Source organism: Vibrio sp. TRT 21S02 (assembly GCF_050113675.1).
Taxonomy (GTDB): Bacteria; Pseudomonadota; Gammaproteobacteria; order Enterobacterales; family Vibrionaceae; genus Vibrio.
On sequence record NZ_JBNJOI010000009.1, the window covers coordinates 57,672 to 113,894 of the forward strand.

Annotated in this window: 63 protein-coding genes (2 of these 63 running past the window's edge); 30 read left to right on the forward strand and 33 right to left on the reverse strand. The window is 43.9% G+C overall.

The window, feature by feature from the left end; genetic code table 11:
- The 13 genes from ACQEXU_RS13205 to ACQEXU_RS13265 all read right to left on the reverse strand — a co-directional run.
- Positions 1–127 carry the beginning of a hypothetical protein gene (locus ACQEXU_RS13205; RefSeq protein WP_427011165.1) on the reverse strand. 593 nt of this gene lie to the left of the window's left edge, so only the first 127 of its 720 coding nucleotides appear in the window; its start codon is at positions 125–127; the stop codon falls past the left edge of the window.
- Positions 127–606, reverse strand: coding sequence for a hypothetical protein (locus tag ACQEXU_RS13210; protein WP_427011166.1), 480 nt, complete (start codon positions 604–606; stop codon positions 127–129). Before ACQEXU_RS13210 ends, ACQEXU_RS13205 begins: the two co-directional genes overlap by 1 nt.
- Positions 606–971, reverse strand: a complete 366-nt coding sequence (locus ACQEXU_RS13215) for a hypothetical protein (protein ID WP_427011167.1) — start codon at positions 969–971, stop codon at positions 606–608. The genes ACQEXU_RS13210 and ACQEXU_RS13215 overlap by 1 nt, the downstream gene beginning before the upstream one ends.
- On the reverse strand, positions 949–1,167 hold the full coding sequence (locus ACQEXU_RS13220) for a hypothetical protein (protein ID WP_427011168.1): 219 nt from the start codon (positions 1,165–1,167) through the stop codon (positions 949–951). Before ACQEXU_RS13220 ends, ACQEXU_RS13215 begins: the two co-directional genes overlap by 23 nt.
- A 6-nt stretch (positions 1,168–1,173) precedes the next feature.
- Positions 1,174–1,494, reverse strand: coding sequence for a hypothetical protein (locus ACQEXU_RS13225; RefSeq protein WP_427011169.1), 321 nt, complete (start codon positions 1,492–1,494; stop codon positions 1,174–1,176).
- Positions 1,495–1,503: 9 nt separating this feature from the next.
- On the reverse strand, positions 1,504–2,361 hold the full coding sequence (locus ACQEXU_RS13230) for a major capsid protein P2 (protein ID WP_427011170.1): 858 nt from the start codon (positions 2,359–2,361) through the stop codon (positions 1,504–1,506).
- Positions 2,361–2,498 carry a hypothetical protein gene (locus ACQEXU_RS13235; protein WP_427011171.1) on the reverse strand — a complete coding sequence of 46 codons (138 nt, stop codon included), beginning with the start codon at positions 2,496–2,498 and terminating at the stop codon, positions 2,361–2,363. Before ACQEXU_RS13235 ends, ACQEXU_RS13230 begins: the two co-directional genes overlap by 1 nt.
- A 128-nt stretch (positions 2,499–2,626) precedes the next feature.
- Entirely contained in the window at positions 2,627–3,340 is a 714-nt protein-coding gene (locus tag ACQEXU_RS13240) for a hypothetical protein (RefSeq protein WP_427011172.1), read from the reverse strand.
- On the reverse strand, positions 3,327–3,884 hold the full coding sequence (locus ACQEXU_RS13245; protein WP_427011173.1) for a hypothetical protein: 558 nt from the start codon (positions 3,882–3,884) through the stop codon (positions 3,327–3,329). Before ACQEXU_RS13245 ends, ACQEXU_RS13240 begins: the two co-directional genes overlap by 14 nt.
- Before the next feature lie 6 nt (positions 3,885–3,890).
- Complete coding sequence (locus ACQEXU_RS13250; protein WP_427011174.1) at positions 3,891–4,187, reverse strand: hypothetical protein; 297 nt, start codon at positions 4,185–4,187, stop codon at positions 3,891–3,893.
- A complete protein-coding gene (locus ACQEXU_RS13255) occupies positions 4,180–4,347 on the reverse strand; it encodes a hypothetical protein (protein WP_427011175.1) in 168 nt (55 codons plus the stop codon). Before ACQEXU_RS13255 ends, ACQEXU_RS13250 begins: the two co-directional genes overlap by 8 nt.
- On the reverse strand, positions 4,340–4,669 hold the full coding sequence (locus ACQEXU_RS13260) for a hypothetical protein (protein WP_427011176.1): 330 nt from the start codon (positions 4,667–4,669) through the stop codon (positions 4,340–4,342). Before ACQEXU_RS13260 ends, ACQEXU_RS13255 begins: the two co-directional genes overlap by 8 nt.
- A 27-nt stretch (positions 4,670–4,696) precedes the next feature.
- Entirely contained in the window at positions 4,697–4,906 is a 210-nt protein-coding gene (locus tag ACQEXU_RS13265) for a hypothetical protein (RefSeq protein WP_427011177.1), read from the reverse strand.
- A 211-nt stretch (positions 4,907–5,117) separates the two neighbouring features.
- Between ACQEXU_RS13265 and ACQEXU_RS13270 the strand changes: the two genes are divergently transcribed.
- Positions 5,118–5,816 carry a hypothetical protein gene (locus ACQEXU_RS13270; protein ID WP_427011178.1) on the forward strand — a complete coding sequence of 233 codons (699 nt, stop codon included), beginning with the start codon at positions 5,118–5,120 and terminating at the stop codon, positions 5,814–5,816.
- Between the two features lie 569 nt (positions 5,817–6,385).
- On the opposite strand, the gene ACQEXU_RS13275 is transcribed toward ACQEXU_RS13270, so the two are convergent.
- Positions 6,386–6,997 (reverse strand): hypothetical protein, encoded by a 612-nt coding sequence (locus ACQEXU_RS13275; RefSeq protein ID WP_427011179.1) that lies wholly within the window; start codon positions 6,995–6,997, stop codon positions 6,386–6,388.
- 314 nt (positions 6,998–7,311) lie between these two features.
- Between ACQEXU_RS13275 and ACQEXU_RS13280 the strand changes: the two genes are divergently transcribed.
- Positions 7,312–7,584 (forward strand): hypothetical protein, encoded by a 273-nt coding sequence (locus ACQEXU_RS13280; protein WP_427011180.1) that lies wholly within the window; start codon positions 7,312–7,314, stop codon positions 7,582–7,584.
- 263 nt (positions 7,585–7,847) lie between these two features.
- Here ACQEXU_RS13280 and ACQEXU_RS13285 read toward each other — a convergent pair whose 3' ends face one another.
- Entirely contained in the window at positions 7,848–8,213 is a 366-nt protein-coding gene (locus ACQEXU_RS13285) for a hypothetical protein (protein WP_427011181.1), read from the reverse strand.
- 258 nt (positions 8,214–8,471) lie between these two features.
- On the opposite strand from ACQEXU_RS13285, the gene ccoN reads away from it, so the two are divergent.
- From ccoN to ttcA, 11 genes are all read left to right on the forward strand, one after another.
- Positions 8,472–9,899: a cytochrome-c oxidase, cbb3-type subunit I gene (gene ccoN / locus ACQEXU_RS13290; RefSeq protein ID WP_367986430.1), complete on the forward strand. Its 1,428-nt coding sequence runs from the start codon at positions 8,472–8,474 to the stop codon at positions 9,897–9,899.
- Positions 9,900–9,911: 12 nt separating this feature from the next.
- Positions 9,912–10,532 (forward strand): cytochrome-c oxidase, cbb3-type subunit II, encoded by a 621-nt coding sequence (gene ccoO, locus ACQEXU_RS13295; RefSeq protein ID WP_367986429.1) that lies wholly within the window; start codon positions 9,912–9,914, stop codon positions 10,530–10,532.
- Positions 10,533–10,542: 10 nt separating this feature from the next.
- Complete coding sequence (locus ACQEXU_RS13300) at positions 10,543–10,716, forward strand: cbb3-type cytochrome oxidase subunit 3 (RefSeq protein WP_367986427.1); 174 nt, start codon at positions 10,543–10,545, stop codon at positions 10,714–10,716.
- A complete protein-coding gene (ccoP, locus tag ACQEXU_RS13305) occupies positions 10,716–11,690 on the forward strand; it encodes a cytochrome-c oxidase, cbb3-type subunit III (RefSeq protein WP_427011182.1) in 975 nt (324 codons plus the stop codon). Before ACQEXU_RS13300 ends, ccoP begins: the two co-directional genes overlap by 1 nt.
- Positions 11,691–11,771: 81 nt before the next feature.
- The gene (locus tag ACQEXU_RS13310; RefSeq protein WP_427011183.1) at positions 11,772–12,251 is read left to right on the forward strand and encodes a FixH family protein; all 480 of its coding nucleotides are present in this window, start codon (positions 11,772–11,774) and stop codon (positions 12,249–12,251) included.
- A gap of 5 nt (positions 12,252–12,256) precedes the next feature.
- Complete coding sequence (locus tag ACQEXU_RS13315) at positions 12,257–14,629, forward strand: heavy metal translocating P-type ATPase (RefSeq protein WP_427011184.1); 2,373 nt, start codon at positions 12,257–12,259, stop codon at positions 14,627–14,629.
- A complete protein-coding gene (ccoS, locus tag ACQEXU_RS13320; RefSeq protein ID WP_427011185.1) occupies positions 14,629–14,787 on the forward strand; it encodes a cbb3-type cytochrome oxidase assembly protein CcoS in 159 nt (52 codons plus the stop codon). Before ACQEXU_RS13315 ends, ccoS begins: the two co-directional genes overlap by 1 nt.
- On the forward strand, positions 14,784–15,449 hold the full coding sequence (locus tag ACQEXU_RS13325) for a sulfite exporter TauE/SafE family protein (RefSeq protein WP_427011186.1): 666 nt from the start codon (positions 14,784–14,786) through the stop codon (positions 15,447–15,449). Before ccoS ends, ACQEXU_RS13325 begins: the two co-directional genes overlap by 4 nt.
- A gap of 91 nt (positions 15,450–15,540) precedes the next feature.
- Positions 15,541–16,290 (forward strand): FNR family transcription factor, encoded by a 750-nt coding sequence (locus ACQEXU_RS13330; protein ID WP_367986421.1) that lies wholly within the window; start codon positions 15,541–15,543, stop codon positions 16,288–16,290.
- Positions 16,291–16,419: 129 nt separating this feature from the next.
- Positions 16,420–17,367 carry a universal stress protein UspE gene (gene uspE / locus ACQEXU_RS13335; RefSeq protein ID WP_367986420.1) on the forward strand — a complete coding sequence of 316 codons (948 nt, stop codon included), beginning with the start codon at positions 16,420–16,422 and terminating at the stop codon, positions 17,365–17,367.
- 133 nt (positions 17,368–17,500) lie between these two features.
- The gene (ttcA, locus tag ACQEXU_RS13340; protein WP_427011187.1) at positions 17,501–18,433 is read left to right on the forward strand and encodes a tRNA 2-thiocytidine(32) synthetase TtcA; all 933 of its coding nucleotides are present in this window, start codon (positions 17,501–17,503) and stop codon (positions 18,431–18,433) included.
- Positions 18,434–18,474: 41 nt separating this feature from the next.
- On the opposite strand, the gene ACQEXU_RS13345 is transcribed toward ttcA, so the two are convergent.
- The 3 genes from ACQEXU_RS13345 to ACQEXU_RS13355 are packed head-to-tail and all read right to left on the reverse strand — an operon-like array spanning position 18,475 to position 20,752.
- A complete protein-coding gene (locus tag ACQEXU_RS13345; protein WP_427011188.1) occupies positions 18,475–19,134 on the reverse strand; it encodes a DUF2987 domain-containing protein in 660 nt (219 codons plus the stop codon).
- An 18-nt stretch (positions 19,135–19,152) separates the two neighbouring features.
- Entirely contained in the window at positions 19,153–19,965 is an 813-nt protein-coding gene (locus ACQEXU_RS13350) for a glucosaminidase domain-containing protein (protein ID WP_427011189.1), read from the reverse strand.
- On the reverse strand, positions 19,958–20,752 hold the full coding sequence (locus tag ACQEXU_RS13355) for a hypothetical protein (protein WP_427011190.1): 795 nt from the start codon (positions 20,750–20,752) through the stop codon (positions 19,958–19,960). Before ACQEXU_RS13355 ends, ACQEXU_RS13350 begins: the two co-directional genes overlap by 8 nt.
- 314 nt (positions 20,753–21,066) lie before the next feature.
- Here ACQEXU_RS13355 and potA point away from each other — a divergent pair, with 314 nt between their 5' ends.
- From potA to ACQEXU_RS13385, 6 genes are all read left to right on the forward strand, one after another.
- Complete coding sequence (gene potA / locus ACQEXU_RS13360) at positions 21,067–22,200, forward strand: spermidine/putrescine ABC transporter ATP-binding protein PotA (protein ID WP_427011191.1); 1,134 nt, start codon at positions 21,067–21,069, stop codon at positions 22,198–22,200.
- Entirely contained in the window at positions 22,184–23,041 is an 858-nt protein-coding gene (gene potB / locus ACQEXU_RS13365; RefSeq protein ID WP_367989174.1) for a spermidine/putrescine ABC transporter permease PotB, read from the forward strand. The genes potA and potB overlap by 17 nt, the downstream gene beginning before the upstream one ends.
- Positions 23,041–23,811: a spermidine/putrescine ABC transporter permease PotC gene (gene potC, locus ACQEXU_RS13370; RefSeq protein WP_367986414.1), complete on the forward strand. Its 771-nt coding sequence runs from the start codon at positions 23,041–23,043 to the stop codon at positions 23,809–23,811. The genes potB and potC overlap by 1 nt, the downstream gene beginning before the upstream one ends.
- 127 nt (positions 23,812–23,938) lie before the next feature.
- Positions 23,939–24,973 carry an extracellular solute-binding protein gene (locus ACQEXU_RS13375; RefSeq protein ID WP_427011192.1) on the forward strand — a complete coding sequence of 345 codons (1,035 nt, stop codon included), beginning with the start codon at positions 23,939–23,941 and terminating at the stop codon, positions 24,971–24,973.
- Between the two features lie 167 nt (positions 24,974–25,140).
- A complete protein-coding gene (locus tag ACQEXU_RS13380; protein ID WP_367986412.1) occupies positions 25,141–26,178 on the forward strand; it encodes an extracellular solute-binding protein in 1,038 nt (345 codons plus the stop codon).
- Between the two features lie 68 nt (positions 26,179–26,246).
- Positions 26,247–27,020 (forward strand): diguanylate cyclase domain-containing protein, encoded by a 774-nt coding sequence (locus ACQEXU_RS13385; protein WP_427011193.1) that lies wholly within the window; start codon positions 26,247–26,249, stop codon positions 27,018–27,020.
- A 15-nt stretch (positions 27,021–27,035) separates the two neighbouring features.
- On the opposite strand, the gene cobB is transcribed toward ACQEXU_RS13385, so the two are convergent.
- The 10 genes from cobB to ACQEXU_RS13435 all read right to left on the reverse strand — a co-directional run bounded on the left by cobB (position 27,036) and on the right by ACQEXU_RS13435 (position 36,614).
- Complete coding sequence (gene cobB / locus ACQEXU_RS13390) at positions 27,036–27,773, reverse strand: Sir2 family NAD+-dependent deacetylase (RefSeq protein ID WP_427011194.1); 738 nt, start codon at positions 27,771–27,773, stop codon at positions 27,036–27,038.
- 203 nt (positions 27,774–27,976) lie between these two features.
- Positions 27,977–28,393 (reverse strand): hypothetical protein, encoded by a 417-nt coding sequence (locus ACQEXU_RS13395; protein ID WP_367986409.1) that lies wholly within the window; start codon positions 28,391–28,393, stop codon positions 27,977–27,979.
- Positions 28,377–29,417, reverse strand: coding sequence for a formate dehydrogenase subunit gamma (locus ACQEXU_RS13400; RefSeq protein ID WP_427011195.1), 1,041 nt, complete (start codon positions 29,415–29,417; stop codon positions 28,377–28,379). Before ACQEXU_RS13400 ends, ACQEXU_RS13395 begins: the two co-directional genes overlap by 17 nt.
- A 14-nt stretch (positions 29,418–29,431) precedes the next feature.
- A complete protein-coding gene (fdh3B, locus tag ACQEXU_RS13405) occupies positions 29,432–30,040 on the reverse strand; it encodes a formate dehydrogenase FDH3 subunit beta (RefSeq protein ID WP_367986406.1) in 609 nt (202 codons plus the stop codon).
- Positions 30,041–30,051: 11 nt separating this feature from the next.
- Positions 30,052–32,907, reverse strand: coding sequence for a formate dehydrogenase subunit alpha (locus ACQEXU_RS13410; protein ID WP_427011196.1), 2,856 nt, complete (start codon positions 32,905–32,907; stop codon positions 30,052–30,054).
- Positions 32,908–32,917: 10 nt separating this feature from the next.
- On the reverse strand, positions 32,918–33,115 hold the full coding sequence (locus tag ACQEXU_RS13415) for a twin-arginine translocation signal domain-containing protein (RefSeq protein ID WP_427011197.1): 198 nt from the start codon (positions 33,113–33,115) through the stop codon (positions 32,918–32,920).
- Positions 33,116–33,178: 63 nt separating this feature from the next.
- Complete coding sequence (locus ACQEXU_RS13420) at positions 33,179–33,814, reverse strand: TorD/DmsD family molecular chaperone (protein WP_427011198.1); 636 nt, start codon at positions 33,812–33,814, stop codon at positions 33,179–33,181.
- A 9-nt stretch (positions 33,815–33,823) separates the two neighbouring features.
- Positions 33,824–35,485, reverse strand: coding sequence for a 4Fe-4S dicluster domain-containing protein (locus ACQEXU_RS13425; RefSeq protein WP_427011199.1), 1,662 nt, complete (start codon positions 35,483–35,485; stop codon positions 33,824–33,826).
- Between the two features lie 180 nt (positions 35,486–35,665).
- Positions 35,666–36,160, reverse strand: coding sequence for a DUF3306 domain-containing protein (locus ACQEXU_RS13430; RefSeq protein WP_427011200.1), 495 nt, complete (start codon positions 36,158–36,160; stop codon positions 35,666–35,668).
- The gene (locus ACQEXU_RS13435; RefSeq protein WP_367989117.1) at positions 36,150–36,614 is read right to left on the reverse strand and encodes a DUF3305 domain-containing protein; all 465 of its coding nucleotides are present in this window, start codon (positions 36,612–36,614) and stop codon (positions 36,150–36,152) included. Before ACQEXU_RS13435 ends, ACQEXU_RS13430 begins: the two co-directional genes overlap by 11 nt.
- A 218-nt stretch (positions 36,615–36,832) precedes the next feature.
- On the opposite strand from ACQEXU_RS13435, the gene fdhD reads away from it, so the two are divergent.
- Together fdhD and ACQEXU_RS13445 are read left to right on the forward strand one after the other, a co-directional pair.
- Complete coding sequence (gene fdhD / locus ACQEXU_RS13440) at positions 36,833–37,666, forward strand: formate dehydrogenase accessory sulfurtransferase FdhD (RefSeq protein ID WP_367989116.1); 834 nt, start codon at positions 36,833–36,835, stop codon at positions 37,664–37,666.
- A 121-nt stretch (positions 37,667–37,787) separates the two neighbouring features.
- Positions 37,788–39,674, forward strand: coding sequence for a methyl-accepting chemotaxis protein (locus ACQEXU_RS13445; RefSeq protein WP_427011201.1), 1,887 nt, complete (start codon positions 37,788–37,790; stop codon positions 39,672–39,674).
- A 13-nt stretch (positions 39,675–39,687) separates the two neighbouring features.
- On the opposite strand, the gene ACQEXU_RS13450 is transcribed toward ACQEXU_RS13445, so the two are convergent.
- Positions 39,688–41,280 (reverse strand): ABC-F family ATPase, encoded by a 1,593-nt coding sequence (locus ACQEXU_RS13450; protein ID WP_367989114.1) that lies wholly within the window; start codon positions 41,278–41,280, stop codon positions 39,688–39,690.
- A 324-nt stretch (positions 41,281–41,604) separates the two neighbouring features.
- Between ACQEXU_RS13450 and ACQEXU_RS13455 the strand changes: the two genes are divergently transcribed.
- Together ACQEXU_RS13455 and ACQEXU_RS13460 are read left to right on the forward strand one after the other, a co-directional pair.
- Positions 41,605–43,950: an AAA family ATPase gene (locus ACQEXU_RS13455; protein WP_427011202.1), complete on the forward strand. Its 2,346-nt coding sequence runs from the start codon at positions 41,605–41,607 to the stop codon at positions 43,948–43,950.
- 2 nt (positions 43,951–43,952) lie between these two features.
- Positions 43,953–44,831: a mechanosensitive ion channel family protein gene (locus ACQEXU_RS13460; RefSeq protein WP_427011203.1), complete on the forward strand. Its 879-nt coding sequence runs from the start codon at positions 43,953–43,955 to the stop codon at positions 44,829–44,831.
- A 70-nt stretch (positions 44,832–44,901) separates the two neighbouring features.
- Here the strand turns inward: ACQEXU_RS13460 and ACQEXU_RS13465 are convergent, their stop codons facing one another.
- Complete coding sequence (locus tag ACQEXU_RS13465; RefSeq protein ID WP_427011204.1) at positions 44,902–46,929, reverse strand: sensor histidine kinase; 2,028 nt, start codon at positions 46,927–46,929, stop codon at positions 44,902–44,904.
- On the reverse strand, positions 46,919–48,373 hold the full coding sequence (locus ACQEXU_RS13470; protein WP_427011205.1) for a sigma-54-dependent transcriptional regulator: 1,455 nt from the start codon (positions 48,371–48,373) through the stop codon (positions 46,919–46,921). Before ACQEXU_RS13470 ends, ACQEXU_RS13465 begins: the two co-directional genes overlap by 11 nt.
- Before the next feature lie 232 nt (positions 48,374–48,605).
- Here ACQEXU_RS13470 and ACQEXU_RS13475 point away from each other — a divergent pair, with 232 nt between their 5' ends.
- The 6 genes from ACQEXU_RS13475 (at position 48,606) to ACQEXU_RS13500 (ending at position 53,519) form a co-directional block, all read left to right on the forward strand.
- Positions 48,606–49,424, forward strand: coding sequence for a substrate-binding domain-containing protein (locus tag ACQEXU_RS13475; protein ID WP_367989109.1), 819 nt, complete (start codon positions 48,606–48,608; stop codon positions 49,422–49,424).
- A 6-nt stretch (positions 49,425–49,430) separates the two neighbouring features.
- Positions 49,431–50,129, forward strand: coding sequence for an ABC transporter permease (locus ACQEXU_RS13480; RefSeq protein WP_367989108.1), 699 nt, complete (start codon positions 49,431–49,433; stop codon positions 50,127–50,129).
- Positions 50,130–50,139: 10 nt separating this feature from the next.
- Complete coding sequence (locus ACQEXU_RS13485) at positions 50,140–50,853, forward strand: energy-coupling factor ABC transporter ATP-binding protein (protein ID WP_427011206.1); 714 nt, start codon at positions 50,140–50,142, stop codon at positions 50,851–50,853.
- Positions 50,831–51,418: a molybdenum cofactor guanylyltransferase MobA gene (gene mobA / locus ACQEXU_RS13490; RefSeq protein ID WP_427011207.1), complete on the forward strand. Its 588-nt coding sequence runs from the start codon at positions 50,831–50,833 to the stop codon at positions 51,416–51,418. The genes ACQEXU_RS13485 and mobA overlap by 23 nt, the downstream gene beginning before the upstream one ends.
- Positions 51,415–53,196: a bifunctional molybdopterin-guanine dinucleotide biosynthesis adaptor protein MobB/molybdopterin molybdotransferase MoeA gene (locus ACQEXU_RS13495; protein ID WP_427011208.1), complete on the forward strand. Its 1,782-nt coding sequence runs from the start codon at positions 51,415–51,417 to the stop codon at positions 53,194–53,196. Before mobA ends, ACQEXU_RS13495 begins: the two co-directional genes overlap by 4 nt.
- A 62-nt stretch (positions 53,197–53,258) precedes the next feature.
- Complete coding sequence (locus ACQEXU_RS13500) at positions 53,259–53,519, forward strand: DUF2960 family protein (RefSeq protein ID WP_367989104.1); 261 nt, start codon at positions 53,259–53,261, stop codon at positions 53,517–53,519.
- Between the two features lie 65 nt (positions 53,520–53,584).
- Here the strand turns inward: ACQEXU_RS13500 and nagK are convergent, their stop codons facing one another.
- Both nagK and ACQEXU_RS13510 read right to left on the reverse strand, forming a co-directional pair.
- Positions 53,585–54,496 carry an N-acetylglucosamine kinase gene (gene nagK, locus ACQEXU_RS13505; RefSeq protein ID WP_367989103.1) on the reverse strand — a complete coding sequence of 304 codons (912 nt, stop codon included), beginning with the start codon at positions 54,494–54,496 and terminating at the stop codon, positions 53,585–53,587.
- A gap of 151 nt (positions 54,497–54,647) precedes the next feature.
- Positions 54,648–55,388 (reverse strand): tRNA-uridine aminocarboxypropyltransferase, encoded by a 741-nt coding sequence (locus ACQEXU_RS13510; protein WP_427011209.1) that lies wholly within the window; start codon positions 55,386–55,388, stop codon positions 54,648–54,650.
- Between the two features lie 78 nt (positions 55,389–55,466).
- Here ACQEXU_RS13510 and ACQEXU_RS13515 point away from each other — a divergent pair, with 78 nt between their 5' ends.
- A protein-coding gene (locus ACQEXU_RS13515) for a sterol desaturase family protein (RefSeq protein ID WP_427011210.1) crosses the window boundary here: on the forward strand, positions 55,467–56,223 show its 5' portion. Its footprint extends 32 nt past the window's final position; the window shows 757 of its 789 coding nt (coding positions 1–757); it begins with the start codon at positions 55,467–55,469; the stop codon falls past the right edge of the window.

A 56,223-nucleotide genomic window follows, 5' to 3' on the forward strand; every position in this document is an offset into this window, starting at 1 on the left:
ATCCCAGCGTAGCCGTAACTCCGGACGGGAAAAAGCGGATCGTTACGGGCGCACTACACGCCCGAACGTACACATAACGTCCTTCTGCTGAGATGGGTTTTCGTTCGTAGGCTTTAAGTAATGGCATTACTTTTTACTCCCGAAAAAGGTACTCAGTATCACCATGACGACCATTATCGTCACGGCCACCATAACGGCCCTGAGCATGTTTTTACTGGTTTCGGCGATGACGGCTTCACCGCCTGTTTGCACGTTTTGGGCGAGTTCCTTAATCGCTTCGACTTGCTCCTGACTCTGGCTGGCTTGCCGCATGGTCAGGTCGTTGAGTCCCTCGATGTGCTTATCTGTCAGGTCACTGACTGAATCCATCGATTCATCAAATATCCCTTCACCATAGGCGAGGGCCGATGACAGGGCCGCATCAGCAAAGAACAGCGACTCTTTACCCAGGTCAAAAGCAGCATTTACCGCGCCGTGGTCGGTGGTGGTAACCGTATTACCGTTTCCCATTACCGCTACGCCTTCGTTATCTCCTTGAAGAGCATAGTTATTGGTATTAACGACCGTACTGTTAGAGCTGGCAGAACTGGATCCACTTCGTCCCATTATTCACCTCCAACATTCATGCGATAAACGCGCTCAGTTTCCCGAAACGGCAAACCAAGCAGCTCAACTAGACCAGGGCGGGAAGAGTGGAAACGGATCGAGTAGCAACCAATGTTGTTAGCTTGCTCAACAACCCGCGGAGCGGATTGCTTGATGTCCGAACCAACGGCCGCAACAATGACCATTTCCAACCCCTGAAAATCGCGCTCGATACGCACGACATACAGCGTTTTGCCAATTTCCCAAATCGTGGACTCACCACGTTTTATCTCGCTCAGAATCGCTTCAGAGAAATCACCTAAAGCCGGGATTAGCACCTTGGCCAACTCTGACGAGTAAGGTTTATTTACGATTTCGAGATGCATGGAAAAACGCCCCCACCAAAATTAATGCAACGATAACCACCGCTACGCCTAGCCCGGTGGTGCTGGTTTCGTTTCGGTTACCAATACCGCCAAAGTTCATCGAGCCTTGAGAGTTCGATGACCCCGACGTGGCCGGGCCTGCGCCTGCGCTGATACCACCCGCGCCACCGGTGACGCCTCCGAGTAGTCCCATCATAGGCAGTTACCTCCGACGAGAGCCGGAGAGCACAACGACAAGGACGATTAAGAAGAACGTCATGGCCATGCCACCCCAGGCCCACAACGGCAAGCCGCCGTACTTCTGGTTTGCCGTCTGCACCAGGGTGGTGCCGTCTGAATCTTGCCCCTTGGCTGGTTCTACTTCGCGGAACTCATTTGGATCCCCGGTGTTCTGAGGAATGGTGTTCTGGCTTTGTAGATACTTCCACTTTTCGGCTTCTGCGGCGGCTTCCGCCTTACCGACTTCACCGTAAGCATTCAGACCTTCATTGAGCGCGCTTTGAAAAAAATCACTCCAAGACATACACGCTCCTTAATCTTTCGGTAGTTGCTTCACCATACGAACGCCATCAATCAACACACCAAAGTCACCCGCGGCGGCTTTTTCGATGCGATAGACAAGGTTTCCGCTTGGGTCGTATTGATGGAAGATGCCAAGCGCGCCAAAGCCTTGCTGCACAAAATCAACAACCAGGTCAGCAGCGACCGGAACGCGTTTGAATTCCTTCAAATCTTTATCCAGGTCTGCTTTTGTGCCTTTCATAAAGGTGGTGTTGTTCTGCTTGATCTCGATGCTTTTTAGATCAGCGGCATCAGCACCGGTCATAAACAAACGGCGTACAAAGAAATCGCTTTCACTGTCTACCTGAATGTCATTGAAGCCGGCTTTGTTCGCACGTAGTGAGGTTGAGATGATTTCCGGAAGGAAATAACGCTCTGGCTGCGCTGGCATGGTCAATGCGCGAGCGGTCAGAACAGGGGCAGCAACACCAGATTTTAGTTTGACGTAACATTTCCAAGAGTCGGTAATTTTTGTCACCATCTCACCAAGGAACTGTCCCTCTAAACTGGTCATTGACGGGTCACCGAAGTAAACAGTGATTCGATCGTCTTGCCATTCTAGACCGGCTTCGACTGCCATCTTTTTCAGCTCGGCAGGCGTTGCCCAAATATGAACCTTACCGTTGAGCTTAAAGCTGATGTACTCGATATCATTCGTGGCAAGAGAAAGGTTATGGCCAATCTCTACTTTGAAGTAAGTAGGACCAACTGGAATGGTCAGAATCGCTTCTTTCCCGGCCTGAACGTTTTCCCAGCGGTCGATATCTTGAGAGCGGGGAATGACATTGGCCATGAGGGCGCGTACGGCTGCTTTGAGTTGTTGTGACATTACACACCTACCTTATTAGCGACCTGCGCTACCTTTGTACTTTTCTTTTTCGCAAACCCAATCACCACCAGAACGATAACAACGACAACCGCCGTACCGCCCCAGGCTTTTAGGTTCTTCTTGGTTTTTGCATCCACAATAAAATTCCTTTGGTTGTGAACAGTGATAAAGAAACCTGACCATAACCAACGACTTCCGGAACTCGTCAAAGGCGAAAACAAAAAAGCTCCGGGGTCTCCGGAGCTTCTGAATGAAATGAAACGTATTAGTCGTAATTAACACCGGCAAAACGCCCGTCATCCCGGAACTTCTTCAGCTTTCCGTCAATCCGGAATTGAGGGGAGCCTTGCTGCCATATCTTCGAGCTGGCACCCTTAAAATCAATGTGACCGGCACACACTACACCGGCACCGCTGCGCCACTGGAAGAACTCAAGCGGCTTACGTGGGATTAAGTCGATATCGACCCCAAGCTTACGCGCAATGTAGGCCGCGTCATCGTCGGTGTTATGCATGGCCACGTGAATGAACGAAGCATTGTTCATGATGGACTTATCCACTTCCTGACCGCGTTGCACCGTAGCCAGAATTAGCGGTTCATAGGCCAGCCCCTGGTTAATGAGTCGTCCCCACGCGCCGGCGGCTTTTGCTGTGCCAGTGACCGCGGCCAACTCTTCACAGATAATTGCAGCGGGATCCTGGCGGTTAAAATTAAATGCCACCTGGCAAAACAGCTCGAAGTGTTTTGGATCTGAGCTGATAAAGGCAATCTTTCCGGCTCCGGTTGTGCTCCGGGCCTTCTCTAAGAACTCTTGCGGCTCCGTGCAAGCTTCAAAGCCCATCTGATAGGCGTATTCGCCTTTGGGGTCCCAACCAATCACCCGGGGACGCTTCTCGGCAATCCGTTTTATGATCACCGATTTACCGGAGCGTGATACACCAATGGCAATGATCATTTGTCCGTCTTTACGCGTTGTCATCTTGCTTTACCTCCGGTTGTGGTTCGATTTGCTTGGCTTGTGCTGCGGCTTTTTCCAAATATTCATCGTAAACGCGCTGACCTAGTCCCCAGGCAGCAAATGCCAGGCTGATGTACATGCCGTTTTCTGATAAGAACTGAACAAGGCCACCTTTTGGATAGTGGTGGATAATGACCGGTGACAGAGCCTCAACGAACTCGTCTATGGCATCATCACAGGCTTCTAAACCAACCATACGGCGAACCGCTGACTTACTGAGCTTGGATACACTTTGATTCGTCACCGCGATACCGTGGCGCAGCATTTCTGGTGTCACTTCCGGATCGTCTTTCCATTTTTCCAGAGTGGCCAGCTCAAGGTCGATGTGATTCATCTTGTCGACGGTTTCCGGAGAGGCGACGCGCTCGGCCTCAAATTCTTCCGGTGCACAAGGTTCGTCATTCGCGGCTAACGTGTCGTCATTCGCCGCCACAAATCCCCATTTTTCAGCGATGAGGTCATATTCACGCTCTACCGTTTCCGGTGATATATCTACTTGGTTCATTTGCTCTTAATCCATAAGTGTGTTGAAACCAGACCAGAAGCCCTTTTTTTCCGGTGCTTCTCCGGTGTGTGTACCGGTGTGGTCTACATCCTGTGAGTCTTTATTTTCCGGTAGCTCCACCGGTGCTTTTGTGGCGTCATCAACCAGCTTTTGTAGCCTGGCTTGTCCTGCCCGGGTTTGAAACGACAACACACCGCAGTCCGGGCACTTTAAATCAAGGGCTGAACGTGCGCCGCCGCGGGAGCGGATCTCAGCATCAGAGCCGCAGGCAGGACAGGGGACAGAGATTAGCGTTTTAGCCATGCTGCACCTCCACATTTACGGCATTTGCGTGGTCATCAATCATGCGAAAATGGCCACGAATCGCCGCCGTAATGGGGTTGATGCGTTGAAAGCGTTGGATATTGCAACTTTCTACCGTCAGTGTGTAATAACCAGAATAAAAAGCAGGGGTGTTAAACATGCTCACCCCCTTGCAGGTACTGATTTATCAGTAGCTGAGCAAGTTCAAGCTGCAATCCTTCATACGTTTTGCGAAAGCTGCGTTCCTCGGCGCGCAGTTCTAGATATTCCGGCATTTCTGCGAAGACATCCGCGAGTGCGTCCAGATCGGGAACACTGGCCATTGGGTTGAGCTTGGCCATCATGCCGGTGCTTTTCGGTGGTTGCATCGCCGCAGCACCGGACATCATTCGCTTTTCGAGTTCAAGCATCTGGCTATACAGCGCATCAAGTTGCTGCTTGCATTTGTCGAGTTCGATATATATGACTTGGGGTGATTTCATTGTATTTCCTCTGCCTCTCGGCACTGGTTAGTAGATTGGATCGTTAGCCGCTTTAAGCGGTCGAAGCTGTGAAAGAATTTGAGTATTAAGCGCGGATTGTTCGCCGGTGAGTTGGCCACCAATACGAACAAAGCTCATCACTTGGGGAAGCGGGAGAGGTTGTGAGACAACCGAACGGTATAGAGACAGCTTATTATTTTGATTAGGGAGCTGCCTTTGAATTTTAAGAATAGACATACGCTTGTTCCTTAACTGACGTTAGAGAAACAAGTCGGGAGATTTTACGAAGCCAATACTATGGATTATACGGCAAAGATTTAGCTCTTAATACAAAAGTTGCAGTTCAACTCGAATTTATGCCTACTCCATCATTGAATCAACTTGCTTATGTGTGAATAATTTCCCTGCCTTTTAGGCGCATTACGTAATGAAAATAAGGGAATAACACATGAAAAAAACGTTAGCTGTGTTGGCGATTGGAGCTGCTTTAACTGGATGTGGCGGCGGTGGCGGTGATGATGCCAGTAATTCAACCCAAAGTTCTACCTACACAAAAGACGGCATTTATCTGAATGATACAGATCTAGTTGTGATGCTTGTTGATACCGACCTTGCAGACACAGCGATGCTCGTTGGTGACTACGTTGACAACTCGCTTTATTTTAATGACACACACACCGTCAACGACAATACTATGACGACAAAAGGGTTAGCCTACGTTTCATCGTCTGCTTATGCCTATGACGCAGACCTTGAAACTACTGTAACGTTTACCAGTACCGGTGCGACCATTAGCGGCGTAGTCGACAACACGAACCTGGTGTACTCGTTTGAGCGTACCGGAGACAGTGCCCAGATTGCCGACATTACCGGAACCCACACCAATCCTGATGATGGCTCAACGTGGATAATCAACAGCGATAGCACGTTTACCATTAACGGCATTTGTACCATCAACGGAACACTGAACCGAGTAAAAGGGTATTACGCTGCTGAGAACGTGGTCGCAAGTGGCTGCAGTGACTCGAATCTGAATGGTTCCGACTACAAAGCCCGAGTGATTACCGTTGAGCAATCGGGAACTACCTATATTTTAGGTGCAATGGCTAACGATACTGGAATACTTTGGGGGAGTACCCCAATCTAAACCCCTCTGAGCGTACAGCAACCACCTTCGGGTGGTTGTTTTCTTCTTGCTTTAAAATCTCGCCTCCTTTCCTTGCTAAGCCATCGCGAAGCGATATAAACGGCCACGATACTAACCGCCAATGAGAAAGCTATTCGATTGTATTGGAGTGTCCCGTTATTGGGGCCCGTTAAATCGCCTCGATGATGTTAGATATAGGCACCTGAGTTTCCAGCGATTTAATGGGATGTACCCTTACCTTTATCCCCGAGTTTCGAGGGGTAAAGGTATAAGGTTCTTAATTTCATTAATACCATCTGTTCTAGTCGAAGACTAAGCCGGCCACATATTAGGGGTAACAACTAATAGTGAAAACTAGGAGTAGTTTAATCAACACACTCACAGGGTTATCCACAAAACCTGTGGAAAATGGTTGAAATGTAGCCACCTAATAAAATGTATGTTGTGAGTAAAACGAAAACGACATGCCCGAACGGCGTACTAAGTACAAAATTGACTTACCAAAGTGCCTAGAGTGGGCTAAGACAACAAAAAAAGCCCCAACTAAGGGGCATAGCAAGCGAAGGACGTTAAACGGGTATAGGCTCAGGCTGAGCGAGATTTTGCGCCGCTTCTTTGCGTCTGCGGCGTAAAAGGGTAATCGGAGTTTGAATGTATTTAATCGGTCGTCCTAGACGACGTGACAGCATTTTTAGCCAGTCTTTAGCTGCTGCTTTGGCTTCCTGGTATTGCTCTAAAATACCAAGGTCTTTGAAGTACGTTTCTGTTACGCGCTTTATCGATGCTAGGCCGCGCCATCTGTCTAAATTGTCTTTGCCGGTGTAACGTTCGCGTGGCTGCTTAGATGTGATCCAACCCTTAGCGAAAGCAAACTTAGTGCATTGCTTAACGCGCCATAAAGGAAGGCCGCATTCATCCGCGATGAATTGCCAGGAACGAAGCGAAAAACCGTGCATAGTGGCAACGCCGACTTTGTTTGAACGAAAGCACATTTCATTCACCAGAACGGTCATCACTTTTGTGATGTCCTGGACAAAGGATTTGCGAATACCACGACCGTTAGTTGTTAGGAATGCAGCTGAGCTAGAAGGGCATTTAGCGATTTTTTCCAAAACAGAACGATTAAGAGACGCCAGCGGGCGGTCTTTACGTTGTTTTCCTGTTTGGTTAATCAAGCTCATAAGTGCTAAGCCACCTTATGAATTGATTTGAAACTAAAACTTTGACTTGTATCTAACATGTTGATGATCCTTTTCTCATAAATCTGGTCAATAATAGGGGTTCATATGCATTTCTCTCAGATAGCCCCCATAAGCGCTTCGAATCACTAAGGGGGCTGAGAAAGGCTTGTGAAGTCTCCCGACTTGACTTGTCCAGTCCTCAACGATTTGAATCTCCAACTGAACGATCACGATTAAAGACTATTTTTATAGTGGATGGAAGCACTCGACATCCACCGTGTGCAGCATCTATGCTTGCGATTGGAGGTAGAAAAATGATTAATTCATTGGACTTACTCAACCGTTTAAAGGTTGAAAAACAGTTACTTAGCAATAGAGCTGTAGCTAGATACTTAGAAATTAGCCACTATACCGTTAATCAAATAGGCAAAGGTGGTGTTTGGAGTGATGATTTAGCATGTGAAATAGCAGATATCTTAGATTTAGATGTAGATTTGATTTTGCTTGCGATAATTGCCGAACGTTCCAAGAATTCACGAGTAATCGAAGCGGTCGAACGTATAACTAATGATAAAAAGATTGCTTAATATGGTGGGCCAAAAGTAAAGGTAACTAATTGATATAATGGTAAAAGTTACCTTTCTTTTTTGTCTATCTCAGTGCGTATTATCTATCTTATGTTAAATGGTGTATTTGAATCCTAAAAACTCTATCGAAGATAACTCCTCTTCTTTTACCTGCTTTATGGGAATTGAACATAATAGATTTACCATAAAATACCTAATAATCAGTTTTATTATCTGACGATATAATCTGATTATTAGGTGTGATATCACGACAAGATTTTTGATTATTTAAAGCTTACCACTATGGTGTAGCTTTCTTTCTCATTTAATAACATGATTTGATTGTTTTCTTGTACCAAATCTTCAATATTGATCTTCCAAAAATCTCGTGTATTGCTACTTTTTTTATTGTCCTTGAGCTGTGATATTTCCCATTCCATATTTGGCCTAGAAATCACGACAAATTCACCTTTTTTGTCTATTACAAAGTGATTAGTTGTCACATTAAACTCACACTTGTTATCAATTTCACAATTGAATTTATGCACTTCTTGATAGCTCCACGTACGCCAGAAAAAGGCAATGACTAAAATGGTTAACATGATGATTATTTGAGCAAAACGCACACGTGTTAGTTTCTCTGCCGCCATGTTCGGGTGTTCTCCGTGTAACAAAGTTCAAAGTTTTAAAATAAAAGGACTAAAACCAGAGCGACTGTAAGGTTACTACTCTGTCATTGAATTGTTAAATGAAGTATAGTTATCGCTTGAAAATGCCACTTTTTTTTAAAATCGGCCAGATTTATTAACCTATTGAAATAGGTTCTTTTTCTAAATGATTTGGGTGGCATTACGACATGAGTCGTGTTGGAAGTAAAGTGTAGTTAATTAGAAATTGGAAGCATGCAAATGAGCCAAGAAAAGCAGCTTGAACAAAACTACAACTATACGGTCGTTCGTCAATTTACCCTTGTTACTATTTTATGGGGTATTGTCGGTATGGCTGTTGGTGTTTTGATTGCCGCTCAATTAGTTTGGCCACAGCTAAACTTTGATACGCCGTGGTTGACGTACAGTCGCTTACGTCCTCTGCATACTAATGCGGTTATTTTCGCGTTTGGTACGAGTGCCCTATTCGCAACATCCTACTATGTTGTGCAGCGTACTTGTCAAACTCGCCTCTTTGGTGGCCCCCTTGTCCCATTCACATTCTGGGGATGGCAAGCAATAATCCTTGCTGCTGCAATCACTCTACCGTTGGGTTATACCTCTGGTAAAGAGTATGCAGAGCTGGAATGGCCTATCGACATTGCTATTGCAGTTGTATGGGTAGCATACGCTGTAGTGTTCTTTGGAACACTCATTAAGCGTAATACTTCTCACATCTACGTGGCAAACTGGTTCTTCGGTGCCTTTATTATTACTGTAGCTGTGCTACATATAGTGAATAGCATGGCTATTCCAGTTGCGCTTGGAAAGTCGTACTCGATCTATTCAGGTGCAGTAGATGCAATGGTGCAATGGTGGTACGGTCATAATGCAGTAGGTTTCCTACTTACGGCCGGTTTCCTAGGTATGATGTATTATTTTGTACCCAAGCAAGCTGAACGCCCTGTTTATTCTTACCGTTTATCAATTGTTCACTTTTGGGCTCTAGTCTCTCTTTATATTTGGGCTGGTCCTCACCACCTTCACTATACAGCGTTACCTGACTGGACTCAGTCTTTGGGAATGGTTATGTCTTTGGTCCTATTTGCTCCTTCATGGGGTGGTATGATTAACGGTATCATGACACTGTCTGGTGCTTGGCATAAGCTTCGCTACGATCCAATTTTACGATTCTTGATCGTATCTTTATCATTCTACGGCATGTCGACCTTCGAAGGTCCGATGATGTCAATTAAGACCGTAAACGCGCTTTCTCACTACACTGACTGGACTGTTGGTCATGTTCACTCAGGAGCTTTAGGTTGGGTTGCAATGGTCTCCATCGGTTCGGTTTATCACTTAATTCCTCGTTTGTTTGGACAAGAGCGTATGTACTCTGTCGGTTTGATCAATGCTCACTTCTGGTTAGCGACAATCGGTACTGTTCTGTATATCGTTGCAATGTGGATCTCTGGTGTTATGCAAGGCCTGATGTGGCGTGCGGTTAACTCAGATGGTACGTTGACATACAGCTTTGTTGAGTCTGTACAAGCCTCTTATCCGTTCTACACTGTTCGCTTTATTGGTGGTTTTATTTTCTTATCAGGAATGTTCCTAATGGCATACAACGCCTATAAGACAATTAACGCACCTAAAAATAGCCTGAAAGCTATACAGCAACCTGTCTAAGGAGATTTAAGAATGAGCTCAAATTCTAACAATCGCCATGAAGTTGTTGAACGCAATGTCGGCTTACTGGCGATTTTAATTGTTTTTGCTATCAGTTTGGGTGCTTTGGTAGAAATCACACCGTTGATTTTCCAAAAGCAAACAAATGAAGCTGTAGACAATCTACGTCCTTACACTGCGCTTGAAATGGAAGGTCGAGATGTCTATATCCGAGAAGGTTGTAATGTATGTCACAGCCAAATGATCCGTCCATTCCGCTCAGAAACAGAACGTTATGGTCACTACTCTGTTGCCGGTGAAAGTGTTTGGGAACACCCTTTCCTTTGGGGTTCAAAACGTACTGGCCCAGACTTAGCTCGTGTCGGTGGTCGTTACTCAGATGAGTGGCACCGAGTCCATTTACTAGACCCTCGTGAACTTGTTCCTGAGTCAAATATGCCTGCATTCCCTTGGCTTGCAGACAATGTGCTTGATGGAAAGTTGACGCAGAAGAAACTAGAAGTGTTCCGCAACCAGTTTGGTGTGCCATACACGGATGAGCAAATTGCAAATGCAGCGAAAGATGTCGAAGGGAAAACAGAGATGGATGCCATCATTGCTTACCTTCAGTCTCTTGGTCATGCAATGAAGTAAGGGGAAAATTATGGATATCGGTACTATTCACAGTATTTGGACCATAGTTCTTTTTGTTAGCTTTCTAGGTGTAGTCTGGTGGGCTTATGGCAAAAGTCGTAAAGCTCGTTTTGATGAGGCTGCAAACTTAGTATTTGCTGATGAGGAGAAGACCCCCTCAAAAGAACAAGGAGTGACTAAGTAATGACTACATTTTGGAGTCTATGGATCATCGTAATCACCGTTGGTACATTGCTTGGCTGTGCTGCGCTTTTGATCTGGTGCCTAAAAGATAAAATGGGTGTCGAAGAAGGCGAAGACATGGGGCATGAGTACGATGGTATTCGCGAGCTTAATAACCCACTGCCTAAGTGGTGGACTTACCTATTCGTCGGTACGTTTGTATTCGCTGCTATCTATCTAACACTGTACCCTGGTCTGGGTAACTTTAAAGGTGTACTAGGCTGGCAAAGCTCGGATCAAACCGTAACTTCCCTAGAGCAATCGAAAGCCTCTATTAGTTCGGCTCAAGAAAACAAGCGTTTAGTTCAATATGCAAAAGAGTTAGATGATGCTGATGCTTACTTTGGTGAAGCATTTAAACAACTTGCTTACAATGAAAACGGCTTACGCCCAATTCATGAAATTGCTTCTAATGAGGAAGCTGTTAAAGTTGGTCAACGTTTGTTCTTGCAAAACTGTTCTCAGTGTCATGGTTCGGATGCCCGTGGTCAGAAAGGGTTCCCTAACCTGACTGATAATGCATGGCTGTACGGTGGTGAGCCTCAAGCAATTGTCACAACAATCATGCAAGGCCGTATTGGCCAAATGCCAGGTTGGAAAGACGCGCTTGGTGAAGACGGCGTAAAGGAAGTTGTTAGCTATACACTTAGCCTATCTGGACGCTCAGTAAATGCTCGTGAAGCAGAAGCTGGCAAAGCTCGCTTCGTCGTGTGTGCGGCTTGTCATGGTACTGATGGTAAGGGTAACCCTGCTGTTGGTGCACCTGATTTGACCGACCAATATTGGTTATTCGGCGGTTCACGTGCAGATGTAACTGAAACAGTCATGAATGGCCGTTCTGGTGTGATGCCAGCATGGAAAGATCTTCTTGGTGAAGATAAAGTTCAGCTTGTATCAGCTTATGTTTGGAGCCTAAACAATTCTGACAATAAGTAACATTTCAATAACAGCCCCTTTCTAAGGGGCTGTCTTTCCTATAGATTTATCCTGTTTCATTTAGTAGTTGAGAACTTTTTTATGGTAAAGCCTTGGTATAAACAATTCTGGCCGTGGTTTCTAATCATTCTACCGCTGACAGTAGTGGTATGGACGATTATCACGGTAATTGTATTCTCACAAAATTCAGTGTCTCTTGTTACTGAGGATTACTATAAAAAAGGTAAAGGTATAAATATCGATCTTTCTAAAATAAACATTGCGAAAGAATTAAAACTGGGTGCATCAGTTTATTCAGATGGCAATGATATTGTAATCCGTTTTGATAAAGGTGAACTTGAGCATTACCCTGCAATTACTGCAATGTTTGCTCATCGGACTCTCCCTGATCGTGACTTCAGTAAGTTGCTCACTTCTGATGCCAAAGGTATGTATCGCTTCACTCTAGAACAAGAGCTTCAAGGTCCATGGTTTATTGAGCTCACCCCTCATAACTCTGAGTGGCTTATTCAAGGACGTGTCGGCTTCCCATCGTCATCTCCAACCCAGCTAATGAATTAAGTAATATGTGCAAATCGTGTTATCACTGTGGTGAAGAAGTACCAGTCAACACGGACTACAACGTGGAAATATTAGGTGAAGTCCGCGATATGTGTTGCCCAGGATGTGAGTCCGTAGCACGTACCATTATCGAGAGTGGGCTTGTCTCCTATTACCAATATCGAACAGCGCCTGCTGAAAAAGCAGACTTAGTACCTGAACAACTTCAAGCTTTGATTCATTACGATAATGAAGAAGTACAATCTGAGTTCGTGCGAAATCGAGATAATCTATCCGAGGTGACACTGTCACTTGAGGGTGTGTCTTGTGCTGCTTGTGCATGGTTGATTGAGAAGCAATTAACTAAAGAGCATGGTGTCTATTCAATTCGCGTTAATACAACGACGAATCGCGCCCTACTTACATGGGATAAATCTAAAGCCCGGCTGAGTGAGTTACTTAGTATCATTCATCGATTAGGCTACAAGGCCGCACCCTTTGAAGCTGATAAACAAGAAGCTTCTTACCATCAAATGATGAAGCAATACCTTTACAGATTAGGCATCGCAGGTTTAGCAACTATGCAAGTTATGATGCTTGCTGTTGCATTGTACCTTGAGGTATTCGGTGATCTTGAACCAGAATTTAAAAGCTATTTCCGTTGGGTTAGCTTGATCTTCGCTACACCCGTGATGCTCTACTCTGCTCTACCTTTTTATCTTAACGCATGGCGTAGCTTGAGGAGCCGCACATTAGGCATGGATGTGCCGGTTTCTATTGCGATGATTTTTGCTTATTGCGCTAGTCTCGTTGCCACTGTCACGGAGCAAGGTGAAGTATTCTTCGAATCTATCTCCATGTTCGCTTTCTTTCTTTTGGTCGGGCGATTTCTTGAAATGCGAGCTCGCCGTAAAGCTGCGGCAGCAAGTGGTAATCTATTAAAGCTTATCCCAGCAATTGCCACGACGCTTGATGGCGATCAGATCCCGGTCAAATCACTTAAAGTAGGCGATAAAATCCGTGTTCTACCTGGTGAGCACATTCCTGCCGACGGTAAAATCATCAAAGGACGCGTTCATATTGATGAATCAATGCTGACAGGCGAATCTATTCCTGTTGTAAAACAAACCGATGATTTCGTGTATGCGGGAACACTAAATGGTGAAGAGTCTTTCGAGTTAGAAGTCACTTCTTCGAAAGCCGATTCTATGATTTCTAATATTGTACGCTTACAAGATGAAGCTCAGATGTCCAAACCTAAAATTGCTGAGGTTGCAGACATAGTTGCCCGTTATTTTGTCGGCGCGATCTTGATTATCGCAGCTGCTACCTGGTTTTTCTGGCATGACGCGAAACCTGAAGATGCATTTTGGATCATGCTTTCGGTTTTGGTCGCTACTTGTCCGTGTGCCCTATCCCTTGCCACTCCAACGGCTCTAACATGCGCAACGTCTCGTATGGGCAATTTTGGAATTTTGCTCCGTAAAAGCCACGTTTTTGAAACCTTGTGTAAAGTAAACCACCTTATTGTTGATAAAACCGGTACCTTGACTCATGGTGATATTGAAATAAGCGACGTGGAGATTATTGGAGATGTTAACAAGGAAGAAGCACTTGCTATTGCTACGTCATTAGAGGCGCATGCAAATCATCCTATAGCTCGTGCTTTTAAAGTGTATTCGAATCAAAACCTCAACGTGACGGGTGTAGAGAATGTAATTGGATCTGGCTTAAAAGGTATTTACGAAGGTGAGCCAGTTAAGATTGGTAGCGCTCAATTTGTGTTAAATGACGCCACTAACTCACATCCAAGCTCTGTTTACATGTCAATTAGTGGCAAACATGTTGCGACGTTTTCTTATCATGACCCTATTCGTACAGAAGCAAAGCTGTTTATTGAGCAGTTTAAAAAATCAGGTGTAAAAGTAACTTTGTTGACTGGCGATATTGAGCAAAATGCTCAAGCAGTTGCGACTAAAATTGGTATTTCAAATGTAGTTGCAGGTGCAAAACCGCAAGATAAACTTGCTTATTTAAAGGCACTTGAGAGCTCAGATATTACGATGATGATTGGCGATGGTATCAACGATGCCCCAACTCTGGCTGGTGCTCACTTATCCATTGCTATGGGGGGCGGCGCCGATGTGGCAAAAGCGTCAGCAGATATGGTGCTTTTAGGTGACCAGCTTGATCGTGTACTAAAAGCTCGATATTTGGCACTGAGAACTCGCAAAATTATTCGTGAAAACCTAGCTTGGTCTCTTGGATATAATTTATTGATATTGCCTCTCGCTGTTGCTGGGCTTGTTGCTCCTTATATTGCAGTTGTTGGTATGTCTGCAAGCTCAATTATTGTAATATCGAACTCGCTACGTTTGTTAAAGGAACAAGACCGCTAATGGAAAGTCTGTATATATTGATCCCTATTGCTATTGCGTTGGTTTGTGTGGCGGTAGCCGTATTTTTATGGGCTGTGAAAAGTGAACAGTTTGAGGATCTAGAACGCCAAGGTCACAACATTTTGTTTGATGAAGATGACAAGAACGATAAGTCATGATACCTGATTGGATTGGTGCGTTTTTCGTTGGTTTGGTCGGTGCAGGCCATTGTATGGGGATGTGTGGAGGTATTGCCTCTTTGCTATCTTCTTCCAAGCCTCACCCTGCAATTCCTCTGTTTTATAATTTGGGGCGACTTATTAGCTACGCTCTATTTGGTTTCATCATCGGGGGGGCTGTCGCGTCCGTCGCAGAATTTAGCCAAATTAATAATGTACTGGCTTGGTTAAGACTACTTACCGCATTGTTTATGATTTTATTGGCTTTGTATATCGGTCGTTGGTGGCACGGACTACTCGCTATCGAAAAATTAGGACAATATTTATGGCGGTACATTTCCCCTGCGGGTAAGTTTTTTCTTCCGTTGAAAAGCCCTTTTTATGCGCTGCCCTTTGGTTTCATTTGGGGATGGCTCCCATGTGGGCTCGTGTACTCTATGCTCACTTGGGCGGCGGTTTCAGGTAGCTCAATTAACGGTAGCTTAGTTATGCTGAGTTTTGGCTTAGGCACCCTACCTGCGATGCTATTCGTCGGTTATGGAGCCTCGTATTTACATAAATTGCAACAAAATCTCTATTTCAGAAATATTGGTGCTCTGGTTATTCTTATTTACGGCATTCATACAGCGTATGGATCGGTTAAATTACTCGCACTTAGTTGATAGATATCTGTTTTAGGGCACCTTTTTTAGCTGTCCTTTATAGGTAATGGATGCTAAAATATTGATGTATATCAAATAGTGAAAGGTTATTATGATTTCTGAAAAGCCTGCAACCAAACGCATTCAATCTGGTGGTTGTGCTATCCATTGTCAGGATTGCAGTATTAGTCAGCTTTGTATCCCATTTACACTTAATGAGTCTGAGCTCGATCAATTAGATCAGATCATTGAGCGTAAAAAGCCGATACAAAAAGGTCAGGAGCTTTTTAAAGCTGGTGACGAGCTGAAATCTCTATATGCGATTCGTTCTGGAACAATAAAAAGTTACACCATCACGGAACAAGGCGATGAACAAATCACAGCTTTTCATCTTGCCGGAGATTTAGTGGGCTTTGATGCGATTACCGGTGATGCTCACCCTAGTTTCGCTCAGGCTTTAGAAACCTCGATGGTATGTGAAATACCCTATGAAATCCTAGATGACTTATCAGGAAAGATGCCTAAACTGCGTCAGCAAATCATGCGTTTAATGAGTAATGAAATAAAAGGTGATCAGGAAATGATCCTTTTACTTTCAAAGAAAAATGCTGAAGAACGACTTGCCGCATTTTTGTATAACCTTTCTACTCGCTTTTCTCAGCGTGGCTTTAGTCCGAGAGAATTTCGTTTAACAATGACTCGTGGCGATATTGGTAACTACCTTGGTTTAACAGTAGAAACCATTAGTCGCCTACTAGGTCGTTTCCAGAAATCTGAAATTCTAAGTGTTAAAGGCAAATACATCACTATTTTGGATCACGATGCTCTTATGGAACTTGCAGGCGTATCCAAAGAATCGTAATTAAGTCAATGATGTAGCTCTAAGCTGAGCTACATCATACTTCTCCTAAAATCCTTCCGTTTTTTCTAAAACTCTTAATTGAATTAGGCTACATTAGTCATATGACTCAACTCTCTGTAAGGAGTTCATATGAGCATTTATAATAAAATATTAGTTGTTGCAGACGTTAATCGTGACGAACAACCTGCTTTAGCCCGAGCAATGCAATTAGCTGCCAAAAGTCGTTCTCCTAGCCGAGTGACTTTCTTCCTTTCTATTTACGACTTTTCTTATGATATGACATCCATGCTCTCGATCGATGAGCGTGATGCGATGCGTCGAGGTGTGATACACCAAAGGGAACAGTGGATGAGAAATATCGCTAAACCCTACATGAATAAAGAAGTCGAGTTTAATATTGTAGTGGTTTGGCATAATCGGCCTTACGAAGCCATTATTGCTGAGGTGTTTGCTGGTGAGCATGACATTGTGATCAAAGGAACACGTAAACATGACATCTTGGAAGCGGTTATCTTTACTCCAACAGACTGGCATCTATTGAGGAAATGCCCTTCTCCTGTTCTTCTGGTTAAAAACGAAGAATGGCCGGATAACGCTAGCATACTTGCTTCCGTTCATGTTGGATCAGAAAATGACACCCATATCGACTTAAACGATATCATGGTCGAACAATTAACCAATATCTCAGGGCGTCTTGGCGCAAAGCCTTATTTAGTAAACGCCTATCCTGTAACCCCGGCTAATATTACGATTGAGTTACCTGAATTTGATCCAACTACCTATACCGACGCGGTAAGAGGACACCACTTAACAGCCATGAAGTCATTACGACAAAAACATGGTTTTGACGAGGAACAAACCATTGTAGAACAAGGTTTGCCTGAAGACATTATTCCCGAGGTAGCCGAAAAACTAAATGCTGCGATGGTTATTATTGGTACCACAGGGCGCACTGGATTATCTGCAGTCTTTATAGGAAACACAGCAGAGCACGTCATTGATAAGATTAATTGTGATGTATTAGCGCTGAAACCTTTGGGTTATATCAGTCCTTTGGACCCAAAAACTGCGATTTAACGTAACCATCCCTGACAAAATCCCCTCATTCGAGGGGATTTTTTATTTAGTGGTGATTAGAACTGGCATATAGGCAATTTATCCGTATCATACGCACTTCATTTTGTTTTGATGATTTATAAGACAGCAAGTAATGACAGAGCATACTCAAGAGCGCACTAAAGCTCAGCAATACAACTTTAATAAGCTTCAAAAACGTATTCGTCGTAATACTGGTCAAGCCATTCAAGACTTTAATATGATCGAAGATGGTGATCGTATTATGGTTTGCTTATCAGGTGGTAAGGATAGCTTTACTATGCTTGATATCTTGATGAGTTTGCAAAAAAGTGCACCGATCTCTTTCTCATTAGTTGCTGTTAATCTTGACCAAAAACAACCAGAGTTCCCTAGCCATATTCTGCCTGAGTATCTTGAGTCTTTAGGTGTTGAATATAAGATTGTCGAAGAAGACACCTATTCAATAGTGCAGGATAAGATCCCGGAAGGAAAAACAACTTGTTCCCTATGTTCCCGCCTTCGCCGAGGTATTTTGTACCGTACTGCGAAAGAGCTTGGAGCGACAAAAATTGCTTTAGGCCATCACCGTGATGACATTCTTGAAACCCTATTTTTGAATATGTTCCACGGTGGGAAAATGAAAGCAATGCCACCTAAGCTAGTGTCTGATAATGGTGAGCATGTGGTGATTCGTCCTTTGGCATATTGTCGCGAAAAAGACATCATTAAGTATTCCGAGATGCGTGAGTACCCAATTATTCCATGTAATCTATGTGGCTCTCAACCGAACTTGCAACGTCAAAACATCAAGCAAATGCTTAACGACTGGGACAAGCGTTTCCCGGGGCGAATTGAGACAATGTTCCGAGCGATGCAAAACGTAGTTCCTAGCCACCTTGCTGATTTTGATTTATTTGATTTTAAATCAATCGATAAGGATTCCGGAGTGATTAACGGTGGTGACATCGGCTTTGATAAAGAAGACATTCAAGCTCGACCTGTTGTTGATGAAGACCAAGTTCAAGAGTTTGACCCAAGTCTTCAGTTAAATGTAACGAATCTATAAAAAAGGCGACCATATGGTCGCCTTTTTTATTTTTCCGAACTCTACTTTTTTGCATCAGGCAAATATGGGAGTACTCTAATTGTGGCTTGAGGCAGAGTCATAAAACCACCTTTTCCAATATCCTTGAGCGCTACTTGAGCTTTACCATCTCGAATTTCTATTTGCTGACCGCCAGAAAGATCAATGTAAGAATTAAGCTGATTAGCAAATTCTAATGTCACGCCTTCAACGTCAGGGGTAAACCAACTTGAAAACATGCCACCCAAATCTTCAAGTATGGTTTGCATTTGAGGCATCAATTTTTCAACCTCTTCATAGGTTACTTTTCCGTCAAAAGGTACTTTGGTCATGACAACCATTGAGAAGTCACATCGCTTGTCTTTAGGTGTTTGGACAAAGACTAACGGATTAGCCTGACGCAAGTTGCTATCTAGGGGAACTAATAGTTCTTTAGCCGGAGAAATAGATAACTCTTCATAGTGCTCTTCTTTCTCCATCCAAGCTTTTTCGATATCACACAATTGTTTTGTTTTCGCGTCAGTAAAGAAAAAACCAATTTTAATATCATCATGGCCTTCTTTTGAATTCGCTTTCATTTGAGTGAAAAGCTTAGAGTAGGTAAACATGTACTCTTGAGCTGAAACTGGCGCGATTGCACCAAGCATCGAGGTGAGCAGTAAGGCTAACGTCACTTTTTTCATTATTTGCATTCTACTGTTTTAATTCCAAAACGCTTCATTATGCCGAATCATCGCTTGTAAATCGTTGACGTATGCCTCACCTCGCTCTGAGTACTTTAATAAACCTTTAGTAAGAGCGATCGCAGCTTGAGTGTCTGTGAGGCTCTTTTTATTCATATGCCGCTTATAACGAATTTCGCGAAGCTCATAATAAGCATTGTTGCGGTTTACATTCATAAAATATCCATGTATTGATTCTTGTACTGAATGAAACTTAGCAACCTCGTGTGTTTTTCCTTCCGCTCGTTGTTGTGGGATTAAGCCACAACCGCGTTGATAACACCATTGACCAAAATAGTTGTTTGCTTTTGTAGCAAACCTAGAAGTGCCCCAAGCTGATTCATTAGCGGCTTGGATTAGTATGAGCGCTTCAGGTAATACATCGACACGATGGAGCATTCGATTGAGCCATATTCGGTCGATGCCGTCTTCAGGTAGTGGCACATGGTATAAATGCCCTAGCCTTTTGGCATATAACATGTCGTCATTAGAGAGCGTCATCTTGTCAAAATGTTCTTCTATTCGCTCTAATCGACTTCGTTCTTTTAAGATTCGTTGATTCTCGAGTGCAATGCCGGGACGAAGATAATTGAAAAAGGCCTGTTTTTTGAGCTTTGAGCCTGAGTACTGTTTGAAATCTGGCGCATTGCCGACATTCGCAGCCACCAAGTCTGTCGATCGAAGTATGTCTGAGCTTGTCCAATTATCTTCGAGGGTAAACTCGTAGCGGTAAAACGCAAAGCTGGCCATAAGGCCAGCAATAACAATGAGAAGACGTTCAGATTTATGCATTAAACACCTGTGAGTCGTCATCTCCATCTTTTGGTTTACCAGAAGCGACAATCTTGAGCCTAATACCGAACATATTTCGATAGATGATGCCCTTCACATGGAAGAAAAATGGCAAGACGAAGATAAGACCAATGCCATAGAACATTGCACCGACGATAAACATCATGGTGACAATCAAGTAGATACCCGCAAGCGGTATTATCTTTTTATTCACGGCACGTAGTGACAGCAACAGTGATTGCATTGGTGGAATTTGCTTCTCACATATCAGCAGGATTGAATTACTGAACGCAAGTGACAGGTACATCGATAAGAATGGAAGGAGCATACCTGCAATTCCTTGTAGCGTCAGGCTAAACAATGTTGCCAAAATGACAGGAATAGTATGTTGGAGCCCTTTTCCGATATGTTTTGGTTTGGTTTTCAAACCAGCAGAATGGCTCATTGCCATCAAACATATGCCGGCATAAATTGGAGCGCTGACCACTTCATAGCTAAAGTTGGCGACGAAGATAGCGGAAATAATACGTTCATCAAATGCTTCTGGATTTTGAAGCGCGTTTAAAATAACGGATGGATCACCAAGCTGCAGCTTAAGTGCAATATAAAAAATGGCAAGTTGTACCGCGAGGAGAATGACAATAGAAGGAGAGAATGAAAGGAAGTTTTTCATTGTATGATTCCATGCTTCTCTCAGAACATCACTGGCTTTGAGCTTATAGTCCCCAGAGATAGCCTGCTCTATACTTCCACCTAAATTAAAATCTTTTTCGATATCATCGTTCATTATTGAATCCGGTATCCTATTCCTAGAATAAGAAAGACTAACTAAAAGTTACGTGCATTATACTTAAAAGCTAACAACTTAAAATCGCAATACAATCAGGCGCTTGCTTTCTCGGTTTTTTGGTTGATAATTAACCACCTGCCGCACCAATTGAGCCTTTAAATAAGTATGGTAAGAAATGTTTACTTTTACCTGCAAAATTTTTTGTGTTTCAAGGTAAGAAAATACTTTGAATTCACAGTTTTGGTGATTATGATGCGCGCCTCTATTTATGTAACTACAGGTCATTATTTAAGACTGAGATAGTGGCCCATGTGGGAGAAAAACAGACGTTGAACGCTAAACAACACGCAGGACAACCAGTTATTCGCTTAACTGGCATCAATAAAAGTTTCGATGGTAAGGAGATCATCGGCAATTTTAACCTTGATGTTAATCATGGTGAGTTTTTAACGATTTTGGGTCCATCAGGTTGTGGTAAGACAACGGTTTTAAGGATGATCGCGGGTTTTGAAACCGCAGATAATGGTCAGATCCTTTTAGATGGTCAGAATGTTACTCAGCTACCTGCAGAGCAAAGGCACGTCAATACTGTTTTTCAAAGCTATGCACTATTCCCTCATATGACCGTTTTCGAAAACGTTGCATTTGGTTTACGCATGCAAAAAGTGTCCGCTCAGGATATCGAACCTAGAGTGATGGAAGCATTACGCATGGTGCGCCTTGAAAAAATGGCACAACGCAAACCGCATCAGCTTTCTGGTGGTCAGCAGCAACGTATCGCTATCGCTCGCGCTGTTGTGAACAAGCCTAAAGTACTGTTGCTTGATGAGTCGCTCTCTGCTCTGGATTATAAATTGCGTAAACAGATGCAAATCGAACTGAAGCAATTGCAACGTCAATTAGGCATTACCTTCATATTCGTTACTCACGACCAAGAAGAAGCTCTCTCGATGTCAGACCGCATCATTGTTATGCGTGAAGGGGTTATTGAGCAAGATGGCTCTCCTCGTGAGATTTACGAAGAGCCTAAAAACCTGTTTGTCGCTCGTTTTATCGGTGAAATCAACGTGTTTAATGCAACGATGATTGAGCGTATTGATGAAAAACGCATTCGCGCTGAAATCGAAGGGGTTGAGTCGGTTGTTTATTATGATAAACAGGCTGATGCTGGCGATAAATTGCAAGTGCTGCTTCGCCCGGAAGATTTACGCATTGAAGAGATCAAAGAGTCTGAAGAAAAAGGTATCGTCGGACACGTTACCGAGCGCACTTACAAAGGTATGACTCTGGACTCTGTGATTGAACTGGAATCCGGCATGCGTGTGATGGTTAGTGAGTTTTTCAATGAAGATGATCCTGATGTCGATCACTCTCTTGGTCAAAAAGTCGCTATCACTTGGGTTGAGAGCTGGGAGGTAGTGTTAAATGATGAGCACAAAGCTTAATCTACAAAATGCCATTATCGCCCTCATCGTTGGTTGGTTAGGTTTATTTGTATTAGTGCCTAACTTGATGATCATTGGCACTAGTTTCTTAACTCGTGATGAAGCGAATCTCATTGAGATGACCTTCACCTTAGATAACTACTTGCGTTTGATGGATCCGCTGTACGTTAAAGTATTGTGGCATTCATTCTACATGGCGATTATTGCGACCCTAATTTGTTTAGTGATTGGTTATCCTTTTGCTTACATTGTCGCGAAAATGCCTGCGAAGTGGCGCCCTATTATGCTGTTTTTAGTGATAGTACCTTTTTGGACTAACTCACTTATTCGGACTTATGGCTTAAAAATTGTACTTGGAACACAAGGTATTCTGAATAAAGGCTTGTTAGCTCTAGATATTATCGATAAGCCTTTACGTCTAATGTATACCGAAACAGCAGTAATGATTGGCTTGGTCTACATTTTGTTGCCGTTTATGATTTTGCCGTTATATTCCGCGATTGAGAAGCTTGATGATACTTACATCGAAGCTGCTCGAGATTTAGGGGCGAATAAACTACAAACACTGACAAAAGTCGTCTTGCCGTTAACCATGCCAGGTATTATTGGCGGCTGCTTATTGGTACTGCTCCCTGCTCTTGGGATGTTCTACATTGCTGACTTACTAGGCGGCGCCAAGAACTTGTTAATTGGTAACGTTATTAAGAGCCAAGTACTGAATGCACGTGATTGGCCATTTGGTGCTGCAACCAGTATAGCTCTGACGATTGCGATGGCTGTGATGCTCTATGCCTACTATCGCGCTGGCAAATTATTGAATAAGAAAGTGGAGCTAGACTAATGGGACGCACAGTTAGATTTAGCTTTATGACGTTGGTATATGCATTCTTGTATTTACCTATCATCGTCTTGATCGTGAACTCCTTTAATGCCAATAAATTTGGTATGAAATGGGGTGGATTTACAACGAAATGGTATGAGACGCTGGTCAATAACGACAGCTTAATGCAAGCGGCATGGCACTCACTGAATGTGGCTGTGTTTTCCGCAACGGCAGCAACCATTATTGGTAGCTTGACGGCTGTCGCCCTATTCCGTTATTCATTTAAAGGAAAAGGTCTTGTCAACGGTATGTTGTTTGTTGTGATGATGTCTCCGGACATCGTGATGGCGATTTCTCTGTTGGCGCTGTTTTTGGTGTTAGGTGCGCAACTGGGCTTTTTCACCTTGTTGATTGCCCACATTACGTTTTGCTTGCCATTTGTGGTGGTCACGGTATACAGCCGACTCAATGGCTTTGACGTAAAAATGCTGGAAGCGGCAAAAGATCTTGGAGCGAGTGAATGGGTAATTTTGAAGCAAATCATCTTACCATTGGCAAAACCAGCAGTTGCTGCGGGATGGCTACTTAGCTTCACGTTGTCGCTTGATGACGTCATCATTAGCTCGTTTGTGACAGGTCCAACGTATGAAATCCTTCCATTGAAGATTTACTCGATGGTAAAAGTGGGAATCTCACCGGAGGTTAATGCCTTAGCAACTGTCATGTTAATCGTTTCTCTTGTGCTTGTTGTAACCTCACAATTACTGGCAAGGGAGAAAGTGGAGTAATTCACTATTAAACTCTAAGCATCCATGCTTAGGTTTACCACGAAACAGAATGGCAAAGTGCCATTCTGTTTTTCTATCTAGCACCGCTATTACTAAGGCGGTGACGTTTGGTTTGGAGCTAACGTAAATGAAAAAATGGGCTACTTTATTAGCTGGTAGTGCATGTGCGCTTTCACTGTTCTCAGGTTCAGTTGCAGCGGACGAAAATAAAGAACTGGTATTTATGAACTGGGGGCCGTATATCAATAGCGACCTGCTGGAACAATTTACCAAGGAAACTGGCATCAAAGTTATTTATTCCACCTATGAATCGAATGAAACTTTGTATGCAAAGCTAAAAACACACAATCAAGGTTATGATTTGGTGGTTCCATCCACTTACTTCGTCTCTAAGATGCGTGATGAAGGCATGCTTCAGAAAATCGACAAGTCGAAACTGAGCAACTTTAAGAATCTAGATAAAAACTATCTAGATAAACCTTACGATCCAAACAATGACTACTCTATCCCACACGTTGTTGCGATCACGGGCTTAGCCGTCAATACCGATATGTATGATCCACAAGATTTTCAAAGCTGGGCTGACTTATGGAAGCCTGAGCTGGAAGGCCAAATCATGCTGATGGATGATACTCGTGAAGTGTTCCATATTGCTCTTCGTAAGTTGGGTTACTCAGGCAACACTACGGATGAAAAACAAATCGATGACGCTTATGCAGAACTACGTAAGCTGATGCCAAATGTGCTGGTCTTTAACTCAGACAACCCTGGTGCACCTTACATGTCTGGCGAAGTGGGTGTTGGTATGCTTTGGAATGGCAGTGCTGCTGCAGCGCAAAAAGAAGGGCTACCGATTAAACTGGTTTTCCCTAAAGAAGGTGGCATCGGTTGGGTTGATAACTTTGCCATTTCATCAGGCGCTAAAAACGTAGAAGCGGCCCATAAGATGATCGATTTCTTACTGCGCCCAGAAATTGCTGAGCAGATTTCTCGTGACACGGGGTATCTCACCGCGGTTGCCGAATCCAATGCGAAATTCAAAGACATTGCTCCACTGTTCCCTTCGCAGGAGGACCTAGACCGTGTGGAATGGCAAGCCGCTGTCGGTGATAAAACCGTGAAATATGAAGATTACTTCCTCAAGTTAAAGGCTGGCCAGTAAGCAAGCGAACTCAGATAAAATAGGCAGCAAAAGCTGCCTATTTTTCTTATTGGCTGATATAATTAACGGCTGTTACATTTATCTTCACGATAAAACTTTCATAACGGTTGCGGAGCGTTACTTGGATGTACGTCAGGAAATCTCTGCACACATAAAACGGAAAAGTAATGAAAAGTAAAATCTACGCAAGCGCACTTTGCGCAGCGACCCTAATCGCTTCTCCTGCAATGGCTGCTGATCAAGAACTCTATTTTTACAACTGGTCTGAATATATTCCAAATGAAGTTCTTGAAGACTTTACAAAAGAGACAGGAATTAAAGTTCGCTACTCTACGTATGAGTCTAACGAAAGCATGTATGCCAAGCTTAAGACTCAGGGTTCGGGCTATGATTTGGTAGTACCGTCTACCTACTTCGTATCTAAGATGCGCAAAGAAGGCATGCTTCAGCAAATCGACAAAGCGAAACTATCTCACTTCTCAGATTTAGACCCTAATTTTTTAAACAAACCTTTTGACCCGAACAACAACTACTCTATCCCTTATATCTGGGGTGCGACAGGCATTGGCATCAATGCTGACATGTTAGATAAGTCATCGGTCACGAAATGGGATGACTTTTGGGACAGTAAGTGGGAAGGTCAGCTTATGTTGATGGATGACTCACGTGAAGTGTTCCACATTGCGTTGACTAAGCTAGGCTACTCGCCAAACACAACAAACCCAGATGAAATTAAAGCGGCTTATGAAGAGTTGAAAAAACTAATGCCAAACGTATTAGTGTTCAATTCAGATTTCCCTGCCAACCCTTATTTAGCCGGTGAAGTTTCATTGGGTATGCTGTGGAATGGTTCTGCTTACATGGCACGCCAAGAAGGTGCATCAATTGACATTATCTGGCCTGAAAAAGGTACGGTATTTTGGATGGATAGCCTAGCAATCCCTTCTGGTGCAAAAAATGTTGAAGCGGCACATAAAATGATCGACTTCTTACTTCGCCCTGAAAACGCAGCAAAAATTGCATTAGAAATCGGCTACCCAACACCAGTGAAAACAGCGCATGACCTATTACCTAAAGAGTTTGCGAATGATCCGATGATCTTCCCTCCTCAGAAAGTAATGGACAGTGGTGTTTGGCAAGATGAAGTTGGTGAAGCGAGCGTGCTTTACGACGAGTACTTCCAGAAATTGAAAGTGGATAACTAAGTAATTCCATTTACACTTAATAAAGCGGCTTATGCCGCTTTATTTGTTTTCACGTTGATTAGGATAGAATGTACAGACTTACCCTTTTATTCGTTTCCCTTCTAATTGCAGTATCATTTGCGATGCTACTGCTCAGTCATTATGTCGACATAGACTCTCAATATGATCTGTTGTTTGAGACCAATACCCTACTTCTGGTTTGTTATCTAAGCTTTGTGTCTCGCGAGGCATTAAAAAACAATCGGACAATACGTCTTGGCGTCACGTTGCTCATCATTAACAGCGCCTACGAAGTCATTACGGAAATTACTTACTTCAACTTGATTGCAAATGACTACCCAATGATCGATTCCATCATGGAAGATGGGTTGCTACAGCTTTCGTTTCTGCTGATTGCATTTGGTATCACCAACACGGTTAAGCGTATACAAGAGCGCGCGAATATTGATGAACTAACGGGGTTATACAATCGTAAGAAGCTCAGAGCAATCACCCTCAATGAATTCGACTTAATCTATATCGATTTAGATGGGTTGAAGCATATAAATGACACGAAGGGGCATTTGGCTGGGGATTTGCTGATCGTTCGTTTTGCGCAAGTGCTGGCAAATAATATCAACCGACGAGAGCAAGCATTTCGCCTCGGTGGTGATGAGTTTGCTATCACCGTTCAGCCAGGACGTTCAGTCGAATTTATCTGTTGTATACAAGAAGAGCTTTTCAGCGAAAAAATCCGGTTTAGCTATGGTATTGAACGTACAACGCGCGATAACTTGAATGCCGCTCTTGAGAAAACGGACCAAGCGATGTATGAAATGAAACACTCCCAACGTCAGCGTTGAGAGTGTTGTAATGAATTAGGCTTGTTTTTGCGAAGGAGATTGGAGTGCGAGAATATCTTCTACCAACTTTGGCACCTCAATGCTTGCTCTCCCGTATCGTTTTTCTTCAAACTCACTTTCTACCGCACTTGGTTCAAGGTTCAGCTCAATGGTATGGGCACCGTGCATTTTCGCATCGTGAACAAACCCTGCGGCAGGATATACAACGCCAGAGGTGCCAATAGAGATAAATAAATCGGCTTCTTCTAACGCTGCGTAGATATCACCCATACGAAGTGGCATTTCTCCAAACCAAACGACATGAGGCCGCATTTGCGAGGGTATTTGGCAACAATGGCATAGGTCACCCGTATTAATGTCCCCCGTTTCCTCAATAACTTGATTGGACTCACTGCATCTAGACTTTAGTAGTTCCCCATGCATGTGGATGACATTGTTGCTGCCTCCTCTTTCATGAAGGTTGTCGATGTTCTGAGTAATGATTGTTACTTTCCCATCAAGTTCTTGTTCCAGCTTCCCAAGCGCGATATGAGCAGCATTTGGTTTAATCGATTGTTCCTGTAGTTTTTGTCTTCTCAAGTTGTAAAATTCTTGCACAAGATCAGGGTTACGATTGAAACCTTCTGGTGTTGCGACATCTTCAATTCGGTGGTTCTCCCATAAACCATCTTGTGCTCGAAATGTCTGAATGCCAGACTCAGCAGAGATCCCCGCTCCGGTTAAGATGACAATATTTTGGTAAGGGAAATTCATACGACGTCCTTGTGGTTTGCTTATCTTCAAAGTTTAGCATCTTGGAGATAACAACAGTAGCAGTATGGGTTTAGACGTTGGTCGCATAAGGCGATGAGAAAACAGCTTATACAAACCAAATGTTCTTATAAAACTTCTTCGACGCTATATAGACGTATGTAGGATAAATATAAAGCCCCAGAGGTTTTCTGGGGCTTGGTGTTTTATAAGTTTGGTCCGGTTGAAGGACTGTGAGGTTGGTTATTTCTCAATTGCTGCATGCCTTGGAACATACGGATAAACCAGACGATAATGGCCAAAACCGCAAATATCATACCTATGTACGGAATCACATAGGCAACAGTATCAATCAAAGAACTATGTAACCAATAATCGCTCACACCAACTAGCACGCCATTTGATGTTGCAACTGTTACGATCAACACAACAAAGAACGTTAAGTAAAGGAAAAAGGTACGAATTAACCCATAGTAATGAGAGTCAATAATGTCTCCATCTTCACCTTTATCCAACCGATAGCCCGCATAGATGATGGCAATAACACCTGAAATCAGAAACGTAAACGGTGTTAAGCAACTTAAGATATACGCTACCCAAATCCCATTATGAGGTTTGTTCATTTGTATGCGCTCCTTTGACTGCTTGATTATCGGTTTCTGGGCCTTTTGCTTTCATCTCTTCGTACCAAAGATCGTGGTGCTCTTTTGCCCACGTCTCATCGACTTCACCAGTGACCATACCCTCAAGTGCACCTTCCATACCAAATAGACCGATATAGATGTGGAAAATGAAACCACAAATTAGGATCAGTGCAGACAACATGTGTAGCAGGTTCGATAGCTCCATATCTCGACGCGTTTGGCCAAAGATTGGGAAATCAAGAACCAAGCCACTAATAGCCGCAACAGCGCCAAAAGCAATCAACAGCCAGTAGATCGCTTTTTCACCACCATTGGAGAAACCTGCTGAAGGGTGTGTTCCTTTATGTTTACCAACCATGCCGCCCATTTTCATAAACCAACGTACATCAGTCATTGTCGGGATAGACTTACGCCACCACTTAAGCAGAACAAAGATTAGCAACACAAAGAACAGTGGGCCCATGTAGTTATGATATTGCTTCGCCAGCATCACAACAAAGCCCCAGAATTCAGTTGGCACATAAGGCTTTAAGAAGTGTTTGCCGTAAACAAGCATTAAGCCGCTAAAAGCAAGCGTTAGGAAGGTAAACGCCATGCTCCAGTGAAGCGCCCTGTCCATACGAGACCAACGCTTCAGCTTTTTACCCGTTCTTGGTTTACTTAGCATCAGTGGGCCAACAAAAATGTATGCCAGTGCCACCATAGTAATACTGCCAAAAATAGCAACGGCACCTGCTGGCGACATCCATTTTTCTTTTAGTATGTACCACGTTTCTCCAGGAGTACTGATTAGCACACCATGCTCAGGAAACTGAGACGTAGTGTAACCTTCTTGCCCCTCTTTTACCTGACGCCAGAAATCCGCACCAGCTAATTGAGTCATTTCTTTCTGCGCGGACTGGGAGCTATTCTCTTGTGCGGAAGCTGGAAGCGAAACCGCAAGAAGCAATGCTGTCACTAAGGACAGCATTGCAAGAGAAGCACGTTTAAACACATTTAACATGACTTTCTCCACGATTAACTTTTCGTCGCATCGTAAGACAGGTCTTCACCATCAGTCCAACCTGCCCCTTTCGCACCACGCTCTACAACACGTTGACGGAAAATGTCGGAGACTTTTTCTGCATCACCGGCAAGCAATGCTTTGGTTGAACACAATGACGCACACATCGGTAGTTTGCCTTCAGCAATACGGTTTGCGCCATACTTCTTACGCTCGTCTTCAGAGCCAGCTTCTGTCTCAGGACCGCCTGCACAAAAAGTACATTTGTCCATCTTACCACGCTCGCCAAAAGCGGCTTGCTTAGGAAACTGAGGCGCACCAAATGGACATGCAAATAAGCAATATCCGCAACCGATACAAAGATCTTTATTGTGCAGCACAATGCCATCTTCTGTGTGTTCAAAACAGTCTGCAGGACACACTGCCATACAAGGAGCATCAGTACAGTGCATACAAGCTACTGAGATTGAGTTTTCTCCCGGCTCGCCATCGTTGAGTGTTACAACGCGACGGCGCTGAATACCCCATTCAAGCGCATCGTCGTTTTCGTTTTTACATGCAGTGACACAACCATTACATTCGATGCAGCGTTTGGTGTCACAAAGGAATTTCATTCTAGCCATTTCGGGACTCCTTACGCTTTGCGAATGTTACATAGGGTGACTTTGGTTTCCTGCATTTGTGTCACAGGGTCATAACCATAAGTCGTTGCGATGTTGGCAGATTCACCAATCACGTATGGGTCCGTGCCTTCTGGGTATTTATCGCGTAACTCTTCACCTTGGAATTTGCCGCCAAAGTGGAAAGGAATAAATGCCAGACCTGGTTTCACGCGGCGAGTGACCATCGCTTTGACATGAATACGGCCTTTTTCAGCGCCTTCAACCCAAACCATATCACCATCTTTAAAACCAAGATCGTTGGCATCTTTCGGGTTCACTTCTACGAACATCTCTTGTTGTAGCTCAGCAAGCCATGGGTTTGAACGAGTTTCCTCACCACCACCTTCATATTCAACCAATCGACCGGATGTCAGGATAATTGGGTATTCACCTGACTTATCTTGATCCTGAATTGATTTGTACATGGTCGGTAGACGGTAAATAGATTCGCTATCGTCCCAAGTTGGGTAATCTGCAACGAGGTCACGACGCGGTGTGTATAGAGGTTCACGGTGCAGTGGAACGCGGTCTGGGAATGTCCAAACAACAGCACGCGCTTTCGCATTACCAAAAGGAATACAACCGTGCGCAATGGCAACACGCTGGATACCACCAGACACATCGGTCTTCCAGTTCTTACCTTCTGCGGCTTGTTTTTCTTCTGCTGTTAAGTCATCCCACCAACCAAGGTGTTTCAATAGTTTATCGCTGAATTCTGGGTAACCGTCTTCCAGTTCACACCCTTCTGAATAGCTGTCTTCAGCAAGAAGGTTCTTCCCTTCGTACTCCACACCGAAACGCGCACGGAAGTTACCGCCACCTTCAGCAACGGGTTTAGATGTGTCGTAAAGGATATGAGTACCAGGGTGTTTCATTTCTGGCGTGCCCCAACATGGCCACGGCAAACCATAGGTCTCACCATGAGCTGGGCCACCTTCGGCTTCAAGTGACGTCTTGTGGAAGGTATGCCAGTTTTGTTGGTGATCTTTCAAACGCTCTGGACTTTGGCCAGTGTAACCAATGGTCCACATACCTTTATTGAACTCACGTGTGATGTCTTCAATATGCGGCTGGTTATTTTCAACTTTCACGTTCTTGAACAGTTGGTCAGCGAAACCGAGTTTCTTGGTCAGAAGATACATGATCTCGTGATCTGGTTTCGACTCGAATAATGGTTGAACAACTTGATCACGCCATTGAATGGAACGGTTAGAAGCTGTCACACTGCCGTATGTTTCAAACTGAGTGGTTGCAGGAAGCAGATAAACGCCATCGGTACGGTCATTCATCACTGCAGCCACGGTAGGATATGGATCGACAATCACCATCATATCCAGCTTTTGCATCGCTTTTCTCATTTCTACGCCACGAGTCTGCGAGTTAACCGCATGACCCCAGTAGAACATAGCGCGAATATTGTCGTTTTGTTCGATGTTGTCTTTGTTTTCAAGCACACCATCGACCCAACGCGATACTGGAATACCCATGTTGTTCATTGGCAATTTGCCACGATATTTGTTTTGGTCGAATCGGTTTTTCACCCAGTCATAATCTAGATCCCAAACACCAGACCAATGTTTCCACGCCCCTTCAGAAAGACCGTAGTAGCCCGGAAGTGTGTGAGACAAGACACCAAGGTCCGTTGCACCTTGTACATTATCGTGACCACGGAAGATGTTCGCACCGCCGCCTGATTTACCCATGTTGCCAAGCGCAAGTTCAAGAACACAGTACGCACGTGTGTTGTTGTTACCCGTTGTATGTTGAGTACCACCCATACACCAAACAACGCAGCCCGGACGGTTCTCAGAAAGCAGTTTTGCCGTTTGATAAACGTCAGCTTCACTTACGCCAGTAACACGTTCGACTTCTGCTGGTGTCCATTTAGCTACTTCAGCGCGAATTTCATCCATACCGAATACACGTTGGCGGATGAACTCCTTATCTTCCCAGTTATTTTTAAATACGTGCCATAGGATGCCCCAGATGAAAGCGACATCAGAGCCAGGACGCAGAGAAACATAATGATCTGATTTAGCTGCGGTACGAGTACGGCGTGGATCTGCAACAACGATTTTACAGCTGTTTTTCTCTTTAGCGATCAAGATATGCTGCATAGCAACTGGGTGTGCTTCTGCTGGGTTAGAACCGATGAATAAGATCGATTTACAGTTATGCATATCATTGAATGAGTTTGTCATCGCACCATAGCCCCAAGTGTTTGCAACACCGGCTACCGTGGTTGAGTGACAAATACGAGCTTGGTGGTCAACGTTATTTGTTCCCCATAACGATGCCATTTTACGGAACATGTAGGCTTGTTCGTTGTTGTGCTTTGCACTACCCAACCAGTAAACAGAATCTGGCCCAGATTCCTTACGAATATCTAGGACTTTGTTTCCGATCTCTTCAATGGCTTGATCCCAGCTCAGTTTCTTCCACTTACCGTTTTCAAGCTTCATTGGATATTTTAGACGGCGTTCACCATGACCATGTTCACGTAATGCCGCGCCTTTGGCACAGTGGCCACCAGCATTAAATGGGTGATCAAATGCAGGCTCTTGACCAGTCCAAACCCCGTTTTGGACCTCAGCATAGATTCCACAACCTACTGAACAGTGAGAGCAGATCGTTCTTTTTACTTCTGTCTTAGCCTGAGGATCAACAGATTTAGCTTCTGCCTTTTTGATCATTCCCGGCGTAAACAAGCATGCCCCAGCAACGGCACCACCAGCAGCAAGCGAGCTGTTCTTCATAAATGCGCGACGCGAGACTCCTAACTGGTTCTGCTCTTTGCTCACCGTATCGGAGCGTTTCATTAGTTTCATGGTTCGCTCCTTATAGAGTGTCGTAGTAATCGCGAATGTGTTGAGTTTCGCGGTAACCTGTCTTCTTTACGTCTTTTTCAACAGAAACAGTTTCTGAAGCGGATGCCACTTTTGTTGTTCCAGCGACAACGGCACCAGCAACTGCGGCCGTAGCTAAGCCTTTCAGGACATCCCTGCGGCTGTTGTTTATATCTTTATTATCTTTCATCGTTGCTTCCTTACCTTTTAAGGTAGTGTTTGGAGGCTAAAGCCTCTCTTATCGACGTGTTCGCTATTCCGATTGCTCGTATTCGGTTACGTTTTTCACATCAATTTTCAAAGTTGATTTACTGCTTTTCGTATTTTCGCTAAAACGGACTTGCTCTTGAGCCATAAATGCCGTCAGAAGCTCAGCTACCGCTTTATAAAACACTGCATTTTCTGCTTGTTGGATTTGGTTACTTAATGATCCAAACCAAGGGGCAATGTGTTTGTTGAAGAAGCTTTGTTGATGTGATGCATCTTCGGTGCTTAACAGCGCCATCACTTCACATAAAGCCGAGATGTGATCTTCCGGCTCTTTGACATTCTCTTCACGTTCAAAACCAAGCATAGATAGGTCGGTACGAAGTTCTGCCAATGGCTTTTCCATTAATGAACCCGTGCGATGCCATGATGCAAAAGGTACAACCTCCCCACGGCCAACACCGATAAACAGTGCATGAAACTCATCGTCGAGCGCTTCTCCATCTGTCGAATCCGCCGCATGTTTCACCTTTTGCCACGTCAGTTGCATCTCACTCGCTGACGATTCAACTTCAATATTGGCTAGAAAACTCAACAATTCTGTTGATGGAACCTGACGGAATAACGACGACAGCATTAAATAGATTTGGGCGCGTAAGGTTTGATCTTGTTGTGTATCCACGCGTAGCTCCTAGTATTTCAACTGTTGAAGTGGGTTTTCGGCCATCGATTCAAACATGTCGACAACTCGGCAGTCTTCACACATCGCAATACGATTGATGGCGGCTTGATCAGTAAAATGAGAGTGACCGCGTAACTTGTTTTGGAGCATATCTATCATCGATTGCGGTGCAAATGGTTTATGACAGCGAATGCATTCTGCTGCTTTTTCTTCATGGATAGTGATTGCCGATTGACGAGTTGCGCTGTCCCAATTCATGCGAGGTGTCAGAGAAAGTGCTTGTTCTGGACAAGCCTTTTCACACAATCCACATTGAACGCAGTCCTGTTCAATAAACTTAAGTGACGGCGTCACTCCATCGGTGTGAAGCGCGCGTGTTGGGCATACAGCAACACAGCTCATGCATAACGTACAATCTTTACTGCTGCAGTTAATGCTTCCAAAAGGGGCATTTACTGGCATTGAAACGATGTTATCGATAGGGATTCGAGATTTGGCTAATGCATCTAGCGCCGTGAACAGACGTTGACGTTTTGTGCCTTGCAACTCACCTAAAGCGAGATCGAACGACTCTGTGCACAAGGTCGGAGGGCCTTCTCTTAAGGACTCCAAGTAAAGTACATCAATGCACTCTTTAGTGATGCCCAATTGTGACAATAGCTCTTGAGCGGTTGCCACTTCATTATTCAATATTCTTTGAATCGTCTCAGGCATGTAACGGCTGGCTGCAAAAAGCACTTGCGTAGCACCATTAACTAAAGCCGCAAACCAAGTGTCTGGCCCAACAGATGGTAGCTCTTCAACCACAACCGGAATGACGTTGTCTGGTAGTGCTTTCAGTGCCATAACATTGTAGGTTTCATGGCGAGCACTACAGATCAGAACAATAGGATCCTGACCTCCCGCTTTTTCATAATTCGCGAGTGTGCGCTCAATGAACTTTTGCGTTTCTTGTGGGTTGGGCAAAGCGTAATGTATTGCTTCTGTTGGACACGTAGTCGCACAGGTCCCCACCCCTTGGCATAAATACGGATTTATCTCGATTCGATGACCGGTTTTGTCACTACCTTCACTTGAAAGTGCACCAGCGGGACAGGCATCAACACAGCGTTCACAACCTTTAACTCCACGAGAACTGTGCGCACAGAGTTCGGTGTTCAAACGAAAGAACTTTGGTTTATCAAAGGTTCCCATTAGGGTTGGAATTTCTTCAAGTGCTTCAGCAAGCTTTGGATAACCTCGCCCAACTGGGTAGTAGCCCGGGACAGGAACTTCTTCGGTCATACAACTGCTGAGACAAAGATCGAGCACCACATCAAAACAGTCATGGTTGATGGCTACTTTTGCAAGATTAGTCGTCACGCCTTGGTTTTCAGTCAAAACTTCGAAGGTACCGAGAAAACCAGAAACCTGAACACGACTCGCGAAATAAAGCTCTTTATGTTGGCCTTTCTCACCATCAGTAGACAGTAAAGTGATGCTGTTCATTTGCTCAAGTTGCTGGGCTGCGCTTTCGATAATTGCAGTTGGACCAATAATGAGTGTATTTCCACCACTTTCGTAACTTACCGTCGGCGGGATCAAATTAGTCAGTTCAACCGTATTTTCAAACGCATATAACCGCGCTTTACCGTTACTAGACTCTGATTGTTGTAGTAATTGTTTTAGCATTGCTCTGTTCCATGTCGAACTCGAACGATAGAATTGGCTTTTACATAGCAAATGCCGTGCCTGATTTTTTTGATTATTAAATCAATAAGTTAAGATTAATTTGTCTAGTTCTGATACAGAAAAAAGCCGTATGCGACATTTTGTCGCATACGGCTTGTTGATGATTCGGTCAAAATGTACCTATTCTTTGTGTGGTATATTTTGTCCCACATTAATTTCTGATTCTGCTGTATCAGGAAGATGATTCTCTTCACTGCAGTCGTCCGGCTGAGCTTTCAGTTCAGGCGATTTGTCTTCCTCATTTACTTGAGGCTCCCGCTCAGACTGATCGTTTACCCATTCTCTGAGTTTTTCGGCGACATCACTTGATAGACTCTTGACGGCTTTATAGTCATGATCGTAGTCATTAAGCGCATCCACTTCGGAAAATTCACCACTTAAAAACAGTTTACGTAAAGCTGCCTTCTTTACGGCCGTTTCTGCTCCAGCTGCTAATAAAGAACTTACGCTGACGACATCGTCTTCTGACTCTTGCTTAGCATCGGTTATGTCGGCATGCGCCTCTGCAACCGGTTCAACAACGGGCTCTTGTGAAGGCTCAATTTGCTCTTCTTCCGCTTGACCCGTTTGCTGAAGTTTTCTTTGAGACCAACGGCTTAAAAAATTAGTTGCCACTCGAACGCCCCGCCCCGCGACGTTTCTTACGTCGCTGTTCTAATAACTCCCCATGACGCCCGATAAACGCCTCCATCCAAGCCTGTATTGGTAATGGCATGTCATTAGATAATACGAGATAGTCTCCATCCATATATTGACCAGCAACGCTTTGCGAAGCGGTTAATGACACAATTTTAGGCACACTGTCTGTATCCATGTTATCTAGGATCAGGAATAGTTTGGGCTGTTGGGAACTTAAATTAAAGCGATAATCCGTACGCTCATCTTTATGAAGTTCAAGCGACGTAACAGATTCTGATACCATTTCTGGTTTGAGGTTAAACCCTTTTAGTTGCCACTGACTGGTTAACCAAATGCCGGTAGAAATTTCGTGCTCGACTAATTCACACTCAATATCCCAAACCGTTTCGTTCTTTTCTAATTGTTTTGTTATTGGCGCTTCACTTGACATAACTCACCTAACTCTTCATTTGTTGCTGACGTTTATAAGCAATTACTGTACCTTCTTGTGAAAAGTCTCAGTAAGCCATACCTTCCTCAGAATCTAAACCACAGCAAAAGTTCAATCGAATTTAAGTAGAGTGTTTAATTCAAGATACTGTGCGAATCAGGAATGGTAATTGCTTTGATCATGTTTCACCTCTAAGAAAATAATAAATAGGATTCCCCGTGGCGAAACCAAAAATTCTCAAAACCAGTGAAAATCCACTTCAAACCATTGAAGTGGAAGTCTTCGATGAATACGGAGAAAAGCTGACTAAACAAATCGCTTGCGAGCGCCCTCTTACAGTCATGCTTAATTGGAAGGAAGTGGTAACGCTAATGACGTTGGGGTCGCGACCAGAATCGTTGGTTTTAGGTTACTTAAAAAACCAGAGCTTTCTATCGGATCCCGAAGCTCTAGAATCTGTCATCATCGACTGGGAAACGCACACTGCCGCTGTTATAACTCAAGAAAATACGGAGCACCTAGAAGGTGCGCTGAAAAAGAAAACGGTAACTTCTGGCTGTGGTCAGGGCACCATGTACGGAAATGTGATGAAGCAACTCGAGAACTATCAGGTGCCTCAAGTCCCGCTCAAACAGTCAGAAATCTATGCCGCATTAGAAGCTCTGACCCATTATAACGATACGTACAAGAAAGCTGGAGCAGTTCATGGTTGCGCCGTGTGCCAAGGTGACCAAGTACTTTCATTTGTTGAAGATGTTGGTCGTCACAACGCTGTAGATACGTTAGCGGGAGAAATGTGGCTAAACGGTGAATCTGGTGAAGATAAGATCTTCTATACTACGGGTCGTTTAACGTCAGAAATGGTGATTAAAGTGGCTCAGATGGGAATTCCAGTGCTACTTTCTCGTTCTGGTGTAACTCAAATGGGATTAGATTTAGCTCAAAAATTTGGCATAACGACGATCGCTCGTGCAAAAGGTCTGCGTTTTCAGATCTTTACCGGAGCAGATAAAGTTGAATTTGATGTTAAAGGGCATTTAAAAGAAGAATAATCTCTCTGTATAACTTGAAAAGCCCCTCTCTAGTGCTATTAGTTTTATAACTGCTGTAATAAAAATGTAACAAAGTACTAAAAAGCAGTCATTACAACGTTCATTGCTAGGGAGGTGTTTAATGACACCATCACCAAAAGAGTCTCGGCTATCATTTGCGCTAACTATTCGCGCGAAACTAACGCTAATCACATTAATGCTGTTGGTAGGAATCGGATGCTATGCCGCATTTCAACAGGTTAGCTTTAACACACTCAATCGTCTCGATATCGCCGCAACAGAAAACCTGTTGAGTGAAGTCGATCTCCTTACACTGCGGCGCCATGAAAAAGACTTCTTAGCACGCAAAGACGCCAAATATGTTGAGCGGTTTGATAAAACCTCAGAGCAACTTCTGGTTCGAGTGTCACAGCTCAATACACTAGTAAGTGAATTTGATCCATCTATTGGGCAGCAAGTCGATCAAGTCATCCAAACCGTGAAAGATTATCAAATCCAATTTCATCAATTGGTCAGTTCTGTTAATCAAATTGGTCAGAGCGGCCAGTCGGGTTTAACACAAGATCTCGAGCTGACACGTGAGTCATTAAGAGAACAAGTCTCTTACCTCAATGATAGTGATTTAACCAAAGCCCTCTTCTCTCTTTACACATATGACAACCTCTATCTTGCTACCCCAAGTGAGAGCGCCTTTCTTGACGTACAAAATGCACTGAGAACCTTGCTGTTAATCTCTGAATCCTATCCACTCGTTGATTCTGCAGTACAAAATTATCAGCAGGCGATTACGAAACTGGCTGACGCCAAAACAACCTTTGGTTTAACACCACAACAAGGGCTGCGTGGTGCGCTTCGCAATAATGTTCATCAAACTGAAGAAATCATCCATGTCTTACAGCAAGACATAGAAGCATTGATTAATTCCAAAACAACCAGTGTGAAGCAACAGCTCTATGCGTTTGGAGCGTGCGTCGCACTCCTAGTATCACTGCTGTTGATCTTAATTGGGCGAAATATTGCTAACCGCATCGGCGCAATCAATGTGCTGATGGACAAAATTGCCAGAGGTGAAGGAGATCTAACGGTACGGATGAATGCTAAAGGCAACGATGAACTGGTACAGCTCTCTAATTCGTTTGATCTCTTCATTAGTTCGCTACACGGCAATATTAAAGATCTGGCGAAGGTGATGAACGTACTCAGTGAAAACTCATGCAGTTCTGAAAAAGCAGCCATGCAAAGCATGAAGAATGCAGAACAGCAAAAAATGGAATCGGAATCTGTAGCAACAGCTGTGAACGAATTGGTCATGACCAGTAACGAGATCACCGCCAATATTGAGCATGCTGCGGAAAACGCGAAACGGGTAAAACTAGAAGCTGAACGTGGACGTACATTAACTCATGAAGCAGGGCAAAGTATTCAAACACTAACGAGCAATATTGAAAGTTCACAAGAGCTTGTCTCTGAATTAGAAACATGCAGTCGTGATATTCATTCAGTGATCACCTCCATCCAAGGCATTGCTGAACAGACCAACCTACTGGCATTGAACGCGGCGATTGAGGCAGCTCGAGCTGGCGATAATGGTCGAGGTTTTGCGGTTGTTGCTGACGAAGTACGTCAGTTGTCTTTGATGACGAATACATCAACTCATGAAATTGAAACCACTATTAACGGCCTTACGACAGGTGTTCAAAAAACGGTGTCACTGATGCAAAGTAGTCTTGAGCAGGCTCATCACTCTAACGAGCAAACAGAGAATGTGGTTGGAGCGATAGATAAGATTGTTGATCAAATATCTGAAATGTTTGATATGAATGCGCAAATAGCAACCGCGTCTGAAGAACAATCAATGGTGTCTGCAGAAATAGACAGAAATATTACTCAGATAGCGGAGTTAGCGGGCGATACGCATCAAATCGTAACTGGTTCGGTGAGGTGTAGTGAACAAGTATCTGACGTGAGCCACAAGCTTGAAGCAATTGTGGCTCAGTTTAAATATTAAAAGATCGGGCTGATTAACCTTCTATACCACGTGAACGTAGGAACTCTGAGTATGTGCCCTTGAAATCATGGATTTTACCGTCTTTGATTTCGAGGATACGTGTAGCAAGCGAATCTACAAATACACGATCGTGTGATACGAAGAACAACGTACCTTTGTATTGCTCAAGTGCCGTGTTTAAAGATTCGATCGACTCCATGTCCATGTGGTTAGTTGGTTCATCCATTAGCAGCATGTTTGGCTTGTGCATCATTAGCTTACCAAGCAGCATACGACCTTGTTCACCACCAGACAGAACTTTCACGGATTTCTTAATATCGTCTTGACCAAACAGCATACGACCTAAGAAGCTGCGAACCACTTGCTCGTCATCACCTTCTTGACGCCATTGCCCCATCCAATCTGTTAGATTCATATCTTCTTCAAATTCATGAGCGTGGTCTTGCGCGTAGTAACCGATGTTTGCGTTCTCAGACCATTTGAATTCACCGGTACGTGGTTCTAGTACACCAGCAAGTGTGTTTAGTAGGGTTGTCTTACCCACCCCGTTCTCACCGATGATGGCGACGCGCTCACCAACTTCAAAAATTGCATTGAAGTTTGCAAACAGGTCTTCTTCAAAACCTTGACTTAGGTTTTCTACAGTTAGAGCGTTACGGAATAGCTCTTTAGACTGTTCAAAACGAATGAATGGGTTTTGGCGACTAGACGCTTTAACTTCGTCGAGTTTGATTTTGTCGATTTGCTTAGCACGAGATGTTGCTTGTTTTGCTTTCGAGGCGTTTGCAGAGAAACGCGCAACGAACGTTTGAAGTTCCGCGATCTGTGCTTTCTTCTTCGCGTTGTCATTCAGTAGACGCTCACGAGCTTGAGAAGCCGCTGTCATGTATTCGTCGTAGTTACCTGGGTAAACACGCAGCTCACCGTAGTCCAAGTCAGCCATGTGGGTACATACTGAGTTCAGGAAGTGACGGTCGTGCGAAATGATGATCATTGTGCAGTTACGTGCGTTTAGCGTGTCTTCCAACCAACGAATAGTATCCATATCCAAGTTGTTGGTCGGTTCGTCAAGAAGCATAACGTCTGGGTCTGCGAATAGAACCTGCGCTAGAAGCACACGAAGTTTCCAACCCGGTGCAACCTCACTCATCAAGCCGAAGTGTTGCTCCATTGGAATACCCACAGCAAGAAGAAGCTCACCCGCTTTCGCTTCTGCCATGTAACCGTCCATTTCCGCGAACTGTACTTCTAGGTCAGCTACCTTCATGCCGTCTTCTTCGCTCATTTCAGCAAGTGAATAGATACGGTCACGCTCTTGCTTCACTTCCCATAGCTCTTTATGACCCATGATAACGGTATCGATGACAGTGAATTCTTCGTACGCAAACTGGTCCTGATTTAGCTTAGCAACACGCTCGTTTGGATCGTAGCTTACGTTACCGCTTGTTTGTTCAAGTTCACCGCTCAGGATTTTCATAAAGGTTGATTTACCACAACCGTTAGCCCCGATTAAGCCATAGCGGTTACCTTCGCCAAACTTAACTGAGATGTTTTCAAATAGCGGCTTAGCGCCAAATTGTTGAGTAATATTCGCTGTGGAAATCAAAACCTTTACCTTAGCAATTCAAGTTTATTAGGAAAAACCGCGCAACGTTACTGGCTATGCACGTTAACTGCAAGTGTTGTTTTTATTTATTCGCATCTTCCGCCTTGTTCAAGTGGAAGATTTCGCAATTTAGCAACGTGAGTTAACCATACCTTTCTTGAATATTGTTATTGATAAGCAATACAATTTAATCATGACACTTCACTGACACTTGGATCAAAACTGAGATTAAAGTGTTTCGTCCTTAAAATGGTCATGCTGAACTCGATTTCAGATTCAAACCGACTAAACTAACTCTAACCTACTAAGTTAAAAGAGAATTTTATGCGTTTTGCATTGCGCTTATTGTTATTGACTGGTGTTTTATTGTCTGGCTTTGCTCAGGCAGAATGGAAGTATGAATTCACACCAACACCACAAGTCGATGCAGTGGCAGAAGAAATTGCCTCCGAAATAAATAAGATCCCAGAGCCACTGTTTATGACAGAGCGGGATCACCGAAAAATTCGACAGCTACTGACTGCGGTGATCAATGAGCAGAAAAAGCAGACGACGGTATTTAAGGCACACTTAGAGAAATACCGTGAATCAAATGTAGAGAATGACTGGTTCGAAACAGAGAGCAGCTACCTAACGCTAAATAGTTTGGGGCAGAGCAAACAGCATTTGCTTGAACTTGCCGAGCAACCCGTTAGAGATAAACTGACTGGTTTTGGTCCTTATGGGGTTACACAGTTTAAGCAAGAATGGAATCAAACCAAACTCAATGCTCAATACCTATTGCACTTTCAACTGCGTAGCTTCCGTGCACTAATTAACGACATCTTGATCTCGCCGATTCCTGTGGTTTGGGCTGCTCTTAAAGTGTTGTTTATCTACTTTGGCTTAGCTTGGTGGCTTGCAAACAGTAAACGCCTCATCGAAGTATTTCGCCAAACACAGTTGGAAAGTAAAACAAACCCACCTTTATGGGTTCGTTTAGTTTGGTATTTCAGCCGAGCACATCGCGCCATCGCATTCTTAATTGCAATTACGTTGTCGCTACGCGTGTTATCAAACATCCCTAGCTTGCAGCATCTTATTTACTTGGAGATCTTTACTTGGTGGGTATTGGGTGGCTCGATTGCAATCAGCTTCCTTCTTGAGTTTGCGCACCGAAACAGTAGAACCTCTTCAGAGGAAGTGATTGCGCTTCGCCTTGCGACCATTCGTCGATATGTATGGAGTGCTATCGTCGCAGGTGTGATTTTGCAAATATCAATGCGCACGCTTGGTAAGACAACCATTTATTACTGGATTTACAATGCGTTGTACTTCTGGTTTGTTTTGGTCACGCTATCTGTGCTTAAGCTATGGCGTAAGAAAGTCTTTGATACCGCGATGAAGATCACCGATCGTCCAGTTTGGGTTAATTGGGCAATTGCCAAAAAAGACACTTTCCTCCTGAATCTACCAGCGACAGCACTAGCAATAGTTTGGCTCACAGTTCACAGTTTTAAGCACCAAATCGTTGCCCTACTGTCGAATTACGCGCTCTTTAGTCAAGCATTAGCGTACTTATTCCGAATTGAGGTTGCGAAACAAACCAGCATCAATAATGGACAAAATCACTTAGTGCGTGTTCGTGGTGACGACGCATTTCAGTACGTGTTACCGGGAACTAAGGAAAGCACGCTTGTTGATTATGCAAGCGATGAAATACAGCAATTGTCTAAGTATTTGATGACAGACAGCCCAGCAATTTGTGTGGTTTCAGGTGAGCGAGGTGTGGGAACAACAACCCTACTGCACACACTACTTAGTAAGGTGCGAAACGCAAAACCTCTCTACCTTAATTGTCAACATAGCGGTTATAGCGAGCTGCTGGCTGAATTGGCATCTCAACTTGGCTTGAGCGAAGAATCGAGTGAGATTCAAATTCTGGCTCACCTAAGAAAAAGTGAGACCTCTTACCTAATGGCTGTCGACAATGCTCAGCGCTTAGTTAAACCGATGGTGGGCGGTTTGTCTGATTTGATTCGTTTGACCAATTTATTGCGTCGCTCTAAGAAAAACCATCGTGTGGTGATTGCAATCGAGAAAGCGAGTTGGCGTTTTATCGACCGTGCTCGTGGTGAAAGATTGCTATTCGATCTCGTGAGCTTTTTACCTCGTTGGAATGAAAAACTTATCCGTGAACTGCTTGATAGTCGTATTAACCAAAATGAAGAGCATAGAATTTCATTTGATGGTTTAGTGGTTCCAAAGCAGTGGGATCATGAAGACATCACCGAAGAAGAGCGCGCTAAACAAGGCTTCTACCGAATTCTTTGGCATTACTCTGATGGCAACCCAACCGTTGCACTGCGCTTTTTCCGCCTCTCGTTACGTCGAGATAAAGAAGAAGAGCAAGTTTATGTTCGCTTGTTCCATGCACCAGAGTCGCAAGAGCTTGAAAAAATGCCAAAACCGATGCTTGCGGTCTTGCGTTCAATCGTTCAACTCGAAATTGCGTCGCCAGAAGAACTGTCTGAATGCACACAGTTAAGTATTGCAGAAGTAATTGGTACCCTACGCTACTTCCAAAGCCGTGGTTACATTGAGTGGAGTGAAGATAAGGCACGAGTCAGTGATCACTGGTTCCGCCACATTACAAATGTTCTAGATCGTCAGCATTTATTGGTGAAGTAAAGATGAAAAAACTGATTATATTACTCTTGTCTGTGATGGTCGCTTCGCCGGCGTTGGCTTCTGAAGATGTGGCTAATGTCGAAAACATCACGCAGATCGCCAGTCTTATCCGTTGGAGTGGCGTTTTCTTCTCCGCCATCATCATTGCGGCAACGTGGTTGTTATTGAAGTTCATTAACTCACTGGTTGAAAGCTTTGGTAGCCAATTTGCACAGTATCGTATGTTGCTGCAAAAGCTACAGTCTTTCCTGCAGTTCTTTATCTATATGACCGCCGGTATGCTGGTCTTTATGATGAGTTTTCGGGTCAACGACCAAATCCTAACCCTAATAGGTGGTACCCTTGCGGTCTCTGTTGGTTTTGCTCTGAAAGACCTTGCGGCATCGTTTATCGCAGGTATGACCGTTATGGTAGATCGTCCCTTTCAAGTAGGTGACCGCGTCACGTTTGAAGGTAATTATGGGGATATTATTGCCATTGGTTTGCGCTCTGTTCGCATGCGTACACTCACTGATGACATCATCACCATTCCAAACAACAAATTCCTTAATGAAGTTACCGTAAGCGGCAACTATGGTGCATTGGATATGCAGGTGGTGATTCCGTTTTATGTTGGGATGGATGAAGATATTACGCTTGCTCGTGATTTGATCCAAGAAGCTGCCTCTTCTAGCCGCTATATCCATTTACCGAAGCCTGTGACTGTTTTAGTAAAACAGACCATCACGGATAACTACCTTGCTATTCAATTAACCTGTAAGGCTTACGTGGTGGATACTGCGTACGAGAAGCTGTTTGAAACCGACATTACCCTTCGAGTAATGAAAGAGTTTAAAAAGCACGGTATTAACCCGCCTAAGATTGCGGTGCATGCTGGATAATCAAAAGGCCTCCAAAATGGAGGCCTTTTTTACAACGTTATGTTACTTAGCTGCTTGTTTAATTACGCAATTATTTAGTTGAAACCAACACATCTAATTCCGCTTTCTTAGGTAAATAAATACTAAAGCGACTGCCTTTTCCGAGCTCAGACTCAGCGACCAACTCGCCGCCAGTTTGGCTAAGTAAACTTTGAGAAACAGAAAGCCCTAAACCAGTTCCTTCACGCTTTGTGGTATAAAATGGAGAGAAGATACGGCTTAGGTTCTCTGGTTTGATGCCGCAACCCTCGTCTTCTACGTGGATTACCGTGCCTTTTTCTAGGCCATCTTCTACCCAGTCTTCACTGTGAATTGTTAGTCTGCCAGCCCCTTGCATTGCATGGATTCCATTCATTTGTAGGTTAACCAAAATTTGCAGAAGATGGTGGCGATTAAATTCAACGGGCGTATGGGCATTGAGCTCAGAAACAAACTCGATGTTGCGTCTCTTCGCTCCAGTTTTGACCAAGGTAATACTTTCTTCGATGATTGGGTTAACGTGTTGCCAGGTGACTTCATCTTGCACGCCACCTTGGCGGCTATATTGTAAAAGGCTTCGGGTAATATTCCGGATACGGTCAATCTGGGCCAAAATTGCGTGGATTTCATCTTTCACTCGGGAAGAGTCGTCCCCTAATTCGAATTCCATTAACTCCACGTTACCTAGGATCACCGCAGTTGGGTTATTGATTTCATGAGCGATACCTGCTGTTAACTCACCTAGCGCCGCGAGTTTTTCGTTCACAACCAACTTATCTCGAGTTTGGTTGAGTAGCTGAATATGCAGCTCCAGTTCTGCAGTTTTTTCTTCTAAACTCGCAGTACGCTGCTTCACTTTTTGTTCTAACTCTTCAGCCGCATACTTCAGCTCGTTTTTTCGCTGCCGCAATAAATCCAACATGTTATCGAACTGTTTTGCTAGTTGGGCCAACTCGTGTTTTTCGTCTAGGCCAAGTGGACCAATGCGTGTTTCTTTACCTAACTGGATCATTTTGACGACGCGGTAGATATGCTCAATTGGATTAAACAAGTCACGTGAGCCACGATAAACCATCACACCTGAAACCAATAAGAGAACCAAGGTGGTGATGCTGATCTCAACGATGTTTGTCAAATACGCTTTAAGGAATGGCCACATTAAATAACCGGTATACAACATACCAATGACATTATCGTATTGATCACGAATTGGTTGATATGCCGTGATATACCAAGCGTCATAAACATAGGCTCGGTTGACCCATTCTTTGCCCTCACCTAGAACCGCACGATTGACTTCGCTCGACACACGGGTACCGATCGCTCGGCCAAGTCGCCCTTCACTGTCTAGCGGTACGTTCGTACTGACGCGAAGATCATCAAGAAAAAGTGTCAACGTACCGATTGGACGCAAGCTATCTTGCGTTGATGGATAAATGAGGTCTCGGATCTGATCTACAAGCACAGTGCTGTTATTTAGCAATAATCCGCCATCGAGAAAGCCGATGAGCTCATGTTCATCATTTCGAACCGGAATGACAGTGCGGCTAATCAATCCACGACCTTCCACACGATTACTATTCAAAATTGGAATTTGGGCCTTTTTTGCCAGTTCAGCATCCAACCTATTGAGGTCATTTGGATCAAGTACATCAAAAAATGATTCTTTATGGGTGAGATCCATAAACCTGAATTTTTCTTCAATGGTATCGACGCGATGAAACTTAAGAAAATCAAGTTTGTAATGGTGCTTTTGCTCAGAAACCCAAGCGATAAATTCTGGATCGATCTTATCCGACTTCACTCTTACCCGAAAATCATAAGACTGAGAGAATGCCTGCACATGATTAGCTTGTTTTTGCTGTAAAAGTTCAATGCTGTTATTTGCTACGCCAAGGCGTTCAGACACATCGATCAATGCACTTTGCCAAGTGTAATGAACAGACCAATATATCGTGATACCGATTAGCGCAAGTAAAGTCAGAAAGATGGGAGCGGATGTCAAAAACAACAACCGATAACGCACCATGGTTTTAAATCGGTAACGCCATTTACGTATCAATCCCTTTTCAGTCGGCATGATCCGACTCCTCTGAATCCCACTCTTTGTATTTACGTTCTAACGTTTTTCGTGCGACACCAAGATCACGAGCTGCCGCTGACTTATTACCATCATGGTGTTCGACAAGTTGTTGAATGTGCGATTTTTCAACTTCTTTTAACGTCCAGCTGTTTGGATAACCATCACCAAAGTCTTTTCTATTTCCTTCCGGTAAATCCGGCAGTTGGGCTCCGCTTGAAACCGTCATTGAAATGTGTGCTGGTGGAATATCGCCTTGTAGTTCACGCCAATAATGAGCAGGCGGTTTGCCCAATAAAATACAGCGCTCAATTAAGTTCTTTAACTCTCGAATATTGCCCGGCCAATCGTAATCATTCATTGCCACAATATCTTCGTGTGCCCATTTTAAATCGGGCATTCCCAACTCTTTGGTGAGCATTCGGGTGAAAAATGGCACCAGTTCAATTAGGTCATTTTTTCGCTCTCGAAGTGGTGAAACATCTATCTTCAATACGTTGAGACGATAGAACAGATCCTCACGGAAGTTTCCTTTTTCCACCTCTTCTTTCAAGTTACGGTTGGTCGCTGCTACTACACGTACATCAATGCTGATCTCTTTTTCACTCCCCACAGGTCGGATCGTGCGTTGCTCAAGTACTCTTAGCAATGATGATTGCATTGCCAGAGGCATCTCGCCGATTTCATCTAAAAATAAGGTGCCACCATTTGCGACTCGAAAAAGGCCTTCGCGATTTTTCTTGGCGCCGGTAAACGCCCCTGAGGTATGACCAAATAATTCACTTTCCAATAGTTCTGGAGCAATAGCGCCACAGTTAAGCGGTACGAATGGCCCACTTCTCTGACTCGCTTCATGCACACCACGAGCCACCAGTTCCTTACCTGTTCCAGATTCACCTTCAATAAGAACAGACGCTCTTGAAGGCGCAAATTGGTTGATCATTAATTTGAGCTGTTTTGTTTTCTCTGAGCCACCGACAATTTCGGTGGTGATATGGCGCTCGAAGTCATGTTTTAATGCATATTGATGGCGCTCATTCAAACGTTTATCCATGCATCGTTGAACGGCTTGCAACATCTGCTCGAGATTGAAAGGCTTTAAGATGAAGTCTGTAGCGCCTAGCTTCAATGCTGAGATCGCGGTTTCTAAGTCTGCGTATCCGGTCATAAAAATAACGTCAGCACGCTTGTCTTCGTCATTAAACGCTTCTTCCCACTCGATACCTGAACGTCCTGGCAAATTGATATCGAGAATAATTAAATCATAGTGATTTTTGATGCGTAGGATTTCAGCGTCTTCGATACTTCCAGCGCTATCGACTTTCGAGAACCATTTGCTGAGCGCTTTTCTTAAAATAGCTTGCATGCCAGCTTCATCGTCAACAATTAGGACAGAAAAAGCCTGAAATTGATTTTGTTTCGCGGAGTCAAAGGTTGGAGACATACTGTTCAATCATTATTTGTTATATATGGGACAGAGTGTACCAAGAATCTAGGGATTACTCTGGATTAAGTTGAGACATTTTGTCCCTTGTCAAATGTTGAGTTCGTAACTTATTGATTTAACAGTTTAAAGATAACTGAAAAACTTGGCACTTTGCTTGCTATATATTCATCCGGATTTATAAAGCTCGGATTATTACGAGCTAACATGATAAAAATGGAACCATCGCATTATGAAATCAATGACTTTAACGTTGGCCACTGCGTCACTGGCTTTAATCAGTTACTCCGCAAGTTCTGCAGAAGGTAATGAACACATTCGTTTAGCCACCACAACCAGCACTTATCATTCCGGATTACTTGACTACCTACTGCCTAAGTTTGAGCAAGACACGGGATATAAAGTGGATGTCATTGCAGCTGGTACCGGTAAGTCATTAAAAATGGGTGAAAACGGTGACGTTGATCTTGTGATGACACACGCCCCTAAAGCTGAAGCAACCTTTGTTCATAATGGCTACGGCGTATTGCCTCGTAAACTGATGTACAATGACTTTGTTATTGTAGGCCCTGATTCTGATCCGGCTAAAATTGCGAACCAAAAAGATGTTGCGACAGTATTCAAGAATATCGCGAACAGTAACGTGACGTTTGTGTCGCGTGGGGATGATTCTGGAACGCACAAGAAAGAAAAAGGCATTTGGGAACAAAGCAAAATTGAACCGAATTTCGGTGGCTACCGTAGTGTCGGTCAAGGCATGGGCCCAACATTGAATATGGCGTCAGAAATGCAAGGCTACACCATGACGGACCGAGGCACTTGGTTAGCGTACAATAATAAATTAGATTTAAAGATCCTATTCCAAGGCGACAAACAGCTATTCAACCCTTATCAAGTAATTCTTGTTAACCCCGAACGCTACCCAACAATTAATTATCAAGGCGCTAAAGTCTTTAGCGACTGGCTAGTTAATCCGAAGGGGCAAAAATTGATCAATGAGTTCAAGTTGAATGGCAAACAATTGTTTGTTGCCAATGCAAATGAGAAATAACACTCTATGAGCCTTTGGCAAACAACACTTGAAGCACTCACGCTATTGGTGAGTTTTGATAATGAGCTATGGGAGATCGTTGCGGTCTCCTTTAGCGTCTCTTTGTCTGCCATTTCAGTAGTGCTGCTTCCGGCTGTTTTATTTTCCTTCACCCTTGCCTACACCGAATTTAAAGGGAAATGGTTATTGCTGTCACTGGTAAATACCCTTCAAGCAATTCCCACGGTAGTGATTGGCCTGTTGCTCTACATGTTATTGTCTCGTTCTGGCCCATTAGGTGATTGGCAAATGCTGTTTACCCAAAAAGCGATGATCTTAGGCCAAATGCTTGTTGCTTTTCCGGTTTTGGTGTCGATGATGCACGGCGCACTACAATCAAGCGATCGCCGTGCGGTGGAAACCGCAATCACATTAGGCGTTTCAATGCCACGCGTTGCGTTAACCATGATTTGGGAAACCCGGTTCCCCTTACTAGCCGCAACGATCGCAGCTTTTTCGCGCATAGTGACCGAAGTGGGTTGTTCAATGATGGTTGGCGGCAACATTATGGGAGTCACCCGAAACATTCCGACCGCAATCGCAATGGAGAGCCACAAAGGCGCTTTCGCCCAAGGTGTTGCTCTTGGCATTGTGTTGCTCACGTTGGCACTTCTATTGAATTTTTTCCTTACCAGCATGCGTGGTAAAGGGTACTTGAGAGCGTAAGGCGTGTTTTATGACAATTAAAATTTCAGCACAACAACTGTCGATGCGTTTTAAAGAACGAGTATTGTTCCATATTCCGGAGCTTTCTATTGGCCCAAATGACGCTATCTATCTAAAAGGTGACAATGGCGTTGGCAAAACTACGTTGCTCAAGATTCTTTCTGGCTTACTAAAGCCATCAACAGGCAAAGTTGTTGCACCTTCAGACACTCTGATCCAGCGCCTTTTTTCCAAAGGTGGACGTAAAGATGTCGTGTATCTACACCAGTCCCCTTACCTCTTTGATGGTAGCGTTTATCAAAATGTGGTTTACGGCATTCGTTATCAAACTGATTCTGCAAAAGACAAGCGAGCTCAAGTTATTACCGCGTTGCGAATGGTAGGGTTAGAAACATTGGCAGATGAACATATCTCAGTGCTTTCTGGTGGTGAGAAACAACGTGTAGCGATGGCTCGAGCTTGGATACTTAAACCTTCTATCTTATTGATGGATGAACCAAGCGCTTCATTGGATCAAGAATCGATTCAACGACTGGTTATCATGGCTAAAGATTTACTCGCTAGAGGCTCAAGTATCGTAATCACGAGTCATCAGAAAAATGCGCTCACCGATTTATGCCACAAACAATGGTGGATAAAAGATATGACTTTGGTAGAGTCTCCGCTGTTACAAATCATAAGCGATAAAAAAGAGAACACGTATGCTACTTCCAACGCAAACTAGTTGGGTTATTTTGGCTGGCGGGCAAGCCAGCAGAATGGGCGGTAAAGATAAAGGTTTGATTGAACTAAACAACACCCCGCTTATTGAACATGTCTTAGCAAAACTGTCTCCTCAAACAGAGAACATTCTGATTAATGCCAATCGAAATCAGGAATTGTACCAACAATATGCTCCGGTCTTTTCTGACGAATTTCGAGACTACCCGGGGCCATTAGGTGGCATCCATGCCGGATTGGTCAACGCTCCGACCGATTGGGTTGGCTTTGTTCCTTGCGATAGCCCGCAGATAAGTAACAACCTAGTCTCTCGATTTTGTGAACAGGTCAAGCCAAATAGCGATATCTTGGTTGCTCATGATGGTGAGTATCAACAGCCTGTCTTCACCTTATATCACAAACGTGTGCTCCCAAAACTCGAAGCATTTCTTAAACGTGGTGATAGAAAGATCATTTTGCTCTATAAAGAATGTGTAACGAGTTACGTTGACTTCAGTGACACCCCAGAGTGTTTTGTTAATTTAAACACGCCAGAAGAACTCGCCCAATTTGGAACATTAGAAGTATGAAACACATCATCAACCTCCCAATTCTCGGCTTCGCCGCTTATTCTGGTACCGGAAAAACCACCCTGTTGGAAGCCTTGTTACCGAAGTTAACAGCTGCTGGCCTACGCATTGGTATGTTAAAGCATGCTCACCATAATTTTGATGTTGATAAACCGGGTAAAGACAGTCACCGTCTTAGAAAAGCTGGCGCATCTCAAATGTTGATTTCTTCGCGAAATCGCTATGCTTTAATGACTGAAACACCTGAATCAGAATCTGAGTTCGAATATTTGTTGAGCCGATTTGATGCTTCTAAGCTGGACGTTATCCTTGTCGAAGGCTGTAAAAACATCGCCTTCCCTAAAATTGAATTACACCGTGATGCTGTTGGGAAACCATGGCTTTACCCGAATGATGAGAATATCATCGCGATCGCAGCCGATTCACATGTCGCGGATTCTTCATTGCCTCAACTACACATTAACGATCTGGATGAAATCTCAACTTTCGTTCAGCAATACGTGAAGAACTTTGCTCAACCAGAAGCCAGTGTTAAGTCTGAAAGCGCTTGTTGCGATACCTTGTCTCCTGCATTTTTATCTGTATCTCAAGGCCAACAGAAAATCCTTTCTCTCGTGGATTCAGTGGTTGAACTTGAATCGGTGAGCACAGAGTGCCTGTACAATCGTGTGTTGGCAACGGATATTCACTCCCCTGTTAATGTGCCTCAATATACCAATTCAGCGATGGATGGGTATGCAATACGAGGTGATGACCTAGAACGAAATGAATATCAGGTAGTTGCTGAAGTGCTCGCCGGACATGCATACGATCAACCTTTACAGAAAGGCCAAGCCGTTAAAATTATGACGGGCGCGCCAACGCCTGAATTTGCAGATACGGTGGTTATGAGAGAGCAATCCTCGCAAGATGGTGACATTGTCACCTTTGGCGAGGCATCGATTAAAGTAGGTCAAAACGTTCGCCAAGCTGGCGAAGATCTCGCTTTGGGCCAATCGGTCTTTGCTTCTGGGTGCCGCCTTTCTTCACCAGAGATGGGGATGCTGGCTTCTCTTGGTTTTGGTGACGTTGAAGTTTATCGTCAATTGAAAGTAGCGGTATTCTCGACGGGAGATGAAGTTCAAGCACCAGGTTGTGAACAAAAGCCGAATTCGATTTATGACTCCAACCGATTCACCATTATTGGATTACTTGAAAAGCTAGGATGCGAGATCCTCGATTTTGGTATCTTAGAAGATAATGAAGAATTGATGGTGAAAGCACTTGAGGATGCGTCTACTCAAGCTGATGTCGTGATCACTTCCGGTGGCGTTTCTGTGGGTGACGCTGACTACATTAAGCTTGCGTTGGATCGCTTAGGACAAATTGATTTCTGGCGTATCAATATGCGCCCAGGAAGACCCCTAGCCTTTGGTCAGCTCAATGGTAAACCTTTCTTTGGGCTACCGGGCAATCCGGTTGCAGTTATGGTTTCCTTTATTAACTTTGTCGAACCAGCACTTCGAAAAATGCAAGGTGAAACAAACTGGAAACCGTTAAAGGTCAATGCCGTTGCTGAAGAAAATCTACGCTCAAGACAGGGGCGTACCGAATTTAGCCGGGGTATCTATCAGCTCGATAATATGGGGCGATTAACAGTAAAAACGACGGGTAAACAAGGTTCAGGCATCTTGCGTTCGATGAGTGAAGCGAACTGCTTGATTGAAATATCTCCTGAAGTTGACACAGTAAAAGTGGGCGAAAGCGTGACAATTATCCCACTTCAAGGCAGAATCTAACACGATTGAGGATTACCATGGCCAGCACCTCAATGTTGGCCTTTTTTATTACAGTGAGAATTATGGCTCGTACGATTATTTATACCTACAAAGGTGTTGAGAAGACCCTAACTTTTTCTTACCAACAGTTTCGTAATATCCACGAAGCCGTTGCGGATGCAGAAGGCATCGATATTAGTGATTTTCTAAAGATGGAACAGCAGATCGAAGCCATTTCGGATACAAAAGCGGTTCGAAATTATCGTGACAACCATTTCAACAAACTGGGTTTCGGTAAGATTACGCTACAGCAAAAAGAAAACCGTGGCGTTGGCAAAAAATAGATGCTAAGAAACGCAAAAAGGGCTTGCTGAATGCAAGCCCTTTTTATTGTCGGTACGATGCAATCTTAGTCTTTAATATTTAAGAATGCAGCGCCACGAACACCACCGGAGTCACCGTGTTTTGCTTTAACGATCTTCGGTGCTTTCGCGACAGAAAGTAGATGTTTTGGAATGCGTTTTGGCATTTCTTCGTAGATAAGTTCGAAGTTAGATAAACCACCACCAAGCACAACAACGTGTGGATCATTCGCAGTGAAGATGTTCGCAAAGCAAATGGCTAACAACTCCATGAAGCGTTCGACATGCTCAACCGCTTTAGCTTCCCCTTCTGCATTAGCTTTGATGATATCAATCGCTTTCTTCTTTTCGCCGTAGTAATGCTCGTACAGCAACTCAAAACCACGACCTGAGAGGTAATTATCAATACAGCCTTTGTTGCTACAACCACAATCCAGTAATGGCGCGTTTTCGCCCAAATGGAACCACGCATCGATAGGTAGGCGCATGTGACCAAGCTCACCAGCAACGTTGTTACGACCTGAGAAAACTTTACCTTCATAAACCAAGCCGCCACCAAAGCCAGTACCCAAAATCAGGCCCATGACAGATTGTTCGTCTTTTAGCTCATCATCCCACGCTTCAGAAAGTGCAAAGCAGTTGGCGTCATTTTCAATTTTAACGCGACGGCCAATTTTTGCTTCTAGGTCTGCACGTAGTGGCTTTCCTTTTGCTGCAGGTACGTTTACGGTCAGTACTGTCGCATCATCCGCATCTTCCATACCTGGTAGACCAAGGCCAATTGTGCCTTCACACCCAAACTCTTGATCGTACTTAGCAACCAGTCCTGCGATTGTTTCTAACAGCTGTGGATAGTCTTCTGTTGGTGTTGGTACACGTTCTGTCGCTACACGCTCCAGTTTTTCGTTAAACGCACCAAATTCAATTTTGGTACCACCAACATCAAAGCCGTAATACATGCCTACTCTCCCGGAAAATTATTCAATAAATTTCAAATCCTAATCTAGTAGGCATTATCCATATTGAACTGTCTACAATCCGTGACATAACACAGATTTATCTCGTATTTAGTGCTAAGTGGTTAAGTCGCCAGCAATCTTTGCTTGATTGTTAGAAGGAGTTCGCGTTTTCTCTTGCTGCGAGATAGCGATTTAGGGCTGGTTTGGTCAAGTCAGGTTTTATGCGAGTTTTACTCAGTAAGTAGCTTTCCCGAAAAGTTTCAAACCACAGTTCTAATGTTGAAGCTGCATGAGCCTCTCCTACTTGTTTAAGTACCAAAGAAGCCACTTCTGCGGTAGATAAGTGATTTTCGTTTTCTGACTTACGCATCATGTATTGTGATATTGATTGTGGCGTGATCGAAATCACCGGTAGAGATGCCAAATAGGCTGACTTTCTGTAAATACGTCTTGCTTCTCGCCAACTGCCATCCAATAAAATCAATAGAGGTTTTCGCCCTTGCTCAACCGTGATGGGGTTGTGAGTCAGCAATCTTTGCTTGTCATCTATGTAGTCTTCAGGAAAAACCAGCATCGGTGCGTAATTCTCATTCGTCAATAAGCTCAGCATATCCGCATTTGGTTCAGTACGGCTCCACTGATAAACGTAACTCTCTTTCACCACATCGGCAATTAGTCTACCGGTATTACTCGGTTTGAAGACCTCGTTCTCGGAAACAATCAACATAACAGCCACACTGGTTTCAATATCTGGCTGGATGGAGCATAAACAGTGTTCTAATGAAACCTGACAGTAACCACACCTTTCCACTTTGCAGCCTCGTGCATTAAATGGTTTGGTTGAAAGTGATAAACGGTGTTGGTAAAGATGATGGAAAGCGTGGATTCTCATAACATTACTTAATGGCTGGAAAACGAACGCGATTGTACTTACAGTGGCTAGAGTTGCAACACCGAACGGTATTAAACGATGCAAAACCCTGAACTCATAAGGTTAAGCTTTTTTCTCGCGCTATTTTTTCTTTGTGCTATTTGGGAATGGTGCTGCCCAAGAAAGCAACTTACACAAAGTAAGATAAATCGCTGGCTAAACAACATGGGGCTTGTCGGCTTAAATTCTCTATGTTTAGCGTTGTTGATGCCACTGTTAGCGTTTGAGGCGGCAAGTAATGCCAGCCAAAATCAACTCGGGTTGTTTAACTATGTGGCACTTCCACTGTGGGTTGAAGTTGCGTTGGCGGTTGTCTTACTGGACTTTGCTATTTATCTACAACACCTTGTTTTTCATCGGGTTCCAATATTATGGCGTCTCCACCGCATGCACCATGCAGACCAAGACATCGATGTGACAACGGGAACTCGTTTTCATCCGATAGAAATCCTTATCTCGATGTGGATCAAAATTGGTTTGGTAGTTGCGCTGGGGATTTCCCCTCTTGCTGTGGTGATATTTGAAATTGTGCTTAACGGTAGTGCGATGTTTAATCACAGTAATGCGAAGCTTTCAGTTAAAGTAGATAGAGTATTGAGAACGGTAGTCGTAACACCTGATATGCATCGAGTCCACCACTCTATCATTACACGTGAGACACATTCGAACTTTGGCTTCTTCTTATCAGTTTGGGATCGATGGCTTGGTACTTATATTGCTCAACCAAAAGAAGGCCATGAGAAAGTGAAAATCGGCATTCCTCTTTTTCAAACGGCACGCGAGCAATGGCTTGATA

Bases quoted from the DNA above. Each gene is read 5' to 3' on its own strand.
- ACQEXU_RS13300 (WP_367986427.1), top strand. From the start codon at position 10,543: ATGGATATCGGTACTATTCACAGTATTTGGACCATAGTTCTTTTTGTT.
- ccoN (WP_367986430.1), top strand. From the start codon at position 8,472: ATGAGCCAAGAAAAGCAGCTTGAACAAAACTACAACTATACGGTCGTT.
- ACQEXU_RS13285 (WP_427011181.1), bottom strand. From the start codon at position 8,213: ATGGCGGCAGAGAAACTAACACGTGTGCGTTTTGCTCAAATAATCATC.
- ACQEXU_RS13240 (WP_427011172.1), bottom strand. From the start codon at position 3,340: ATGACAACGCGTAAAGACGGACAAATGATCATTGCCATTGGTGTATCA.
- uspE (WP_367986420.1), top strand. From the start codon at position 16,420: ATGAGCATTTATAATAAAATATTAGTTGTTGCAGACGTTAATCGTGAC.
- ACQEXU_RS13310 (WP_427011183.1), top strand. From the start codon at position 11,772: ATGGTAAAGCCTTGGTATAAACAATTCTGGCCGTGGTTTCTAATCATT.
- ACQEXU_RS13315 (WP_427011184.1), top strand. From the start codon at position 12,257: ATGTGCAAATCGTGTTATCACTGTGGTGAAGAAGTACCAGTCAACACG.
- ACQEXU_RS13350 (WP_427011189.1), bottom strand. From the start codon at position 19,965: ATGCATAAATCTGAACGTCTTCTCATTGTTATTGCTGGCCTTATGGCC.
- ccoS (WP_427011185.1), top strand. From the start codon at position 14,629: ATGGAAAGTCTGTATATATTGATCCCTATTGCTATTGCGTTGGTTTGT.
- ACQEXU_RS13355 (WP_427011190.1), bottom strand. From the start codon at position 20,752: ATGAACGATGATATCGAAAAAGATTTTAATTTAGGTGGAAGTATAGAG.
- ACQEXU_RS13400 (WP_427011195.1), bottom strand. From the start codon at position 29,417: ATGTTAAATGTGTTTAAACGTGCTTCTCTTGCAATGCTGTCCTTAGTG.
- ACQEXU_RS13325 (WP_427011186.1), top strand. From the start codon at position 14,784: ATGATACCTGATTGGATTGGTGCGTTTTTCGTTGGTTTGGTCGGTGCA.
- potB (WP_367989174.1), top strand. From the start codon at position 22,184: ATGAGCACAAAGCTTAATCTACAAAATGCCATTATCGCCCTCATCGTT.
- ccoO (WP_367986429.1), top strand. From the start codon at position 9,912: ATGAGCTCAAATTCTAACAATCGCCATGAAGTTGTTGAACGCAATGTC.
- ACQEXU_RS13445 (WP_427011201.1), top strand. From the start codon at position 37,788: ATGACACCATCACCAAAAGAGTCTCGGCTATCATTTGCGCTAACTATT.
- ACQEXU_RS13485 (WP_427011206.1), top strand. From the start codon at position 50,140: ATGACAATTAAAATTTCAGCACAACAACTGTCGATGCGTTTTAAAGAA.
- fdh3B (WP_367986406.1), bottom strand. From the start codon at position 30,040: ATGGCTAGAATGAAATTCCTTTGTGACACCAAACGCTGCATCGAATGT.
- ttcA (WP_427011187.1), top strand. From the start codon at position 17,501: ATGACAGAGCATACTCAAGAGCGCACTAAAGCTCAGCAATACAACTTT.
- ACQEXU_RS13375 (WP_427011192.1), top strand. From the start codon at position 23,939: ATGAAAAAATGGGCTACTTTATTAGCTGGTAGTGCATGTGCGCTTTCA.
- ACQEXU_RS13220 (WP_427011168.1), bottom strand. From the start codon at position 1,167: ATGATGGGACTACTCGGAGGCGTCACCGGTGGCGCGGGTGGTATCAGC.
- ACQEXU_RS13415 (WP_427011197.1), bottom strand. From the start codon at position 33,115: ATGAAAGATAATAAAGATATAAACAACAGCCGCAGGGATGTCCTGAAA.
- ACQEXU_RS13410 (WP_427011196.1), bottom strand. From the start codon at position 32,907: ATGAAACTAATGAAACGCTCCGATACGGTGAGCAAAGAGCAGAACCAG.
- ACQEXU_RS13265 (WP_427011177.1), bottom strand. From the start codon at position 4,906: ATGTCTATTCTTAAAATTCAAAGGCAGCTCCCTAATCAAAATAATAAG.
- ACQEXU_RS13210 (WP_427011166.1), bottom strand. From the start codon at position 606: ATGGGACGAAGTGGATCCAGTTCTGCCAGCTCTAACAGTACGGTCGTT.
- ACQEXU_RS13275 (WP_427011179.1), bottom strand. From the start codon at position 6,997: ATGAGCTTGATTAACCAAACAGGAAAACAACGTAAAGACCGCCCGCTG.
- ACQEXU_RS13385 (WP_427011193.1), top strand. From the start codon at position 26,247: ATGTACAGACTTACCCTTTTATTCGTTTCCCTTCTAATTGCAGTATCA.
- ACQEXU_RS13330 (WP_367986421.1), top strand. From the start codon at position 15,541: ATGATTTCTGAAAAGCCTGCAACCAAACGCATTCAATCTGGTGGTTGT.
- ACQEXU_RS13245 (WP_427011173.1), bottom strand. From the start codon at position 3,884: ATGAACCAAGTAGATATATCACCGGAAACGGTAGAGCGTGAATATGAC.
- ACQEXU_RS13510 (WP_427011209.1), bottom strand. From the start codon at position 55,388: ATGAGAATCCACGCTTTCCATCATCTTTACCAACACCGTTTATCACTT.
- ACQEXU_RS13230 (WP_427011170.1), bottom strand. From the start codon at position 2,361: ATGTCACAACAACTCAAAGCAGCCGTACGCGCCCTCATGGCCAATGTC.
- ACQEXU_RS13395 (WP_367986409.1), bottom strand. From the start codon at position 28,393: ATGAACAAACCTCATAATGGGATTTGGGTAGCGTATATCTTAAGTTGC.
- ACQEXU_RS13425 (WP_427011199.1), bottom strand. From the start codon at position 35,485: ATGCTAAAACAATTACTACAACAATCAGAGTCTAGTAACGGTAAAGCG.
- ACQEXU_RS13380 (WP_367986412.1), top strand. From the start codon at position 25,141: ATGAAAAGTAAAATCTACGCAAGCGCACTTTGCGCAGCGACCCTAATC.
- ACQEXU_RS13465 (WP_427011204.1), bottom strand. From the start codon at position 46,929: ATGCCGACTGAAAAGGGATTGATACGTAAATGGCGTTACCGATTTAAA.
- ACQEXU_RS13495 (WP_427011208.1), top strand. From the start codon at position 51,415: ATGAAACACATCATCAACCTCCCAATTCTCGGCTTCGCCGCTTATTCT.
- mobA (WP_427011207.1), top strand. From the start codon at position 50,831: ATGCTACTTCCAACGCAAACTAGTTGGGTTATTTTGGCTGGCGGGCAA.
- ACQEXU_RS13255 (WP_427011175.1), bottom strand. From the start codon at position 4,347: ATGTTTAACACCCCTGCTTTTTATTCTGGTTATTACACACTGACGGTA.
- ACQEXU_RS13280 (WP_427011180.1), top strand. From the start codon at position 7,312: ATGATTAATTCATTGGACTTACTCAACCGTTTAAAGGTTGAAAAACAG.
- ACQEXU_RS13250 (WP_427011174.1), bottom strand. From the start codon at position 4,187: ATGGCTAAAACGCTAATCTCTGTCCCCTGTCCTGCCTGCGGCTCTGAT.
- potC (WP_367986414.1), top strand. From the start codon at position 23,041: ATGGGACGCACAGTTAGATTTAGCTTTATGACGTTGGTATATGCATTC.
- ACQEXU_RS13260 (WP_427011176.1), bottom strand. From the start codon at position 4,669: ATGAAATCACCCCAAGTCATATATATCGAACTCGACAAATGCAAGCAG.
- ACQEXU_RS13460 (WP_427011203.1), top strand. From the start codon at position 43,953: ATGAAAAAACTGATTATATTACTCTTGTCTGTGATGGTCGCTTCGCCG.
- cobB (WP_427011194.1), bottom strand. From the start codon at position 27,773: ATGAATTTCCCTTACCAAAATATTGTCATCTTAACCGGAGCGGGGATC.
- ACQEXU_RS13225 (WP_427011169.1), bottom strand. From the start codon at position 1,494: ATGTCTTGGAGTGATTTTTTTCAAAGCGCGCTCAATGAAGGTCTGAAT.
- ACQEXU_RS13475 (WP_367989109.1), top strand. From the start codon at position 48,606: ATGAAATCAATGACTTTAACGTTGGCCACTGCGTCACTGGCTTTAATC.
- nagK (WP_367989103.1), bottom strand. From the start codon at position 54,496: ATGTATTACGGCTTTGATGTTGGTGGTACCAAAATTGAATTTGGTGCG.
- ACQEXU_RS13270 (WP_427011178.1), top strand. From the start codon at position 5,118: ATGAAAAAAACGTTAGCTGTGTTGGCGATTGGAGCTGCTTTAACTGGA.
- ACQEXU_RS13215 (WP_427011167.1), bottom strand. From the start codon at position 971: ATGCATCTCGAAATCGTAAATAAACCTTACTCGTCAGAGTTGGCCAAG.
- ACQEXU_RS13480 (WP_367989108.1), top strand. From the start codon at position 49,431: ATGAGCCTTTGGCAAACAACACTTGAAGCACTCACGCTATTGGTGAGT.
- ACQEXU_RS13500 (WP_367989104.1), top strand. From the start codon at position 53,259: ATGGCTCGTACGATTATTTATACCTACAAAGGTGTTGAGAAGACCCTA.
- ACQEXU_RS13435 (WP_367989117.1), bottom strand. From the start codon at position 36,614: ATGTCAAGTGAAGCGCCAATAACAAAACAATTAGAAAAGAACGAAACG.
- ccoP (WP_427011182.1), top strand. From the start codon at position 10,716: ATGACTACATTTTGGAGTCTATGGATCATCGTAATCACCGTTGGTACA.
- ACQEXU_RS13470 (WP_427011205.1), bottom strand. From the start codon at position 48,373: ATGTCTCCAACCTTTGACTCCGCGAAACAAAATCAATTTCAGGCTTTT.
- ACQEXU_RS13345 (WP_427011188.1), bottom strand. From the start codon at position 19,134: ATGAAAAAAGTGACGTTAGCCTTACTGCTCACCTCGATGCTTGGTGCA.
- ACQEXU_RS13455 (WP_427011202.1), top strand. From the start codon at position 41,605: ATGCGTTTTGCATTGCGCTTATTGTTATTGACTGGTGTTTTATTGTCT.